Source organism: Cryobacterium sp. Y62 (genome assembly GCF_002929785.1).
GTDB lineage: Bacteria > Actinomycetota > Actinomycetes > Actinomycetales > Microbacteriaceae > Cryobacterium.
The window spans coordinates 1-57053 of record NZ_PJJK01000118.1 but is presented as its reverse complement, the minus strand read 5'-3'; the positions used below and the strand labels follow the sequence as shown (position 1 = coordinate 57053).

The 57053-nt window shown below is 64.7% G+C and carries 49 protein-coding genes, 2 pseudogenes and 1 riboswitch (1 of these 52 running past the window's edge); of the genes and pseudogenes, 25 read left to right on the top strand and 26 right to left on the bottom strand.

Going from position 1 to position 57053, the window contains the following annotated elements:
* From pstB to CXY71_RS16860, 5 genes and pseudogenes are all read right to left on the bottom strand, one after another.
* Window positions 1-870, bottom strand: the 5' portion of a protein-coding gene (gene pstB, locus CXY71_RS16880; RefSeq protein WP_104138063.1) for a phosphate ABC transporter ATP-binding protein PstB. 21 nt of this gene lie to the left of the window's left edge; the window shows 870 of its 891 coding nt (coding positions 1-870); its start codon is at window positions 868-870; the stop codon falls past the left edge of the window.
* A 16-nt stretch (window positions 871-886) separates the two neighbouring features.
* On the bottom strand, window positions 887-1801 hold the full coding sequence (gene pstA / locus CXY71_RS16875; RefSeq protein ID WP_104138060.1) for a phosphate ABC transporter permease PstA: 915 nt from the start codon (window positions 1799-1801) through the stop codon (window positions 887-889).
* Window positions 1801-2754 (bottom strand): phosphate ABC transporter permease subunit PstC, encoded by a 954-nt coding sequence (gene pstC, locus CXY71_RS16870; RefSeq protein WP_104138057.1) that lies wholly within the window; start codon window positions 2752-2754, stop codon window positions 1801-1803. The genes pstA and pstC overlap by 1 nt, the downstream gene beginning before the upstream one ends.
* Window positions 2755-2794: 40 nt before the next feature.
* A complete protein-coding gene (locus CXY71_RS16865) occupies window positions 2795-3763 on the bottom strand; it encodes a PstS family phosphate ABC transporter substrate-binding protein (RefSeq protein WP_199184348.1) in 969 nt (322 codons plus the stop codon).
* 553 nt (window positions 3764-4316) lie between these two features.
* A pseudogene (locus tag CXY71_RS16860) lies at window positions 4317-4661 on the bottom strand (SulP family inorganic anion transporter); the annotation flags it as partial.
* A 249-nt stretch (window positions 4662-4910) separates the two neighbouring features.
* On the opposite strand from CXY71_RS16860, the gene CXY71_RS16855 reads away from it, so the two are divergent.
* Window positions 4911-5273, top strand: a complete 363-nt coding sequence (locus CXY71_RS16855) for a MerR family transcriptional regulator (RefSeq protein ID WP_104138054.1) — start codon at window positions 4911-4913, stop codon at window positions 5271-5273.
* A gap of 3 nt (window positions 5274-5276) precedes the next feature.
* On the opposite strand, the gene arsM is transcribed toward CXY71_RS16855, so the two are convergent.
* Window positions 5277-6032, bottom strand: coding sequence for an arsenite methyltransferase (gene arsM / locus CXY71_RS16850; RefSeq protein ID WP_104138051.1), 756 nt, complete (start codon window positions 6030-6032; stop codon window positions 5277-5279).
* A gap of 90 nt (window positions 6033-6122) precedes the next feature.
* Between arsM and arsD the strand changes: the two genes are divergently transcribed.
* On the top strand, window positions 6123-6497 hold the full coding sequence (arsD, locus tag CXY71_RS16845; RefSeq protein ID WP_104138048.1) for an arsenite efflux transporter metallochaperone ArsD: 375 nt from the start codon (window positions 6123-6125) through the stop codon (window positions 6495-6497).
* 4 nt (window positions 6498-6501) lie between these two features.
* Window positions 6502-8268 carry an arsenical pump-driving ATPase gene (gene arsA, locus CXY71_RS16840; protein WP_104138044.1) on the top strand — a complete coding sequence of 589 codons (1767 nt, stop codon included), beginning with the start codon at window positions 6502-6504 and terminating at the stop codon, window positions 8266-8268.
* A gap of 102 nt (window positions 8269-8370) precedes the next feature.
* On the opposite strand, the gene CXY71_RS16835 is transcribed toward arsA, so the two are convergent.
* The gene (locus CXY71_RS16835) at window positions 8371-8640 is read right to left on the bottom strand and encodes a hypothetical protein (RefSeq protein WP_104138041.1); all 270 of its coding nucleotides are present in this window, start codon (window positions 8638-8640) and stop codon (window positions 8371-8373) included.
* A 65-nt stretch (window positions 8641-8705) separates the two neighbouring features.
* On the opposite strand from CXY71_RS16835, the gene CXY71_RS16830 reads away from it, so the two are divergent.
* The 5 genes from CXY71_RS16830 to CXY71_RS16810 all read left to right on the top strand — a co-directional run bounded on the left by CXY71_RS16830 (window position 8706) and on the right by CXY71_RS16810 (window position 14183).
* Window positions 8706-9692, top strand: coding sequence for a Gfo/Idh/MocA family protein (locus CXY71_RS16830; RefSeq protein WP_104138039.1), 987 nt, complete (start codon window positions 8706-8708; stop codon window positions 9690-9692).
* Window positions 9693-9737: 45 nt separating this feature from the next.
* Window positions 9738-11201: a D-alanyl-D-alanine carboxypeptidase/D-alanyl-D-alanine-endopeptidase gene (locus tag CXY71_RS16825; protein WP_233198344.1), complete on the top strand. Its 1464-nt coding sequence runs from the start codon at window positions 9738-9740 to the stop codon at window positions 11199-11201.
* Between the two features lie 18 nt (window positions 11202-11219).
* Entirely contained in the window at window positions 11220-11810 is a 591-nt protein-coding gene (locus CXY71_RS16820) for an isochorismatase family protein (RefSeq protein ID WP_104138033.1), read from the top strand.
* Complete coding sequence (locus tag CXY71_RS16815; protein WP_104138030.1) at window positions 11807-12538, top strand: alpha/beta fold hydrolase; 732 nt, start codon at window positions 11807-11809, stop codon at window positions 12536-12538. The genes CXY71_RS16820 and CXY71_RS16815 overlap by 4 nt, the downstream gene beginning before the upstream one ends.
* 151 nt (window positions 12539-12689) lie before the next feature.
* The gene (locus CXY71_RS16810; protein ID WP_104138025.1) at window positions 12690-14183 is read left to right on the top strand and encodes a benzaldehyde dehydrogenase; all 1494 of its coding nucleotides are present in this window, start codon (window positions 12690-12692) and stop codon (window positions 14181-14183) included.
* 199 nt (window positions 14184-14382) lie between these two features.
* Here CXY71_RS16810 and hpaD read toward each other — a convergent pair whose 3' ends face one another.
* The 6 genes from hpaD to CXY71_RS16780 form a co-directional block, all read right to left on the bottom strand.
* A complete protein-coding gene (hpaD, locus tag CXY71_RS16805) occupies window positions 14383-15471 on the bottom strand; it encodes a 3,4-dihydroxyphenylacetate 2,3-dioxygenase (protein WP_104138022.1) in 1089 nt (362 codons plus the stop codon).
* 161 nt (window positions 15472-15632) lie between these two features.
* Window positions 15633-17126 (bottom strand): 5-carboxymethyl-2-hydroxymuconate semialdehyde dehydrogenase, encoded by a 1494-nt coding sequence (gene hpaE, locus CXY71_RS16800; RefSeq protein ID WP_104138019.1) that lies wholly within the window; start codon window positions 17124-17126, stop codon window positions 15633-15635.
* Window positions 17123-18076: a 4-hydroxy-tetrahydrodipicolinate synthase gene (gene dapA, locus CXY71_RS16795; RefSeq protein ID WP_104138016.1), complete on the bottom strand. Its 954-nt coding sequence runs from the start codon at window positions 18074-18076 to the stop codon at window positions 17123-17125. Before dapA ends, hpaE begins: the two co-directional genes overlap by 4 nt.
* Window positions 18073-18777 carry a GntR family transcriptional regulator gene (locus CXY71_RS16790; RefSeq protein ID WP_104138013.1) on the bottom strand — a complete coding sequence of 235 codons (705 nt, stop codon included), beginning with the start codon at window positions 18775-18777 and terminating at the stop codon, window positions 18073-18075. Before CXY71_RS16790 ends, dapA begins: the two co-directional genes overlap by 4 nt.
* A complete protein-coding gene (locus tag CXY71_RS16785) occupies window positions 18759-20237 on the bottom strand; it encodes a fumarylacetoacetate hydrolase family protein (RefSeq protein ID WP_199184347.1) in 1479 nt (492 codons plus the stop codon). The genes CXY71_RS16790 and CXY71_RS16785 overlap by 19 nt, the downstream gene beginning before the upstream one ends.
* Window positions 20238-20382: 145 nt before the next feature.
* Window positions 20383-21729, bottom strand: a complete 1347-nt coding sequence (locus CXY71_RS16780) for an MFS transporter (RefSeq protein ID WP_104138010.1) — start codon at window positions 21727-21729, stop codon at window positions 20383-20385.
* Between the two features lie 317 nt (window positions 21730-22046).
* Here CXY71_RS16780 and CXY71_RS16775 point away from each other — a divergent pair, with 317 nt between their 5' ends.
* On the top strand, window positions 22047-22418 hold the full coding sequence (locus CXY71_RS16775; protein ID WP_104138007.1) for a hypothetical protein: 372 nt from the start codon (window positions 22047-22049) through the stop codon (window positions 22416-22418).
* A 94-nt stretch (window positions 22419-22512) separates the two neighbouring features.
* On the opposite strand, the gene CXY71_RS16770 is transcribed toward CXY71_RS16775, so the two are convergent.
* Window positions 22513-23238 (bottom strand): IclR family transcriptional regulator, encoded by a 726-nt coding sequence (locus CXY71_RS16770; RefSeq protein WP_104138004.1) that lies wholly within the window; start codon window positions 23236-23238, stop codon window positions 22513-22515.
* A gap of 113 nt (window positions 23239-23351) precedes the next feature.
* Here CXY71_RS16770 and CXY71_RS16765 point away from each other — a divergent pair, with 113 nt between their 5' ends.
* The 4 genes from CXY71_RS16765 to CXY71_RS16750 all read left to right on the top strand — a co-directional run bounded on the left by CXY71_RS16765 (window position 23352) and on the right by CXY71_RS16750 (window position 28008).
* Window positions 23352-24833 carry an NAD-dependent succinate-semialdehyde dehydrogenase gene (locus CXY71_RS16765; protein WP_104138001.1) on the top strand — a complete coding sequence of 494 codons (1482 nt, stop codon included), beginning with the start codon at window positions 23352-23354 and terminating at the stop codon, window positions 24831-24833.
* Between the two features lie 316 nt (window positions 24834-25149).
* Entirely contained in the window at window positions 25150-25956 is an 807-nt protein-coding gene (locus tag CXY71_RS16760) for an RNA methyltransferase (RefSeq protein ID WP_104137998.1), read from the top strand.
* A 41-nt stretch (window positions 25957-25997) separates the two neighbouring features.
* Entirely contained in the window at window positions 25998-27182 is a 1185-nt protein-coding gene (locus CXY71_RS16755) for a thiolase family protein (protein WP_104137995.1), read from the top strand.
* A 43-nt stretch (window positions 27183-27225) separates the two neighbouring features.
* Window positions 27226-28008 carry a 3-hydroxyacyl-CoA dehydrogenase gene (locus tag CXY71_RS16750; protein WP_104137992.1) on the top strand — a complete coding sequence of 261 codons (783 nt, stop codon included), beginning with the start codon at window positions 27226-27228 and terminating at the stop codon, window positions 28006-28008.
* Between the two features lie 15 nt (window positions 28009-28023).
* On the opposite strand, the gene CXY71_RS16745 is transcribed toward CXY71_RS16750, so the two are convergent.
* The gene (locus CXY71_RS16745) at window positions 28024-28305 is read right to left on the bottom strand and encodes an ArsR family transcriptional regulator (protein ID WP_104137989.1); all 282 of its coding nucleotides are present in this window, start codon (window positions 28303-28305) and stop codon (window positions 28024-28026) included.
* 200 nt (window positions 28306-28505) lie between these two features.
* Between CXY71_RS16745 and CXY71_RS16740 the strand changes: the two genes are divergently transcribed.
* Both CXY71_RS16740 and CXY71_RS16735 read left to right on the top strand, forming a co-directional pair.
* Window positions 28506-28811 carry a hypothetical protein gene (locus CXY71_RS16740; RefSeq protein WP_158253137.1) on the top strand — a complete coding sequence of 102 codons (306 nt, stop codon included), beginning with the start codon at window positions 28506-28508 and terminating at the stop codon, window positions 28809-28811.
* Window positions 28811-29107 carry a hypothetical protein gene (locus tag CXY71_RS16735; protein WP_104137985.1) on the top strand — a complete coding sequence of 99 codons (297 nt, stop codon included), beginning with the start codon at window positions 28811-28813 and terminating at the stop codon, window positions 29105-29107. The genes CXY71_RS16740 and CXY71_RS16735 overlap by 1 nt, the downstream gene beginning before the upstream one ends.
* Here CXY71_RS16735 and CXY71_RS16730 read toward each other — a convergent pair whose 3' ends face one another.
* The 3 genes from CXY71_RS16730 to CXY71_RS16720 form a co-directional block, all read right to left on the bottom strand.
* On the bottom strand, window positions 29108-30148 hold the full coding sequence (locus CXY71_RS16730; protein ID WP_104137982.1) for an agmatine/peptidylarginine deiminase: 1041 nt from the start codon (window positions 30146-30148) through the stop codon (window positions 29108-29110).
* Window positions 30145-31116 carry a nitrilase-related carbon-nitrogen hydrolase gene (locus tag CXY71_RS16725; RefSeq protein ID WP_104138353.1) on the bottom strand — a complete coding sequence of 324 codons (972 nt, stop codon included), beginning with the start codon at window positions 31114-31116 and terminating at the stop codon, window positions 30145-30147. Before CXY71_RS16725 ends, CXY71_RS16730 begins: the two co-directional genes overlap by 4 nt.
* Window positions 31117-31299: 183 nt before the next feature.
* Window positions 31300-32742, bottom strand: a complete 1443-nt coding sequence (locus CXY71_RS16720) for a helix-turn-helix domain-containing protein (RefSeq protein WP_104137979.1) — start codon at window positions 32740-32742, stop codon at window positions 31300-31302.
* A gap of 187 nt (window positions 32743-32929) precedes the next feature.
* On the opposite strand from CXY71_RS16720, the gene CXY71_RS16715 reads away from it, so the two are divergent.
* The 6 genes from CXY71_RS16715 to CXY71_RS16690 all read left to right on the top strand — a co-directional run bounded on the left by CXY71_RS16715 (window position 32930) and on the right by CXY71_RS16690 (window position 42589).
* Window positions 32930-34780, top strand: coding sequence for a phosphoenolpyruvate carboxykinase (GTP) (locus tag CXY71_RS16715; protein ID WP_104137976.1), 1851 nt, complete (start codon window positions 32930-32932; stop codon window positions 34778-34780).
* 88 nt (window positions 34781-34868) lie between these two features.
* Complete coding sequence (locus CXY71_RS16710; protein ID WP_233204688.1) at window positions 34869-36146, top strand: ROK family transcriptional regulator; 1278 nt, start codon at window positions 34869-34871, stop codon at window positions 36144-36146.
* 123 nt (window positions 36147-36269) lie between these two features.
* Entirely contained in the window at window positions 36270-37625 is a 1356-nt protein-coding gene (locus tag CXY71_RS16705; RefSeq protein ID WP_104137973.1) for an extracellular solute-binding protein, read from the top strand.
* Between the two features lie 2 nt (window positions 37626-37627).
* On the top strand, window positions 37628-38563 hold the full coding sequence (locus CXY71_RS16700) for a carbohydrate ABC transporter permease (RefSeq protein WP_104137970.1): 936 nt from the start codon (window positions 37628-37630) through the stop codon (window positions 38561-38563).
* A gap of 74 nt (window positions 38564-38637) precedes the next feature.
* Entirely contained in the window at window positions 38638-39447 is an 810-nt protein-coding gene (locus CXY71_RS16695) for a carbohydrate ABC transporter permease (protein ID WP_233204704.1), read from the top strand.
* A 7-nt stretch (window positions 39448-39454) separates the two neighbouring features.
* On the top strand, window positions 39455-42589 hold the full coding sequence (locus CXY71_RS16690) for a glycoside hydrolase family 38 C-terminal domain-containing protein (RefSeq protein ID WP_104137967.1): 3135 nt from the start codon (window positions 39455-39457) through the stop codon (window positions 42587-42589).
* Window positions 42590-42678: 89 nt separating this feature from the next.
* Here CXY71_RS16690 and CXY71_RS16685 read toward each other — a convergent pair whose 3' ends face one another.
* Complete coding sequence (locus tag CXY71_RS16685; RefSeq protein WP_104137964.1) at window positions 42679-44598, bottom strand: ABC transporter ATP-binding protein; 1920 nt, start codon at window positions 44596-44598, stop codon at window positions 42679-42681.
* 220 nt (window positions 44599-44818) lie between these two features.
* On the opposite strand from CXY71_RS16685, the pseudogene CXY71_RS21515 reads away from it, so the two are divergent.
* Window positions 44819-45400 (top strand): annotated as a pseudogene (locus CXY71_RS21515) (ATP-binding cassette domain-containing protein); the annotation flags it as partial.
* A 192-nt stretch (window positions 45401-45592) separates the two neighbouring features.
* Here the strand turns inward: CXY71_RS21515 and CXY71_RS16675 are convergent.
* From CXY71_RS16675 to CXY71_RS16645, 7 genes are all read right to left on the bottom strand, one after another.
* A complete protein-coding gene (locus CXY71_RS16675) occupies window positions 45593-46945 on the bottom strand; it encodes an MFS transporter (RefSeq protein ID WP_104137961.1) in 1353 nt (450 codons plus the stop codon).
* A gap of 152 nt (window positions 46946-47097) precedes the next feature.
* Window positions 47098-47454, bottom strand: coding sequence for a hypothetical protein (locus tag CXY71_RS16670; protein ID WP_104137958.1), 357 nt, complete (start codon window positions 47452-47454; stop codon window positions 47098-47100).
* Window positions 47455-47482: 28 nt separating this feature from the next.
* Window positions 47483-47959, bottom strand: a complete 477-nt coding sequence (ribH, locus tag CXY71_RS16665; RefSeq protein WP_104137955.1) for a 6,7-dimethyl-8-ribityllumazine synthase — start codon at window positions 47957-47959, stop codon at window positions 47483-47485.
* Window positions 47959-49218, bottom strand: a complete 1260-nt coding sequence (ribB, locus tag CXY71_RS16660; RefSeq protein ID WP_104137952.1) for a 3,4-dihydroxy-2-butanone-4-phosphate synthase — start codon at window positions 49216-49218, stop codon at window positions 47959-47961. The genes ribH and ribB overlap by 1 nt, the downstream gene beginning before the upstream one ends.
* The gene (locus CXY71_RS16655) at window positions 49215-49880 is read right to left on the bottom strand and encodes a riboflavin synthase (protein ID WP_104137950.1); all 666 of its coding nucleotides are present in this window, start codon (window positions 49878-49880) and stop codon (window positions 49215-49217) included. Before CXY71_RS16655 ends, ribB begins: the two co-directional genes overlap by 4 nt.
* Before the next feature lie 7 nt (window positions 49881-49887).
* A complete protein-coding gene (ribD, locus tag CXY71_RS16650; protein WP_233204687.1) occupies window positions 49888-50919 on the bottom strand; it encodes a bifunctional diaminohydroxyphosphoribosylaminopyrimidine deaminase/5-amino-6-(5-phosphoribosylamino)uracil reductase RibD in 1032 nt (343 codons plus the stop codon).
* Window positions 50920-51008: 89 nt separating this feature from the next.
* Window positions 51009-51146, bottom strand: a riboswitch (FMN riboswitch).
* A 75-nt stretch (window positions 51147-51221) separates the two neighbouring features.
* Window positions 51222-52196 (bottom strand): sugar-binding transcriptional regulator, encoded by a 975-nt coding sequence (locus CXY71_RS16645; protein ID WP_368665904.1) that lies wholly within the window; start codon window positions 52194-52196, stop codon window positions 51222-51224.
* Between the two features lie 109 nt (window positions 52197-52305).
* On the opposite strand from CXY71_RS16645, the gene CXY71_RS16640 reads away from it, so the two are divergent.
* The 3 genes from CXY71_RS16640 to glpK all read left to right on the top strand — a co-directional run bounded on the left by CXY71_RS16640 (window position 52306) and on the right by glpK (window position 56554).
* Entirely contained in the window at window positions 52306-54048 is a 1743-nt protein-coding gene (locus tag CXY71_RS16640; RefSeq protein ID WP_104137947.1) for a glycerol-3-phosphate dehydrogenase/oxidase, read from the top strand.
* 185 nt (window positions 54049-54233) lie between these two features.
* Complete coding sequence (locus CXY71_RS16635) at window positions 54234-54968, top strand: MIP/aquaporin family protein (protein ID WP_104138335.1); 735 nt, start codon at window positions 54234-54236, stop codon at window positions 54966-54968.
* 71 nt (window positions 54969-55039) lie between these two features.
* Window positions 55040-56554 (top strand): glycerol kinase GlpK, encoded by a 1515-nt coding sequence (glpK, locus tag CXY71_RS16630; protein ID WP_104137945.1) that lies wholly within the window; start codon window positions 55040-55042, stop codon window positions 56552-56554.
* Window positions 56555-57053 lie beyond the last annotated feature (499 nt).

Genomic DNA, 57053 nt, shown 5'->3' with positions numbered 1-57053 from the left:
ATAGTCTTCTGTGCGCTGGTCGGCCGGGCTCTCGAAGATCTTCTTGGTGAGGTCATATTCCACCAGGAGCCCCGTGCGGTCGCCCGTCTCCTCGCTGGCGAGGGCCGTGAAGAACGCGGTACGGTCAGCCACACGCGCGGCCTGCTGCATGTTGTGGGTGACGATGATGATCGTGTAGTCCTCGCGCAGCTCATACATGAGGTCTTCGATGCGTGACGTGGCAATGGGGTCGAGCGAGGAGCAGGGCTCGTCCATCAGGATCACGTCTGGTTTGACGGCGATGGTGCGGGCGATGCAGAGGCGCTGCTGCTGCCCGCCGGAGAGGCCAAACGCAGATTGTTTGAGCTTGTCCTTGACCTCGGGCCAGAGGGCGGCTCGGGTGAGGGCTTCCTCGACCAGATCGTCCATGTTGGATGCCTTCAGGCCGATGACCCGAGGGCCGTAGGCGATGTTGTCGTAAATCGATTTGGGGAACGGGTTGGGCTTTTGAAAGACCATCCCGATGCGGCGCCGCACCTCGATGGCGTCGACTTCCTTGTGGTAGATGTCTTCACCTTGAAAGGTGACAGAACCTTCTACACGGGCGCCGTCGATGAGATCGTTCATGCGGTTCAGCGAGCGGAGCAGCGTCGACTTGCCGCAACCTGACGGGCCGATGAGTGCCGTGATTTCCTTCGAGCCAAAAGAAAGGTCAACGCCCGTGACCGCACGAAAGGCGTTGTAATACACGTTGACGTCTTTGCATTCGATGATCGCGTTAGGCACCGTGGGCAGCGCGGCGCTGCGTTCGGCGTGCTCGGCGGGAAAGTGGATGGTGGGTTTCTGGTCGCTGCCGGTGGTGTAGCTTGCGGCGCGTGTTTTGGTCGGCATGGCTGGTCCTGTCTGTCTACCAGCGCTGCTGGTAGCGGTTGCGAATGAAGATGGCGAGTCCGTTCATGGCGAGCAGAATCAGCAGCAGCAAGATACTTCCTGCGGAGGCGAGCTCGTGGAACTCGGCCTGCGGCCGTGACGTCCAGTTGAAAATTTGAATCGGCATGGTGGTGTACCCGCTGAGCAGCCCGTTCGGGTCGAAGCTAACAAAGACCAAAGCTCCCAGCACGAGTAGCGGGGCGGCTTCGCCGAGGGCCCGGGATAAGCCCAAAATGGCGCCCGTGGCGATGCCGGGTACCGATGCTGGCAGGGTTTGTCGCCAGACGGTCTGCAGCGGTGTCGCCCCGACGGCGAGAGAGCCTTGCCGAATTTCGAGGGGAACGCCTCGCAGCGCTTCTCTAGTGGAGATGATGATCACGGGCAGGACGAGCAGGCCGAGGGCGAGGGCGCCGCCGATGACGATGTTCTTGTTTTGTACGCCCAGCAGGGCAAGAAAGCCGAGGGCGAGCAGCCCGTAGACGATCGAGGGGACGGCGGCCAGGTTCTGCACGTTGAGTTCGATCGCGCGGTTGAACCATTTCTTGCGATCGGCGAATTCTTCCAGGTGTACGGCTGCGGCCACGCCGAGTGGGATGGTCAACAAGGCCGTGGCTCCGATCACCCAGATGGAGCCGAGGATCGCTGGGCGAAGGCCGGCCCGTTCCGGAGCCGATGCGGGGTACTCGGTGACGAGGCGGGAGTCGAGGCGGGAGAACCCGTCGATGAGGGTGGTGATGATGAGGGTCAGAAGCACGCCGAATGCGACGAACAGGCAGAGCCACAGTGCGATGAGGAAGAGTACGAAACGGGCGCTGTGCTCGCCGCCGCGAACCTTTCCGTGGATGCTGGCGCTGCGGATATGGGCGCCGAGGCCGGTGGTGAGGAATGTCATCAGTAGATCTCCCGGAAACGACGCACGAAGCGGATGCTGATGAAGTTGAACAGCAGGGTGACGAGGAACAAGAGCAGGCCAACGGCGAAGAGGGTGTCGTATTCAAGAGATCCCACTCGGGAATCCCCGAGTGCGGCGTTGGCGATGAATCCGGTCATGGTTTGACCCTGCTCGAGGGGACCCGTCACGATGCGGGCCTGCCCGCCGGCGGCAATGGCAACGATCATCGTCTCTCCCACGGCGCGGGAGACGCCGAGCACGATCGCGGCGATGATGCCGGACAGGGCGGCGGGAAAGACGACGCGCACGGTGGTTTGCATGCGGTTCGCGCCGAGCGCTGCCGATCCCTGGCGCATGCTCAGGGGCACGGCGGACATGGCGTCTTCGCTGATTGATGCGATCGTCGGCACGATCATGACGCCCATAACGAGACCGGCGGCGAGAACGCTGAAGGCGCCCGTGTCGAGATCAAACAAGCCACGAAAGACGGTGGCCTGCACGAACTGCAGGGCGAAGAGTCCGAACACGACGGTGGGGATGCCGGCCAGGATTTCCAGGACGGGCTTGAGTACTTTGCGCAGGCCCGGTTTGGCGTACTCGGACAGGAACACTGCGGCGCCCAGCCCGAGTGGGATGGCGACCAGCAGGGCTATGCCGGAGGTCCAGGCCGTGGCGGTGACGAGGGGCAATACGCCGAACGAGGCGTCAGCGAAGCGGGGAGCCCAGCGATCGCCGAAGAGAAAGTCAAATACCGAGACGGTGCGGAAGAATTCGATAGAGGGAACCAGCAGCGCGATCAGGATGCCGCCGGTGATGACAATGGTCAATATGGCGGCGACGCGCAGGAGGAAGCGTACGAACGTTTCGCCGTGGCGTGGGCGGTTCGACCGCAGGGACACCGCGGGGCGGCCCGGCAGAAGAGCCGAACCGCCGACGGGGGTGAGTGTGCTCATGAACGCACAATCTCCTTCTTGAATCAGTGTGCGGGTGTGACTAGCCGACGAGGGTGGCGAGTTCCGTTGTTGCGGTGCTCTTCTGGTCAGCGGTGAGAGGGATGTATAGCGCGGCCTCGGCGACGGCATCTGAGTTCTCGAGGTAGAAGTCGACGAACGAGCGCAGTTGCGCCTTGTCGGCGTAATTCGCGTCGTTGACGTACAGGAACAGCCCACGCCCGAGCGGCTGATACGAGCTGTCTTGCACGGTCTCCTTCGTCGGATAGATGCAGCCTTGGCCGCCGTCAATCTCGAGTGCCGTGATTGCGTCTGGGTTCTCTTCGACATAGCTCAAGCCGAAGAAGCCCATGGCACCCTTGTCGCCGTGCACGCCCTGGATTGTGATGTTGTCATCCTCGGAGGGGCTGTAGTCGGCGCGGATGGCACCTTCTTCGCCATTGATGGCATCGGTGAAGTAGTCGAAGGTGCCTGAGTCAGTACCGGCGCCGAAGAGCACGAGCGGCTCGTCGGGGAACGAGGCGTCAACCTGGTTCCAGTTGGTGACCGTTCCTTCGGATTCCGGAGCCCAGATGGTGTTCAGTTGCTCAACGGTGAGGCAGGAAGCCCAGTCGTTCTCGGGATTCACTACGACGGAGAGACCGTCATTGGCGATGACGATCTCGGTGTATTTGATGCCATTGGCCTCGCAATCCGCGGCTTCGTCGTCCTTGATCGGGCGTGAAGCGTCGGAGATGTCGGTTTCGCCGGCACAGAATGCCTTGAAACCGCCACCGGTGCCGGACGTCGCGACGGTGACGTTGACGCCGGCCTCGACGTCGCGGTACATGTCGGCTGCTGCCTCGCTGAGCGGGGCGACAGTAGATGAGCCGTCGATGGTGACCGAACCGGACAGTCCGTCGGCCGGGTCGGAGCTCGTGTTGGTGGCCTGGCCGCCACAGGCGGTTAAGAGTAGTGCTGCTGCAAGGACGCTCGCGCTGATGCTGGCGGTCTTGAATGAAAGCAGGGACACTTTCGTGGTCCTTTCCTTATCGGCTTGGTACGCCGAACGTGAACTGTGAATGTCAGCCGACGGCCGACTTGACTCATAGAAGTCTGTCTATATGAACACAGGGTAAACAATAGTCGACTTGACCATGTCCATAGATGAATATCTATGGGTTTAGCCTTGGCCTGCCGGATTGGCGGGAGGAATTGCGCTTAGCCTGAACATATTGACCACCTGGGAGAAGGTGTGCGCGCGTTGTTGCGCGTGCCTGGGTGCAGAAAAACCGTCACTTCAAGTCTGAGGAGCCCCGCCGGGGGCCTGTGATGTCTGACTCTGAAATTCCTGCCTCGAGTGACTGGGCCTTCTGCCGACTTGCGCGCGCCGCTTACTGTGTGGGCGGGCGCTAGTGGCCGCCGCCGAGGTTTCCGGCCAGGCGGCTGTGCAGTTCGGTGCTGGCCTCGTTGAGGCCCTCGATGACGACGTACTTGTCGTGCCGCTCATATTTGTAGGTGATCGCGTCGAGAGTGGCAACGGTGGAGGCGTCCCAGATGTGCGAAGCCGACAGGTCGATGACGATGACACCGACGATGACACCGACGATGACACCGACGACGACGCTGATGGCGAGGTTGTGGGTGAGGACGATGACGAGGGCAATGGCGCCGGTGGCGGCGGTGATCATGGCGGGGCGGCCACCGACGAAGGCGATGGTGACGGCCATCACGAACGAGGAGAACAGGCCGACGCGCGGGTCGACGCCGGCGATGATCGAGAAGGCGATCGCCTCGGGGATGAGCGCCATGGCCACCACGAGGCCGGCGAGAACTTCGCGGGTGAGCAGGCGGGGCGTGCGCAGTGCGGTCAGAACCGAAGGCTCCGCACGGTAGCGGTTCGCGGTGATGGGCTTGGAAACGATGGCCATGAGGCCTCCAGAAGCTGGGCCGGGGGTGCGGCCGAAGTGGATACAGAAGAGTTTGGGTGGGCGCCGCGGTGCGCACCTCCACCGGTCATCGAGCACGAGGCCATCAAGGACAATAGTGGGAGAGTGGGCTCACAGATGAATGTCAGCCGACTTCTGCAACACTACCTTAACGTAAGGGTTGGTTGTGACTGCAGGGAAAGAGGTCTTCCGGTGATATCAGGCGCGCCAACGACCGGGTCAGTGGTTACGATGCATATTGGCGAGCTCGCCGAGAAGACCGGGCTGTCGCTACGTACGATCCGGCACTACGACGAGGTCGGCCTGCTGAAGGCGTCCGCTCGCACCGATGGTGGTTTTCGGCTCTACTCGCCCGACGACTTCTCCCGGCTGATGCTGATTCGCCGTATGAAACCGCTCGGTTTTACGCTCGACGAGATGATAGCGCTGCTGAAGGTGATCGACACGATGCAAGGCAGTCTGACCGGTTCGCACGATGCTGAGGTGCGCGCCGAGCTCAACACCTTCATCGCCCAGGCGGTGGAGCATCGGCAAAAACTGCAGGACCAGCTGGGAATGGCCGACGAGTTTCTAAAGCCGCTGCGCACCCAATAGTGGCTACACGGTGGGTTTGACCGCCTTCACAATGGCCCCGTGCATTTCGGGGGCGACCTCGTGGGTGTACTGCACGCTCGGGTCAGCGAAGCCGGCTTTGTGCAGGGCGTCGAGGTACTCCTGGTGCGACAGTGCTCCGGCGATGCAGCCGGTGTAGCTGCCGCGACGGATGCGGTCTTGTTGGCTCAGGTGGTTTTCGGCGACGACGTCGGAGATGCCGAGGCGTCCGCCAGGCTTTAATACTCGGAACATTTCGGCGATGACGGCGTTTTTGTCAGCCGACAGGTTGATGACGCAGTTCGAGATGATGACGTCGATGGTGTCATCAGCCAAGGGGATGGTCTCGATCTGACCCTTGATGAACTCCACGTTGGTGGCCTTGGCTTTGGCGGCGTTGGCGCGGGCGAGCGCGAGCATCTCATCGGTCATGTCGAGCCCGTAGGCAAAGCCGGTCGGGCCGACGCGACGCGCGGAGAGCAGTACGTCGATGCCGCCGCCGGAGCCGAGGTCGAGCACGGTCTCACCGTTGCGGAGGTCGGCGACCGCGGTTGGATTGCCGCAACCCAGGCTGGCCAAAAAGGCTTCCTCGGGAATCTTTGAACTTTCGCCATCGGTATACAGGGTTGATCCAAAAACGTCGCCGTTGCCCAGGTCAGTGGGCACGCAGCACGACGCGGTGGTAGATACATCCGTCAGTTGCAGTGCGGCTGCGGCGTAGCGCTCCCGCACTCGCTCGGTGATCTTGGACTTGTCGTTCATAAGTTGTTCCTTCCCGCTAGGTGGCGGCACCAGCCTACTGCTACATTGATACTTATCGATATAGCTGCTGACGTTACTAGGGAGATCGACATGACTGCCATCCGAATCTACGAACCCGCATTGTGCTGCGACACCGGGGTCTGTGGTGTCGACGTCGATCAGTCTCTGTTCGAGGTGACCGCCACCGTGCGCAGCCTGCAGAACCTCGGCGCCGACATTCAGCGCCATAACCTGGCGACCGATCCCCTCGCCTTCGCCACGGATGAGACCGTGCGCGCCTTCATGCACCTCGTCGGATCCACCGGCCTGCCGCTCACCGTCGTCGACGGCGTCACCGTGGCGACCGGCGCCTACCCATCGAAATCTCAGCTGCTCGCCTTCGCCGGTCTGGCTGATCGCCCCCAGCTCGGTCTGACCGAGAAATCTGCAAGCGGATGCTGCGGCGGCGCCACCGGCTGCTGCTGACACCATGAAATTTTTGGAAAACCCGCCACGGTTTCTCTTTTTCACCGGTAAAGGCGGTGTAGGAAAGACATCCGTTGCGGGTGCTTCCGCGATCGAGCTGGCCGAACGGGGTCGCCGGGTGCTGCTTGTGAGCACCGACCCTGCCTCCAATATCGGGCAGGTGTTCGGGCTCGCGATCGGCAACACAGTCACTCGTATTGGCGCAATTACCGGCCTGAGCGCGCTCGAAATCGATCCGGAGCAGGCAGCGGATGCCTACCGCGAACGCATTATCGCCCCGGTTCGGGGGCTCCTGCCGGAACGTGAGATCGCGAGCATCGCCGAGGGCCTGTCCGGATCGTGCACGACCGAGGTCGCCTCGTTCGACGAGTTCACGAACCTGCTCACCGATGAGAGCCTGCTCGCCACCTACGACCATATCGTGTTCGACACGGCGCCGACCGGCCACACCATCCGGCTGCTGCAGCTGCCCGGTTCCTGGACCGAGTTTCTCGACGCGGGCAAGGGCGATCCGTCCTGCCTCGGGCCGCTTTCCGGGCTTGAGAAGCACAAGGCGGTGTACGCCGCCGCGGTCGCTGCCCTGGCCGACCCTGAGCGAACGCGACTGGTGCTCGTGGCTCGCGCGCAGGCATCCGCTTTGACGGAGATCGAGCGTACGCAGGGTGAGCTGGCGCAGATTGGAATTCGCGGCGGCTACGTCGTTATTAATGGAGTACTGCCGGTGGGCGCGGGCGTCGAGCCGATTGCCGTCGCAGTGCGCAACCGCGAATCAGCGGCGCTGAACGGTATTCCGGCGGCCCTGACAGCCCTGCCGCGGGACATTCTGGAGCTCAAGGCCGGCAACATGATGGGCGTCGACGCGCTGCGCACCCTGTTTCGTGGCGGCGGCGGCGACAGCGACGGCCCCGCGCAATCGCACACTGTGGTCGACGTTCCGGACGCCCCGCTGGGCCAGTTCGTCGACGAGCTGGAGCAGACCGGGCACGGCCTGATTCTCTGCATGGGCAAGGGCGGCGTCGGCAAGACCACGATCGCCTCGGCTCTGGCCGTGGCTCTCGCCGAGCGCGGCCACGCCGTGCACCTCACGACGACGGACCCGGCAGCTCACCTGGTCGAGACCCTGCACGGGAGCCTGCCGAGGCTGCGCGTCTCGCGCATCGACCCGGCCGAGGCGATTCGCGAGTATCGCGATCATGTAATGGCCACCAAGGGCAAGAATCTCGACGATGATGGTCGGGCGGCCCTGGCCGAAGACCTACTCTCGCCGTGCACCGACGAGGTGGCGGTGTTTCGGCAGTTCTCCCAGGCCGTGCACGAATCACGGCACGAATTTGTCGTCGTCGACACCGCTCCGACCGGTCACACCCTGTTATTGCTGGATGCCACCGGGGCGTACCATCGCGAAATCGCGCGCCAAATGGGGGAGAACATGGCATTCGTGACACCGCTGATGCGCTTGCAGGATTCAGCCCTGACCAAGGTGTTACTGGTCACGCTCGCCGAGACGACGCCCGTGCTTGAGGCCGAGGGGCTGCAGCAAGACCTTCAGCGCGCCGGAATTCAGCCGTGGGGTTGGGTCGTCAACAATTCCATCGCCGCAGCGCACCCCGAGACGCCATTTCTGCAAGCGCGCGCGGCCAGCGAAGCTGCCCAGATCGACAAGGTGTTCGCCCGCGCCGACCGGGTCGCGATCGTGCCGCTGCTGGCCGACGAACCGATCGGGGTCGATCGGCTTGCGGCGCTCACCGCGCTGGCACCGTCGACGGTCTGAGCGATCTGGTTCGCTGGAATCCGCTGGTAGCGCTACGGTTTGCTGCGCGGACTTGAGCCGCGCGGTCGTTAGCGTGGCCGTTTGCTGTATGGGCGAGCGAGGTCAGCGGGCCATGCCGGGGTGCACCTTGACGAAGGTGATGTTCTTGGTCGTCTGCACGGTTTTCGCGGGCGCGCGGGAGAAGCCCTTGGCCCCTTCGAGACGGTTCTGCCCGCGAAACTCAGCCAGAGCGTCGTCGAAGATGGCATTGAGCTGAGCGCCGGTGAATTCCTCCGCTGCCCCCTCGGTAAAGCTGATGCTGATAAGCGAGTTGTCGGGAAAGTGCCGGTTCATGCGGATGAAACCATCGGCATCCTGCTGCAGGGTGATCATTGGTCTAGTTTGACCTATATTTTGTGCCGTCGGTGCGTGTTGGTGGCCCTAGATAAACTACAGGCATGACGGAATCGATTCGCTGGGGAATCCTGGCCACCGGTGGCATCGCCCACGCGTTCACGAACGATCTGGTGCAGAACGGCCACACCGTGCAGGCCGTCGGGTCGCGCAATCAGGCCTCAGCGCAGGTCTTTGCGGCCGAGTTTGGTATTGGCGCGGCGCACGCCAGCTACGAAGCTCTGGTGAACGATGCTGAGGTCGATGTCATCTACGTGTCGACGCCGCATCCGTTTCATGCCGAGCACGCCGCCCTCGCGTTGAACGCCGGCAAGCACGTGCTGGTCGAGAAGTCGTTCACGCTAAATGCGCGCGAGGCCCGGCAGGTGGTCGACCTGGCCGCGAGCAAAAATCTGCTCGTCATGGAGGCCATGTGGACCAGGTTCTTGCCGCACATGGTGCGCATTCGCGAGATTCTCGCCGCCGGCACGCTCGGCGAAGTGCGCAGCCTGCTCGCCGACCACACCCAGGACCTACCCGACGACCCGGCGCACCGTCTGAACTCGCTCGAACTCGGCGGCGGCGCGCTGCTCGATCTCGGGGTGTATCCGGTGAACTTTGCGCACGCCGTGTTCGGGCCGCCCGACTCGATTCTGGCGAGTGCGTCCTTCAAAGCCACCGGAGCGGATGCCCAGGTCGCGACGATCTTTCGCTACGCCGGCGGCCAGATCGCCACAACATTTTCGGCGAGCGCCACCCTCGGGCCAACCTCGGCCTCGATCATCGGCACGCACGGGCGCATCGACATCGCTGGCGTGTGGTACGCGCCGACCAGTTTTCGCGTGCTCGATAACGTGGGAACGGTGCTCGAGGCCTTCGCCCCGGCCGAGTTCACCGGTCGCGGCATGCAATTCGAAGCGGTCGAGGTTGAGGCGCTGATTCGAGCCGGCAGAATTTCGAGCGACGTCATGCCGGCCGAGGAATCGGTCGCTGTGATGACCACGCTCGATGCGGTTCGGGCCCAGATCGGGCTGCGCTACCCGGGCGAATAGCCTGCATGGAGGCGGGTCGGTTACCATACGGAGGTGGAAGAACCAGTGCAGACACCCGCATCCACTGCGGTTGACGCCCCGCGTGGCGGGATCGCTGCTGCCTTCGCCGAGCGCCGCCGCGCCTGGCTGATCGCCGCCGGTACCCTCGTCTTCGTGCTGCTCGGCAGTGGAGCGGTGTTCGCTGGAACGCAGACCGGCGGGAATGAGCCGATGGCGGCATCCGGTGTCGAAACACCCACAGTGACGCCGAGTCCCACGCCGACCGTCGACCCGGCGCGGCCGGTGCCCACCGAGGCGATAGCGGCCAGCCGGCTGCGCACCTGCTCGGTGTCCGGGCTCGCCGCCGACACACGACTCGCCGATTTTCAGGCGCAGGTGATCAACGCCAACACCGGCGAGGTGCTGTTCGACCGGGGCGGCACGACCTCCTCGCGCACGGCGAGCGTCATGAAAGTGCTCACCTCGGCTGCCGCCCTCAACGTTCTCGGCAGTGACTACCGGGCCACGACCCGCGTCGTCAAGGGCTCCGAACCCGGCCAGGTCGTGCTCGTTGGCGGGGGAGACCTCACCCTGTCGCGGCTGCCGACCGGCCAGGAACCGTTCTACACCGGCGCCGCCCACCTCGACGACCTCGCCACCCAGACCAAGGTTTCCTGGGCTGCCGACCCGGCCAACTTGCCGATCACCTCACTCGTGCTCGATTCCTCCTATTTCTCGGGCCCGGACTGGGACGAAGGCTGGGCCCGAACCGAACTTGGCCTCGGCTACATGCCCGAAATTACCGCGCTGATGGTCGACGGTGACCGGAACGACCCCACCCGCAGCACATCCGCCCGCAGCGAAGACCCGATTGCCCGCGCCGGCCAAGCCTTCGCTGACGCTCTCGGCGGTGGCCTTGAGATCAGCCAGGCCACCGCCCCGTCCGGTGCAGCCCAACTGGGCGCAGTGCAGTCCGCGCCGGTGTCGACCCTGATACAACAGTCCCTGATCGTGAGCGACAATACCCTTGCCGAGATGCTCGCCCGCCTCGTGGCTATCGAAAACGGTTCCGGCAACTCCTTCTCAGCACTGCAGCAGGGTATCGTCGGCGGTCTCGCTGACTACGGTATCGACACGAGCGGCATGATCATCAAGGACGGCTCGGGCCTCAGCCCACACAACGCCGTATCGCCGGCCTACCTGACCGCCCTGTTCATCAAGGTCAACGCCCGCGAGGGCAACCTCGGCGTACTGTTCGATGGCCTGCCGATCGCCGGTGGACCGCGCGGATCGCTCTCTTACGCTGACCGTTTCGCCGGTGCGAATTCCGCCGCCGACGGTGCAGTCTTTGCCAAGACCGGCTGGATCGATACCGGATACACGCTCTCCGGCATCATTCACGCCGCCGACGGTACCCCGCTCACCTTCGCCATTTACGCGATTGGCAACGTGAGTTCGAACGCGAAAATCGCCATCGACACACTGACCACCGGCTTCTTCCACTGCGGCGATAATCTGTCGAACAACTGATCAATCGAAGGAGACATCGTGACCCGCGCCCTGTTCATCATTGACGTTCAGAATGACTTTACCGAGGGTGGTGCGCTGGGCGTTGACGGCGGGGCGGCCGTCGCTGCGGGCGTGAGCGCGCTGCTGGCGCAGCATCCGCTTACGTATAAATACGTCTTCGCGTCGCGCGACTGGCACGATATCGGCAATGACAATGGTGGCCACTTCGCCCGTGATGCCGCACCTGATTACGTCACGACCTGGCCGGTGCACTGCGTGGCCGGCACTGCGGGCGCCGAATATCACCAGGCTCTCACAACGGATGCCGTGACATTTCACATTCGTAAGGGCCAGGGCAAGCCGGCGTACTCCATCTTCGAGGGCACCACCGAGGCCGGGCAGACTGTGGGGTCGCTGCTGACCGAGCACGGGGTGACCGAGATCGACGTAGTCGGCCTCGCCACCGACTACTGTGTGCGAGCTTCCAGCCTCGACGCGCTCGAGCACGGCCAGCACGTGCGGGTACTGACCGATCTGGTCGCCGGGGTCGCCGCGGAATCGACCGCGACCGCCCTCGCTGAGATGGCGCACGCCGGTGCGGTGTTCGCCGCTGGCGACGTGGTCGAATGACCCGGTTCGCTCGTCGTCTCGACGGGGTACGCATTGCCTTCGAGGCCACGCAGGGGGAGCGACCGGCGCTGCTCGTGCATGGATTTGCGTCGACCGCCGCCGTAACCTGGGCCGAATCTGGCTGGGTGCAAGCGCTCGCCGAGGTCGGGCGCGGAGCGATCACGCCCGACCTGCGCGGCCACGGCCAGAGTGACAAGCCGCATCGCGCCGCCGACTATGCTCCGCGTCAGCTGGCCGCCGACCTCGTGGCCGTGCTCGACACCCTCGAACTGGAGCGGGTCGACGTGATCGGCTACTCCTTGGGATCGCGGGTCGTGGCCGCCATGGCCAGGCTGGCGCCCGAACGGGTGCGGCGGCTCGTGCTGGGCGGGGCCGGCCCGCTCGAGCTGTTCGACACCTGGGATCTTGACGAGGTCAACCGGTTTGTTGTTTCGGGCGCGCTGCCCACGGATCCGACTATTGCCGGGGTGCTCCGCCCGGCACTAGTCGCCGGTGCCGACCGGGAGGCGCTGTTGGCGTGCGTGCAGGGGGTCGCGGGCTGCACGCTCGATGTGCCCGTGGGCATCCCGCAGCTGTTTGTGGCCGGTGGGGCCGACTCGATTCCTGCCGGGGTGGCTGCTCTGGCGGCCGAACGCGGCGCGCAGTACCTCGAACTGCCGGGTCGCACCCACCTGAACGCGCTGAGTGCGCGTGAGTTCAAGCAGGCCGCACTGGAGTTTCTGGCCTGAGCATTTGAACGCTCAGACCCGCGTCTTCAGCGCTACGCGCACCAGTGTTCGCGCGAATCCCGATGTCAAATCAGGGGGTAGGGTCGAGAGCACGAGATCGGCCCGCGCTGCAACACGGCCTCGATACTACGCACGCTCTCAAGGAGGAGACATGACCCTGGTGGACAGCACCGTGACAGTAGACAGCACACTGATTCTGGACGATGCGCTGTGGAGGGACAGAATCTTCGTCAACGGATGGGTGGCCGGTGGCGGCGGAAGCCGCCCGGTCGTCGCCCCCGGTTCGGGCGAGGCGCTGGGGTCGGTGGGGGTGGCATCCGTCGGGGACGTGCTGCGGGCATCCGCAGCCGCAGCTATCGCGCAGAAAGACTGGGCGGCCCGCCCACCCGAAGAACGTGCCGCCGTGTTGCGCCGAGCCGGCGACCTGTGGGAGAGGCACGCCGAAGAGATTCAGGGCTGGATCATTCGAGAATCAGGGGCGATTCTGGCCAAAGCCCAGCTTGAAACCCACGCCGCCGCCGCGGAATGTTTTGAGGCAGCGGGCCTGCCAAATCATCCGTTGGGCGACGTGCTGGCCACGAACGAAAAGCACTGGAGTTTCGCGCGGCGTCACGCCGCCGGCGTCGTCAGCGTCATCGCACCCTTCAACTTTCCCTTGATCCTGTCGATTCGATCGGTCGCGCCGGCCATCGCACTCGGCAACGCCGTGCTGCTCAAGCCCGACCCCCGCACGGCAGTGTGCGGCGGTGTCGCCCTGATGCGCATTTTTCAGGAGGCCGGTCTGCCCGACGGGGTACTTCAGTTGGTGCAGGGCTCCGCTGACGTCGGCGAGGCAGTGGTGTCGGCCCCCGAGGTGCGCATCGTCTCCTTCACCGGATCTACCGCGGCCGGCCGCAAAGTCGGCGAACTCGGTGCTCGCCACCTTAAGCGCACCCACCTCGAGCTCGGTGGCAACAATGCCCTCATCGTGCTGCCCGGCGCTGACCTGGCGCTCGCCGCGTCAGCCGGAGCGTTCGGGTCTTTTCTGCATCAGGGGCAGGTCTGCATGACGACCGGGCGTCACATCGTGCACGAATCGCTGCACGACGAGTACATCGCCCTGTTGTCGGAGAAAGCCTCGCACCTCCCCGTCGGCGACCCGGCGAGCGGCCAGGTTGCGCTCGGCCCGATCATCGATGCGGGGCAGGTGGAACGCATCCAATCGATCGTCGATGACACGGTCGCCGCTGGCGCCACCCTCTCGGCCGGCGGCACGCACGACGGCTTGTTCTACCGGCCGACAGTGCTGTCGAATGTGACGACTGAAATGCGTGCCTGGACCGATGAGATCTTTGGGCCGGTTGCACCGGTCGTGACGTTCTCAACGATTGAGGAGGCCATTGCTTTGGCCTCCAGCACGGAATATGGGCTCTCGCTCGGCATTCTCGGCGATGTCGGTCTGGCCATGCAACTGGCCGATGCCATTCCCAGCGGCATCGTGCACATCAACGAGCAGACCGTTGCCGACGAGGCCAGTGCCCCGTTCGGCGGAGTGGGGTCTTCGGGCACGGGTTCTCGCTTCGGCGGTGCCCAGGCCAACATTGAAGCGTTCACCGAGACTCAGTGGCTCACGGTACGCGCTGAGATTGCACCGTACCCGTTCTAGGGCAACAGTCAGAATGGGCCCTCGTCCTCGACGGGGCCCATTCTGGTGTCGGGGGCTAAATCAGGTAAAGAAAACGGATAGGTGCATCCGGTCCACGGAAATATGCGGCGGTATCGTCCCGGCCATGATGCCTATCCTGAATTCGCCACAGTGCTGATCTGGGGACATCTGGGCGGACCGGGCCAGGGCCCGGTCCGATTTAGAGGGTGGTGCCGAGCTTGAAGCCGGTCAGCTCGTCGTCTTGGCGGGTGTACGAGAAGCCGTCGGCTCCGACGGTCACGGCCATTTCGCTCGATTCGGTGCGCTCGATCACGGGCTGCGGGTTGCCGTCGAGGTCGAGCACGAGCGAGGCATCCGTGTACCAGCTGGGCACGACGGGGTTGCCCCACCAGTCGCGGCGCTGGTTGTCGTGCACGTCCCAGGTCACGACCGGGTTGTCAGGGTCGCCGGTGTAGTAGTCCTGCGTGTAGATCTCGACGCGGTGGCCGTCTGGATCGCGTAGGTAAAGGTAGAACGCGTTCGAGACGCCGTGGCGGCCCGGGCCGCGCTCGATCAGGTCGCTTTTGCGCAGCGCGCCGAGCTTGTCGCAGATGTAGATGATGTTGTGCTTCTCGTGGGTCGAGAATGCGATGTGGTGCATGCGCGGTCCGTTTCCACCAGTGAGGGCGGTGTCGTGCACGGTGTCCTTGCGCCGCATCCAGGCTGCGTAGGTAACGCCGTCGGAGTCCTGTATGTCTTCGGTGACCCGAAAACCCAGGTCCTCGAGGTATTTGCGGCCCCGGCCCACATCGGGGGTGACCTGATTGAAGTGGTCGAGGCGCACGAGCGCGCCCGGCCCTTGCAGATCGTAACGCCAGGCGAGGCGCTCAACGTGGGTGGTGGAGTAGAAAAACTCGTAGGGAAAGCCGAGCGGGTCTTCGACGCGCACGCTGTCGCCGATGCCCGTGACGAAGCCCTCGGTGCGACGTTCGGTGCGGCAGCCAAGCTGCTGGTACCAGGCCTCGGCCAGGTCGACGTCTTCGGGGCTGCGCACCCGAAAGGCCATCGCGGCAACAGCGGCCACCGGCCCCTGGCGCAGTACGAGGTTGTGGTGGATGAACTCCTCGAAGCTGCGCAGGTAGATCTCGGTGTCGTTCTCCTCAGTGACGACGAGGCCGAGAACGTCGACGTAGAACTCACGCGACTTGGCCAGGTCGGTCACGACGATGTCCATGTAGGCGCAGCGGAGAATGTCGGGCGGGGCGGTGGTGGTGGTGGTGGAGGCGGGGGTGGGGATCGGTTTGGTCATGGGGTTCTCCTCGTTGAGTTAAACGGATGCGCAGGGCTGGTTCTCGCGACGGCCAGCGTTTGTCCTGGGTGGTGCGGCCGGGCCAACCCTATGAACGTGGACCCAGCATCTCAACTGGGCCCACGTTCCGGGCCCAGGCCCGGTGCACAGGTGGGGCGGGGCTAATGGGCTCCGAAGCGGGGGGTGTGCACGGGGGCGAGGGTGATGTGCACGGCCTGCGAGTCGGTGTAGAAGTCGATCGAACGGTAGCCGCCTTCGTGGCCGAGACCGGAAGCCTTGACTCCGCCGAACGGGGTGCGCAGATCCCGTACGTTGTGCGAGTTCAGCCAGACCATGCCGGCATCGACCGACTGCGCGAAGTTGTGGGCGCGGGTCAGGTCGGTGGTCCAGATGTAGGCGGCCAACCCGTACTTGACCCCGTTTGCCAGGGCAAGCGCTTCGGCATCCGTTTCGAAGGGGGTGATGGCCACGACCGGGCCGAAGATCTCCTCCTGAAAGATGCGGGCGGTCGGGGCGACGTCGGCGAAGACGGTGGGGGAGACGTAGTTGCCCTCCGGCAGTCCGGCCGGGCGGCCGCCGCCAGCGAGCAGCCGCCCCTCGGACTTGCCGATTTCGACGTAGCTCATCACCTTCGCGTAGTGCTCGGGGTGCACGAGCGCGCCGACCTCGGTTTTCGGGTCGTGCGGGTCGCCGACCACGATGCTCGCTGCTCGGGCGGCGTAACGGGCGCAGAAGTCATCGTAAATCGATCGTTCCACCAGGATGCGGCTCGACGCTGTGCAGCGCTCGCCGTTGAGCGAAAACACGCCGAACAGGGTCGAGTCGATCGCCGCGTCGAGGTCGGCGTCGGCGAAGACCACGGCGGGTGACTTGCCGCCGAGTTCCATCGACATGCCCTTGAGATTGGCGGCGCAGTTGCGGTAGATGGTCTGGCCGGTCGTGGTCTCGCCGGTGAACGAGATGAGCGGCACATTCGGATGCTTGACCAGCGCATCACCGGCCTCCTCACCGATGCCGTTGACCAGGTTGAACACGCCGTCGGGAACCCCGGCGGTGCGAAAGATCTCGGCCCACAGGCTCGCCGACAGCGGCGTGAATTCGGCCGGTTTCAGCACAACGGTGCAGCCGGAGGCGAGCGCAGGCGCGAGCTTCCAGCTTTCGAGCATGAACGGGGTGTTCCACGGGGTGATCAGCCCGGCAACGCCGACCGGCTTGCGGTTGACGTAGTTGATCTGCCGGCCGGGCACCTGATAGGTGTCGTCCGCCTGCGCCACGATCAGATCAGCGAAGAAGCGAAAGTTCTCGGCCGCGCGCTGCGCCTGGCCGAGCGCCTGCGTGATCGGCAGCCCGGTGTCGAAAGTCTCGAGTTCGGCGAGCCGGGCATCCTGCGCCTCGACGGCGTCGGCGATGCGGTGCAGCACCCGGGCGCGGGCGCGGGGCAGCATGCGCGGCCAGGGTCCGTGGTCGAACGCTTCCTTTGCCGCGGCGACGGCCAGGTCGATGTCGGCCTGCTGGCCAGCGGCCGCGGTGGTGTAGGTCTGGTTCGACACCGGATCGAGCACATCGAAGGTCTCCCCGCCGACACTGTCGACGAAGTGTCCGCCGATGAAATGACGGATGCTGGTGGGCAGGTCGGCGGGCACGTAATGAGTCATTTTTTTGAAGCTCCGGTCAGGGTGAAGCCGGCGGTCGATGTCAGATACTCGGAGCCGGTATCCATCAAAATGCGCATCTTGGCGAGGCCTCCGGGGGTTGGTTCGATTAGCGGCGGACGCACAAAGCCGCTCTCGATCAGGCCGCGCTCGGCCATGACCCACTTGCCCGGCGCCGGGTTGGTTTCCACGAAGAGCAGGTCGACGAGTGGGTGCAGGCCGTAGTGAATCGTGCGGGCGGTGGCGAAATCACCGGCTTCCCAGGCCTCGAACATCTGCGCGACGGCAGCCGGCGCGATGTTGCTCGTGGCGCTGACGAAACCGGCGCCGCCGAGGGCCATGAGCGGCAGGCAGAGCAGTTCGAGGCCGCTCCAGACCAGCAGATCGGGGCCGCACAGGTGCAGCACTCGGGAGAAATGCTCGAAGTCCTTGGTCGTTTCCTTCACTCCGACGAAGTTGTCGAAATCGCGGAACAGTCGGTAGACGGTCTCCGGCGCGATGTCGACGGCGGTGCGGCTTGGAACGTTGTAGGCCACGATCGGCAGGTCGGGAAACTCTTCGCAGACCGTTTTGTACCAGACGTAGAGCGCCTCCTGGGTGGGGCGGGCGTAGTACGGCGTGATGATGAGCGCGGCGTCGATGCCGGCGTCACGCCCAGCGGCGGTCAGCTCAAGGGTCTCGTCGAGCTTGGTAGAACCGGTGCCGGCCATGAAGTGTACGCGTTCGTCGATCGCGGCCTGGACAGAACGAATCGCAGCGGCGCGCTCGGCGATGGTCTGCGAGCTAGGCTCACCGGTCGAGCCGCCGATCGAGATGCCGTGCGAGCCCGAGGCGATCTGCCAGTTGACCAGGTTGATCAAGCCGGCATGGTCGACGGCGCCGTCGGCGGTGAACGGGGTCATCAGCGCGGCGATGGATCCGCGAATTTGGCTCGGGTTGCTGCGGAACTTCATGAAATGCCTTCCTTCGAGGTACTAACAGGTGCGCGAGTTGAGAGAAACGCGTTTAGGGTGGCCAGCCGGTGGTCGCGGGCCGCGTGTTCGATTTCTGCAGCGGAGGCGTGCTGCTCAATCAGGTCGAGAATGTGGTCGTGCTCCGCGACAGATTCGGCCGCGCGCCCCGGCACGAAGCCGAAGGTGGATTCACGCAGCACCGACAGCCGGTTCCAGCCGCGGTGCACGAGGTCGAGAATGTGCGGGTTGGGGCAGGTACTGTACAGCTCGGAGTGAAAGTCACGGTTGAGCGTCGTGAAGCTCGTCGGGTCGAAGTGGCGCAGCGTGTCGCGCATTTTCGCGTTGATCTGTCGGGCGCGCGCTATCGCTGCCGGGCTCAGCGTCGGCGCCGACAGAGCGGTCGCCGCGCCCTCGACCAGTCCCAGGGTCTGCATGGTGTGCTGGTATTCGGTGGGGTCGAGCATCGCGACCTGCGCTCCGACGTTACGGGCGAAGGTCACCAGACCCTCGGCTTCGAGCTTGCGAATCGCTTCTCGCACGGGAACGGGACTCATTGACGTCTCCCGCGCGATCTGGTCGAGGACCAGTCGAAAACCGGGGCCGAAGGTGCCATCGTTGATGCGGGTTTTCAGCCAGTCATAGGCGAACTGGGCCTTGCCGATGATCGGCGGGGCGGCATCCATTATCGACGGGCGAGCCATGCGCGGTACTTCTCCTTCCAAGCCGCGTTCATCGGGTAGAGGCCGTCGACGGCCTCGCCGGCGCCGACCGTCTCGGCGATGAAGGTTTCTTCGCGTTCCTGCTCGATGCTGTCGGTGACCAGCGTGTCGATCAGGTGCGGTGGAATGACGAGCAGCCCGTCGGCGTCGCCGACGATCACATCGCCGGGTTGAACGGATGCCCCGCCACAGGCGATCGTGAGGTTCGTGTCCCAAGGAACGTGGCGCTGGCCGAGCACGGCCGGGTGGCCGCCGCGGTGATAGGTGGGTATGTCGAGGGCGCTGACCGCGGCGAGGTCGCGCACTCCGCCGTCGGTGACGATGCCGGCGGCGCCGCACACCTGGGCGCGCAGGGCGAGGATGTCTCCGACCGTTCCCGTTCCGGTTTCTCCGCGGGCTTCGATCACGAGAACGTCGTCGATTCCGAGGCCGTCGAAGGCGCGCTTCTGGGCGTTGTAGCCGGTGCCGTGCGCGGTGAACAGGTCTTCGCGATTGGGAATGAAGCGCAGGGTGCGGGCCCGGCCAACCAGCCGGGCGCTCGGGCGGGTAGAGTGCAGGCCGTCGATCGACACGTTGTTCAGGCCGCGTTTGCGAAGCTGGGCGCTCAGGGTTGCAGTGCCGACGCTGTTGATGCGTGCCTTCAGCTCGTCGGTGAGCATGAAGGGGGCTTCCAGACCGGCTTTCTCGGTGGATCCCCATGCCTCCGCGCGCTGCAGATCGTCGACCCGGGGGCCGGAGCCGAACGCCCCGAACGCGGTCGTGCCCTCGGCAACCGGGGTGATTAGGCGGCCGGTGCTCGGCGCGCCGGGCATGGTCGGGGCGTCGACCTCGACCTCGACCGTGTCGCCAGGCCCGACGACGGAGGCGCCGGCTGGGGTTCCGGTGAGAATGACATCGCCACGCTCGAGCGTCATCAGCTGGGAGAGGTCGGCGACGAGGCGGCCGAAGCCAAAGAGCAGGTCAGCGGTGGTATCACTCTGCACGAGTTCGTCATTGACCCAGGTACGGATCCGCAGGTTTGCCGGGTCGACTGTCTCGGCTGCAAGGACCCGCGGGCCGAGCGGGGTGAAGCCGTCTCCGCCCTTGGACCGCAGGTTGGAGCCCTTGTCGGCGTAACGCAGGTCGTAGACACCGAAGTCGTTCGCGGCAGTGACCCCGGCGACGCCGGCCCAGCCCTCCTCGACGCTCACGCCACGCAGCCGGCGACCGATGACCAGCGCGATTTCGCCTTCGAAGGCGAGCAATTCGCATCCGCTCGGACGAACTATGGCGGCACCACTGGCCGCGACGCTGGTCGAGGGCTTGAGAAAGTAGGACGGCTGCTCGGGAGTGCGTCCGCGCTGGGCGGCCCGGGACGGGTAGTTGATGTGCACGGCGATCACTTTGCCGGGCCGGCCCAGATCGGGCAGGGATTCGGGGGTCATGGTATCCAATCGCGTCATTGCGTGCCTTGTTATATATGAAACCATATACGATCTGAAAGCGGATGTCGAGGCTCGATTGCGCCGCCCAGCGCGCCTTTAGCGTCGCACGAAAAAACCGTGCCGCCTGGATGTTTTCGGGCGGCACGGTCTAAAGCTGAGCTGGTTACTCGTGGGTGCTGATGCCCAGCGGAATTCCGCGGGTCTCCTTTACGAGGCTGACCGCGACGAAGGAAATCGCGGCGAGGCCCATGAGGTAGATGCCGATTGAGGTGGTGGATCCGGTCTTATCGAGCAAGAGCTGGGCGATAAGCGGGGCGAAGGCGCCACCGAGAATCGCGCCGAGGGCGTAGCCGATGGACACACCCGAGTAGCGCACCTGGGCCGGGAACATCTCAGCGTAGAGCGCGGCCTGCGGGCCGTAAGAGAGGCCGAGCCCAGCCGCCAGCACGATGAGAGCCATCGAGAACCAGACGATGTTGCCGGTGTCGATGAGCAGGAACATCGGGATCGCCCAGAGAAATAGGAAGGCGTAGCCGAGCTGGAAGGTGCGCACACGGCCGATTTTGTCGGAGAGGGTGCCGCCCACCATCGTCGACGCCAGCCAGAAGAACGCGGCGACGGTACTCGCGATAAGTACCGGGGTACGCTCCATGCCGAGTCCGCCGGCTTCCGGGAGCTTGGTCGCGTACGAGCTGAAGAACGCGATGAGCATGTAGCCGGCCGCGTTGTTGGCGATGAAGATGAGTGCGGTGAGGATGACCTGGCGCGAGTGGTTCTTGAACAACTGCTTGATCGGAGCGGCGGACTCCTTCTTGCGCGTTTGCATCTCCTTGAAGACAGGGCTCTCGGCGACCGCGCGGCGGATGACCCAGCCGACGACGATGAGCAGCACAGAAACGAGGAACGGGATGCGCCAGCCCCAAACGAGGAAGGCCTCCTGGCTCATTGAGGTGGTCACGGCGATCATGACGCCGGTGGCAAGAATGAGGCCGACCGGAACACCGATCTGCGGGTAGGCGCCGAAGAAGCCGCGCTTCTTGATCGGTGCGTGCTCGACGCTCATGAGTGCCGCGCCGCCCCACTCTCCGCCGGCGGAGAAGCCCTGCAGGATGCGCAGCACGATCAGCAGGATCGGTGCCCAGACGCCGATCTGGTCGAAGGTCGGCAGCAGGCCGATGAGCGAGGTGGCGGCGCCCATCATGACGAGCGTGAAGACGAGCATCGCCTTGCGGCCGAGGCGGTCGCCGAGGTGTCCGGCGACGATGGCGCCGAGTGGGCGAAACAGAAAGCTGATGCCAAGCGAGGCCCAGGCGATCAGCTGAGCGAGCGGTTCGTTTTCGCCGGCCAGCGGGGCGAAGAACAGGCCGGCGAGCACGAGTCCGGCGGCCTGGGCGTAAATGAAGAAGTCGTACCACTCGATAGTCGTGCCCACCATAGTGCCGGCGAGAACCCGCCGTTCCTCACTGCGTTTGGCGCTAGCCGTTGGCGTGCGTTCGGTCGTAATAGCCATGGAATACTCCCTCGTATCTCACTGCGGTGCTGGGCGGGTGGTGCTGCAAAGTGTGTGGCTCGTGCGAACAAAATCGGCACTGGGGCAGTATCGCAGGATTTTTCACGATTACCTACCTTTTGGTCAGTATTGTTGTTTTTCCGGGTGCCGGTGCGCTGTAGCACGTTTCCACCGCGCAAGCTCTGCGCGACCGTGAGCGGCGGCAACGGTTGGGCAGTCACGACTGATCCCCAGCTGACATTCATGTTGAGCTGCCGGATGAGCCCTCGACGGCGCTGACCTCGATCGAGCTGGAGCAGCAGTTCGCTGCCTTTGTCGTGAAGACGGCCGCGCGCTTCGGGCCGGCGTTCGAGGAACCGGAACGGCAGGGAGCGATTCCCGGAGCTGCCCTGGACCTCACCGTGGCAGCCGTGCCGTATGCGTTCGACTGTCTGGGCGCGGGAATCGGTTACGGCACGGAGCTCACCTTTTCCGGCGCGGATGCCGATGACTGGGACGTGAACTACGACGCCGCGGCCGCAGCGTATCTCCACATCACGGATGGCTGGGCCGCCGACGGCTACCCCAGCGCTCCCGAGAACACCGAGTGCTACGCCAACGCCGACGAGCCGAGCATTGTGTCGCAACTGCGCTCGCCACGTCGGTCGACTGTACGAGTCGGAATGCAGATCCTGTGCGTGGCGCGGTAACTCGGATGCTGCGCTCGCGGCATTCGTTCGCCATTTCGCAGAACAGGTCCTCACTCCGTGAAGCGCCTAGTGCAACGGGCTTCCGGCGCGGTGACTAGCTGAGCTCCGCGACGATCGTGCGGGCGGCCGCGGTGAGCACGGCACCGATGTCGGTAGGGGAGTGCAGGCTCGAGATATACACGACGGCGAGGGAAGCCGGTGATTCCCCGGGCACGAGCAGTGGAACGGCAATCGACGACAAGCCTGGAATGACTTCATTGTGGCTCGAGGCGTAGCCGAGCGCAGCGACCTCCCCGGCCTCGCTGCGGCGAGTTTCCGGGTGGCCGAGCGCGGCCCACTGCGCCGCGCTCAGGCCGGACTGGATGGCGATTCCCGGTGCGCCTATCTGCAGCGGATGCCGCGTGCCAGGCTGCTGTGCGACCGTCGCGTGGGCCTGCCGGGGCTCGATGCTCATGAGCGTGACAACCTCGCCCTGGTCGAGTACGGTGACGAACGCGGTCATGCCGAGCTCGTTGGCGATGTGGGTGAGCACGGGCCGGGCTGCGGTCTGCAGATCGCGGGACACCCCTCGGGCCAGGGCGGCCATGCGCGGGCCCAGCCGCACGAGTCCGGCCGGGTCACGCACGACGAGGCCGTGATCTTCCAGGGTGCGCAGAATGCGATAGGCGATCGAGCGGTGTACGTCGAGGGCTGCGGCGAGTTCGACGATCGTCATCGGTCGGTCGGTTTCGGCGAGAATTTCCAGCACGCGGATGCCGCGCGACAGGGTTTGTGAGTGGGTGGGCGCAGCCTTGGGTCCCGCGAATTCTGGAATCGACACCCTGGTATTCTCCCACCCGGCCCGGGTCCTCTCGGGTAACCAGCCGCCCTGTCGATGGGCGCAGCTAGGCTAATACCGTCAGATCGACGGGCAGACTAAGCAGGGGAGAACCAATGACGGTTGTTACAGACACGGGCACGAACGAATCCGAGCTGCTCGTTCGCGTGCCGAATCAGCTCTATATCAACGGCAAATGGGTCGCCGCCACCGGCGGGCGCACCCTCGATGTCACCGATCCGGCCACCGGCCGCGTCATCAAGACCATCGCCGACGCGAGTGTGGCTGACGGCATCGCCGCCCTAGACGCCGCCGACTCCGCGCAGGCCGACTGGGCCGCCACCCCGGCCCGCGTGCGCGGAGAAATTCTGCGTCGAACTTTCGACCTGTTGCAGGAACGCAAGCAGGAGTTTGCCCTGCTGATGACCATCGAAATGGGAAAGCCGCTGCCCGAGGCGCTCGGCGAAGTCGCCTACGGCGGCGAATTCCTGCGCTGGTTCAGCGAAGAAGCCGTGCGTATCAGCGGCCGCTATGGCGCTAACCCCGAAGGCACCGGCCGCATGATCGTCACGCAGCAGCCGGTCGGCCCCTGCTTTCTGATCACCCCGTGGAACTTTCCGCTCGCCATGGCCACCCGCAAGATCGCCCCGGCGCTCGCCGCCGGTTGCACCGTTGTCGTCAAGCCGGCCGCGCTCACGCCGCTGACCACCCTGCACTTCGTGGCCCTGCTCGAAGAGGCCGGGCTGCCCGCTGGTGTCGTCAACGTCATCACGACCTCGCAGTCCGGCGCGGTCTCCGAGCCGATCATCGCAGACCGACGCCTCCGCAAGCTCAGCTTCACCGGCTCGACCGCGGTCGGCAAGTCGCTCATCAAGCTGTCCGCCGAAAACGTGCTGCGCACTTCGATGGAACTCGGCGGCAACGCACCGTTCGTCGTTTTTGCCGACGCCGACCTCGACAAAGCGGTCGACGGTGCCCTCATTGCGAAGTTCCGCAACATCGGCCAGGCCTGTACCGCGGCCAACCGGTTCATCGTGCACGAGTCCATCGCTGCCGAATTCGCCCGCCGGGTCACCGCGCGGGTTGAAGCGTTCCAGGTTGGGCGCGGCACAGAGGAAGGCATCACCATCGGCCCGCTGATCGACTCGAAAGCCGTCGCGAAGGCTGATTCCCTGGTCCAGGATGCACTCACTCGCGGTGCGACCCTGCTCACCGGCGGCAGCGCCATCGAGCGCGAGGGCACCTTCTACGCGCCCACCGTGCTCACCGACGTCAAGGCCGGCAGCGACATTCTCCGCGACGAAATCTTCGGGCCGGTGCTCGCGATCAGCACCTTCACCGATGAAGCGGAAGCCGTGCGACTCGCCAATGACACCGAGTTCGGCCTGATCAGCTATGTCTTCACTACCGATCTGGCCCGTGGCCAGCGCATGATCGAGAAAATACAGACCGGCATGATGGGCCTGAACACCGGAGTCGTCTCGAACGCGGCCGCACCGTTCGGCGGCGTCAAGCAGTCCGGCCTCGGTCGCGAGGGCGGGCTCGAGGGAATTCACGAGTACCTCTCGACGAAGTACACGCTCACGCCTGTTCCGTAAAGGACCAAACGCGTGCCCCGCCCCTGAACGAGCCCGCCCTGCTCGGGGGCTAATTCAGGCAATCCGAGCATGCCGACCCGCCGTGCCGAGTGTTTTCGGGAGCGGCGGGTTTCGGCGTCGGCGGTTTTCCTGAATTAGCCACCACCCGAAGTGCACAGGGGACGGAGCTTGCAAATATGCAATACACAAGGTGAGATTTGCATATTTGCAAGCACGTACGAGACTGAACCCATGCAATTCCTCGCTTCTTGTTCGCTTGGCTAAGACCGGAACCACCGCGAGAGAAGGGCCTGAGGCCAAGGAATAGAATTAGCGGATGCCCCTGATCGCGATCGACGACCTGAGCGACCCGCGACTGGTCGACTACGCCCACCTCACCGACGTTGCCCTGAAGAAGGCGCGCGGCACGGAGCACGGGCTGTATATCGCCGAATCGGCCCTGGTCTTGGAGCGTGCCCTGCGCGCCGGGCACGTGCCACGGTCGGTGCTCGCGCTCGGTAACACGGCCGACGAGGCGCTCGCGGTGCTCTGCGACTACGCGGCGGAGGTGCCCGTCTTCGTCGGTCCGGGCGAGTTGCTCGCCGAACTGACCGGTTATATTCTGCACCGCGGCCTGATCGCCTCGATGCACCGGCCCGAACTGCCGAGCGCCGACAGCCTGCTGGCTAGTGCGCGTCGCATCGTTATCCTCGAAAACGTGGCCGACCCGACCAACGTCGGAGCCATTTTTCGCTCGGCCGGCGCCATCGGAGCGGATGCCATTTTGGTCACGCCGCGCTGTTCCGACCCGTTTTATCGTCGCGCCGTCCGGGTTTCGATGGGCACGGTGCTGCAGGTTCCGTGGACCCGCGCCGGCGACTGGACGAAGACCCGCGCCCTGCTTACCCGGCACGGCTTTCACGTGGCAGCCCTCGCCCTGACGCCGGATGCGGTCAGCCTGCGCGACTTCGACGGCACCGCCCACGAACGTTTGGCACTGTTGCTCGGCGCCGAGGGCGAGGGACTCACCCCGCAGGCCCTCGCCGCCTCGGACAGCGTCGTACAGATTCCGATGAAGCACGGCATCGACTCGCTCAACGTCGCCGCGGCGAGTGCTGTCGCGATGTGGGCGCTGTCCGGGTAACGCTCTCTGCCACCTAAGCCGCGCGGGCCTAGGCTGGGGGTATGAGCAATGAAGCTGTCATCATCGACGTTTTGCGCACCCCGTCGGGCCGGGGCAAAGCCGGTGGAGCCCTGGACGGCATCCATCCGGCCGATCTCCTGGCCACGGTGCTGCGCGAGTTGGTCAGCCGCAACAATCTCGACCCGGCACTCATCGATGACGTGATCGGCGGCTGTGTCAGCCAGGCCGGGGAGCAAGGCAACAACGTGACCCGCACCGCTCTGCTGAGCGCCGGATTTCCGCACACCGTGCCTGGCACGACGATCGATCGCCAGTGCGGCTCCAGCCAGCAGGCTGCCACTTTCGCCGCCCAGGCGGTGATGAGCGGCAACGCCGACGTGGTGATCGCCTGCGGCGTCGAGTCGATGAGCCGGGTCCCGCTCGGGTCATCCGCCGGCGAGCAGGATACGTTCGGAACGCTCATGCACGAGCGCTATCCCGACGGCCTAGTCAATCAGGGCGTCTCCGCCGAACTGATCAACCAGAAATGGAACCTCGGCCGCGACGCACTCGACAACTACGCCGCGCGCTCGCATCGTCTGGCTACGGCCGCCGCCGAGCGGGGCGACTTCTCCGGCGAAATCGTGGCCGTCACCCGGACCGACGGCAGCGTCGTGCGAGAAGACGAAACCATTCGCCCGGACACCTCGCACGTCTCGCTCGCCGGACTGCGCCCTGCCTTTCGCACCGACGCGCTCGCTGCCCGCTTTCCGAAGCTTGGCTGGCACGTCACGGCCGGCAACTCGTCACCGCTCACCGACGGCGCCTCCGCGACCCTGATCATGAGCGCCAAGCGGGCCGCGCAGCTCGGTCTCAACCCGCGCGCCCGATTCCACAGCTTCACCGTTGTCGGAAGCGACCCGATGCTCATGCTGGCCGGCGTGATTCCGGCGACCCAGCGCATCCTCTCTCGGGCCGGCCTCGGCATCGATGACATCGACGCCTGCGAAGTGAATGAGGCGTTTGCGAGCGTGCCGCTGGCCTGGCTGCGTGAGCTGGATGCCGACCCCGAGCGACTGAATCCGCGAGGCGGCGCCATCGCCCTCGGTCACGCGCTCGGCTCCTCGGGCACCCGCCTGCTCGGCACCCTGCTCAACCACCTCGAAATGACCGGTGGCCGCTGGGGCTTACAGACCATGTGCGAGGGCGGCGGAATGGCAAACGCCACGCTGATTGAGAGGCTCTGATGCCCGATTTCACGATCGCCACACGCTTGACAGAGAGGTTCTAATGCAGATAAACGGATGCTCCGCCCTCATTACCGGAGGCGCCTCCGGCCTCGGTCTAGCCTGCGTTCGCACCCTGCACGAAGCCGGCGCATCCGTCGTGTTGTTGGATCTCCCCGGCGCCCCCGGCGACGCAATTGCCACCGAGCTCGGCGACCGGGCCCGATTCGTGGCTGGCGACGTGACGAGCGCCGGCGACGTGCAGGCCGCCGTCGACGCCGCGTCGACCCTTGCGCCGCTCCGCATCGTGATCAATTGCGCGGGCATCGCGCCCGGCGCACGCACGGTCGGCCGCGACGGGCCGCTGCCGCTCGAAGATTTTGAGCGAGCGATTCGCATCAACCTGATCGGAACCTTCAACGTCGTGCGGCTGGCCGCCGCCGCAATGCAGCGCAGCGAACCCGTCGGCGACCCAGGCCGCCAGGGCGACGCTGAACGCGGCGTCATCGTCAACACCGCCTCAGTCGCCGCCTTTGACGGGCAAATCGGGCAGGCCGCCTATGCCGCGTCCAAGGGCGGCGTCGCCGCGATGACGCTTCCGCTCGCCCGTGAATTTGCGCAGAGCCTGATTCGAGTGATGTCGATCGCCCCCGGCATCTTCGACACGCCCATGCTGCAGGGGCTGCCGCAGCCGGTGCGGGATTCCCTCGGAGCCCAGGTGCCGCATCCCTCCCGGCTCGGAAACCCGCAGGAGTTCGCATTCCTGGTTCGGCATATTATTGAGAATCCCATGCTCAATGGGGAAACTATCCGTCTCGATGGCGCTATTCGGATGCAGCCGAAGTAGTCGACCCGGTTGTAATCACCGGCAGGGCGGCCACGTACACGCGCATGTCCGCCCTGCCGCCGGCAGTGGCTTTGAGCCAGGTGCGCGGACGATCAAGTAGCCCTTGCGCACGAGCACCTGGCCGGCCGCGCTGCGCGTGGCGATAGCAGTGAACGCCGAGTCCTCGGTCTCAAGCAACTCGCGCAGCGTCGTGAAGTTGATCTCGACATCCGTTCCGGGCACGGCCACGAGCGAAAAGCGCAACGAAGTGAGTAACGCGTCATCGAGCCCGTGGCGCGGAGGTCGCCGCTCGGTCATGACCGGGGGCCGCGAACGGCCGCGACCACGAGCGGGGTGTCAAGGGTCGGGCCTATCAGGGTTCCTCACTGCAGGTTGAGCCGGTTCGGCAAGCGGATGCTGTCGGGCTAGCAGGTGCATTCCAATGAGAAAGTGGTCGAGCGCTCGCGCTGGGCGAGCAGGTTAGGGTCGAGGTAACGACTCTTGAGGGGATCCACGGTATGGCAATGATATTCGGTACGATCCTCGTTCTGGCCGGGTTCACCTCCGGCATCGTCTATGCAGTGTGGCTCGCGCGGGTCAACCCCGCAGCGCAGATCCCGTTGCTGCGCACGGCGCCGAGCCAGCCGCAGGCATCCACTCTGCTGAACATCGGCGCTGTTGCCTTGGTGATCTGGGGTGCGAACCTCATGACGGCGGATATCGGCCCGTGGGCATTTGTGCTGCTGATCATCGCCGTTCTGGTGCCGTTCAACGTTATTCGGTTCTGGCATAATGCTCGGGTCGGCGCGCACGGAGAACGCTGATGGAGCTCCTGCTCGGCCTGGTTCTCATCGCTGTCTCAACCGCCCTCGGTCTGCTGGAAGCCGCGAGAATATCTCTTGCCCGGCGGGGCGAACAGCGAACAGTCGTGAAACCGACGGTACGCCAAAGGCTGCCCGGGCTGGTCTGGAGGATGTTCCAAATCGGCCTGCTGGTTATCGGTGTCAGGCTCGTGCAGAACCAGCTGGATAGTTGGGCGTATCTCATCTTCGGGGCTTCGCTCGTAGCACCGCTCATCTTTGGTTTGTGGCGCAATAGGCGTCGACCGGCCGAGGTCTGATCAGGCCGGTGCTTCTGCGGGCCGTGACGGCTGCTGCTGCGTGATGCAGTGGATCCCGCCGCCCCGCGCGAACAGCGGCCGCGCGTCGACCGACACTACGCGGCGCCCGGGATAGGCGGCCGCGAGCACGTCGCGGGCCAGGGAATCGGCCTGTTCCTCGCCGAAGCTGCACGCGATGACGCCGCCGTTGACGACGAGATGATTGACGTAGTTGTAGTCCACGAACCCCTCATCGTCGCGCAGCACGGCGGGCCCCGGCAGGTCGATGACCGTGAATGATCGCCCGGCCGCGTCGTGCGCGTCGGCCAGCAGGACACGAAATTCGCGGGTGAGCGGGTAGTCGGGGTGACCCGGATCGTTCTGGGCGTGCAGCAAAATCGTGCCCGGCGATGGCAGCGCGGCGACCATGTCGATGTGCCCGCGGGTGCCGAATTGCTCTTGGTCGCGGGTCAGGCCTCGTGGCAGCCAGACGACGTGCTCCGCACCGATCGTGCGGCGTAGCTCGGCTTCGACCGAGGCGCGCGTGGTGCCGGGATTGCGCCCGGGATCGAGCTGCACGCTCTCCGTCGCCAGTACCGTACCCGCGCCGTCGATGTGGATTCGTCCGCCCTCGTTGACGAGTGCGGACGACAGGACGGTCGCACCGGCGGCATCCGCTACGAAACGGCCGATCCTCGAATCGTGATTCCAAGTGGCCCAGTCCTGGCCACCCCAGCCATTGAAGGTCCAGTCGACGGCGCCGAGTTGCCCTTTCTCGTCGTGCACGAAACTCGGGCCGATATCGCGCATCCAGCTGTCGTTCAGCGGAGCCTCGAGGACCTCGATTTCGGCCGACAGATAGTGCTTGGCCACGGCGCGCTCGGCGGGGTCGACGACCATGCGCACGGGTTCGAATTCGGCCACGGCGTGGGCGACTGCGGCCCAGGTGTGCCTGGCCTCGTGCGCGGAATCAGCGTGGTCGCCGAGGGTATAACCGCGCACCGGAAACGCCATCCACACGCAGTCCTGCGGCGCGGTTTCGGCCGGCATGCGCCAGGTCATACGGTCGCCGATCCAAACGGATGCGCCGGGTCGACCGGCGCGACCAGCCCGGCATAGCTGTCCGGGCGTCGGGTCATCAGAAAGGGAAACAGGGCGAGCCACTCCTCGCGCTGAGTCAGGTCGAGGTTGGCCACGAGCGCCACCGACTCGCCGCGTGGCGCCTGCACGAGCACCCGACCGAACGGATCGGAGATGAACGACGAGCCGTAAAAGGTGAGGTCGCCCTCGTTGCCGTGCCGGTTCGGCACGACCATGAACAGTCCGCTCGTGATGCCGTTGGCCACGATAACCTGCTGCCAGATCGGCTGGGTGTCGAAGTTTGGAAAGAGCGGTTCCGACCCGATCGCAGTCGGGTAAGCCAGAAGTTCGGCGCCGCCGAGCCCGTATAGCCGGGAGACTTCAGGAAACCACTCGTCCCAGCAGGTCGGTAGTCCGAGGCGCGCACCGGCCACATCGTAGACCGGGTACGCGTTCTCGGCCGGTCCCGGCCGAAAGTAGGTGTCCTCGTAATACCCCGCCGTTACCGGGATGTGCATTTTGCGGGTGCGTCCGAGGAGTTCGCCGGCCGGCGACACCAGAATGGCCGTGTTGTAACCGCGCACATCGTCTGGGGCATCGGTGAAAGCTGGCTGCTCGAACAGCGAGGCGTGCACGATGACGTTGTGCAGCCGCGCCTGTTCGGCCGCGAACGCAAACGTGGGGCCGTCCCGGAGCTGTTCGGCATCCGCTTTGGGAAGGCCGGCGGCCCGCACATTGCCGGGGTATTTGCTGAGGGTCAGTTCCGGTAGAAACACGACGCGGGCGCCGACCTCAGCCGCCAAACGGATGCCCGCGGCCAGCTCCGAGTGTAACGTCGCGTCGTTCGCGTGCCAGCGATGCTGCACGAGGCCGACCCGTAGCGGAGCCCGGTCGGGCTCGCGCACCCGTGTAGGCGAGGCGGGGCGAATCGGGGCCTCGATCAGGCGCATGCGGTCTCCTGGATTGCTCGTGTTGATCATCCCAAACTATCTGCTGTGGGGGCATTCGCACGGCCGAATCCTGCTCGCACGGCCGGCCTGCCACGTGCGAGCGTCACGTGCGTGAACCGCGCGCGAGCGCCGCTGCAGCAACCGCCAGCGCCAGCGCGGGCGGTTGGCCGCCGCACCGGGCAGCTACTCCGCCGCGTGCGCCTCCAAAAATGCATATACCTCGGAGTCGTCGACCCCCGGAAATGTGCCGGACGGCAGCGGCGACAGCACGTGCGCGTGCAATCGGGCGCTCGGCCAGGCCCGGCCGGCCCAGCGCGCGGCTGCGTCCGAATTCGGCCGTCGGCAGCACGACTCATCGGGACAGCGCGACACCGTGCGCTGCGTGGTCTCCCTCCCACGAAACCACTTCGCCTGCGCAAACGGAACGCCGACGCTGATCGAGAACTCACCGGCATCCGTTGACCCGGTCTGGGTTGCCGACCAAAAAGTACCGGCCGGAGTGTCGGTGTACTGGTAGTACTCGGTGGTGCGGTTGGTGTGGGTGAAGGCGCTGCGCGCGCTCCACTGCTTGCAGACGTACTGGCCCTCGATCGACCCGGTCACGTCCACAGGAAACGGCAGGTCGTCGTTCTCGTACCCCTTTTGCAGGGCGCCGTCGCCGTTGACGCGCAGAAAATGCAGGGTCATGTCGAGGTGCGAGGTGGCGAGATTGGTCAGTCGCAACGCCGCAGCCTCGTGCGTCACGCCGAAGGTGTCACGAAAGTCCTCCACCGACAGCTCGCGCTCCTGCTTGGCATTCGACAGAAAGGCGACGGATGCCTCGCGCGGCATCAAACACGCCGCCGCGAAGTAGTTGATCTCGAGCCGCTGCCAGAGGAACTGCGCGTAGCTGCCCGGCCGTTCGTGCCCGAGCAGCCGGTGCCCCATCGCCTGCAGGGCCATCGACCGCAGGCCATGCCCGCCGGGAATCGACGCGGGCGGCAGGTAAATGCGCCCATTGGCCAGGTCGGTCACCGAGCGGGTGGAGTTGGGCAGATCGTTCACGTAGATAAGACTGAATCCGAGCTGATCGGCCATAACGCTCACCTCGCGGTGAGTGAGCGCTCCCGAGACGTGGCCGCTCGCGCGAACCCGTTCCTCGACCAGTTCCTCGATGGCCGGCAGATAGTTGCCTTGCTCCCGCATCCGTTCGCGCAGTTCGGTATTGGCCCGCCGTGCTTCTTCGGGTGTCGCGATGGCTTCGCTGGCCCGGCGGGACAGCTCCCGGTGTAGCCCGAGCAGCGATTCGATGGCGGGCAGCGGCATTCCCTTGGTTACCTTCACAACGGGAAGGCCGAGCGCCCCGTAGAGCGGGTTCTTCTGAGCGCGATCGAGTTCGATCTCCAGCGCAGCCCGGTTGTTCGGCGCTTCCCGGCGCAGCAGCTCGGCCAGGTCAACCGCGAGCGCGGTCGCGAGGTCCTGCAGGGTCGACAGCTTCGGCTCGCGGCGCCCGTTCTCGATCAGCGACAGCTGACTGCCGGCGAGGTGAACGAGCTCACCGAGTTGGTCGAGGGTGAGACCGCGCTCCCCCCGAAAATGACGGATGCGGTGGCCGAGCATGATCAGATCGGAGGATTGAGTCGACATTCCTTAACGATATCTAAAGAATTGCATTTCTTAAGTAGCAATAGTGCAGGTTCGAAGGTCAAAGCAGGGTCATTCTTGGTGTGTAAGACGAAATTATGGTTTCGCACAACGTCTGACAGCAACGAGGCCGACGTTTTTGATCATTTCGCAACTTTTTTCGACACCCGACGACCGGAAAGGCCAGCATATGACTCTCACCAACTCTTCCCTCCAGACCAACGAGGAGGCATACCCGACGCGTGCGGGCAGCACCGACCCCAACCTGCAGGCTTGGGTCGACGAGATAGCCCGCCTGACCGAACCCGACGCGATCGTCTGGTGCGACGGCTCCAAGCGCGAGGCCAACGAGCTCTCTAAACTGCTTGTCGCCTCCGGCCAGCTCATTCGTCTGAACCCGGAATGGCGCCCCAACAGCTTTCTCGCCCGCACCAACCCGAAGGACGTTGCCCGCGTCGAGAATCGCACCTTCATCTGCTCCAACGATGAAGCGGATGCCGGCCCCACCAATAACTGGGCCGAACCGGCCAAGATGCGCGCCGAATTGCGCGGTGTCTTCGCCGGCAGCATGCGCGGTCGAACGATGTATATCGTTCCATTCTCGATGGGCCCCCTCGGCGGCCCCATCTCGCAGCTCGGCGTAGAGATCACCGATTCCCCCTACGTCGTGCTCAACATGGGCATCATGACGCGCATGGGCGAGGCCGTGCTGACCATGATCGAAGCCGGCGACCCGTGGGTACACACAGTGCACAGCGTCGGGTACCCGCTCGTCGACGCATCCGGAATCACCCGCCCCGACGTGGAATGGCCCTGCAACGATGACAAATACATCGTGCAGTTCCCCGACACCCGCGAGGTCTGGTCCTACGGCTCGGGCTATGGCGGAAACGCCCTGCTCTCCAAAAAGTCTTTCGCGCTGCGCATCGCGTCGGTGATGGGCCGCGACGAGGGCTGGCTGGCCGAGCACATGCTGCTGATCAAGCTGATCTCGCCAGAGGGCGGCGTGTTCCATGTTGCTGCCGCGTTCCCCTCGGCCTGTGGCAAGACCAACCTGTCGATGCTGCGCCCGACCATCCCCGGCTGGAAGGTCGAGACCATCGGCGACGACATCGCGTGGCTGCGCCAGGGCGAAGACGGTCGTCTCTGGGCGATCAACCCGGAAGCCGGTTTCTTCGGAGTCGCCCCCGGAACCGGCGAAACCACCAATCCGACCGCCGTGTCCACCATGTGGGGCAACACGATCTTCACCAACGTCGCCCTGCGCGACGACGGAGATGTCTGGTGGGAAGGCCTCACCGACAAGGCTCCGGATCACCTGATCGACTGGGAGGGCAAGGACTGGACGCCTAACTCCGGTCGTACCGCCGCGCACCCGAACTCGCGCTTCACCGTTGCGGCCGCCCAGTGCCCGTCGATCGCCGACGACTGGGAGGCGGCCGGCGGTGTGCCGATCGACGCCATCGTCTTCGGCGGCCGTCGGGCGACCAACGTTCCGCTGGTCGCCCAGGCCCGCAGTTGGAAGCACGGCGTTTTCATGGGAGCCACAATCTCCTCCGAGAAGACCGCGGCCGCTGACGGTATCGTCGGTGAGCTGCGTCGTGACCCGTTCGCGATGCTCCCGTTCTGCGGCTACAACATGGCCGACTACTGGGGTCACTGGCTCAAGGTCGGCAAGGAACTAGGCACCAACGCTCCGGCGATCTTCCAAGTGAACTGGTTCCGCAAGGGGCCCGATGGCGACTTCATCTGGCCCGGATTCGGCGAGAACTCGAGGGTTCTCGAGTGGATGATTCGCCGCATCACGGGCAGCGCCGACGCCATCGACACCCCGATCGGCCTGCTCCCGGCCGAAGGCGGCCTCAACCTCGACGGTCTCGACCTGTCCCAGGAAGCCGTCGACCAGCTGTTTGCGATCGATCAGACGAGCTGGCTCGCCGAGTGCGACCTGACCGAGGAATACTTCGACAAGTTCGGCGACCGTGTGCCGCCGGCACTTCGCGCCGAACTCGCGAGCGTGCGTTACCACCTCAAGGACTAGCTTCCAGAGCTCGTTCAAACGGCCCCGTCACGACCAATGAGGGGGCCGTTCTCGTGTGTCGGGTCTCGCGCAGCCGTAGGATGCCAGAATGCAACACGACAGCGCTGCGCAGGTACGCCGCGGCACGAACCTGCCGAGGATGGGCAATTTTAACCGTGCCGTCATGCTGGACTACATCCGCCGCTCCGAGGGCGGGCTCAGCCGGGTTGCGCTCGGCCGGCTCACCGGGCTCTCGGCGCAAACCGTCTCCAACATCTGTCGCAAACTGCTCGACCAGGGAGTGGTGCGAGAAGCCGAGAAAGAGATCACTGGCCCCGGCAAGCCACGCACGATTCTGCGGCTGAATCCCGGCGCAGTACTGGCCGTCGGCGTGCACCTGGACCCCGCCGTGATTACCTTCGTCATCATCGACCTCGCTGGCGGCGTGGTGGCGCACTCCCGCCGATACACTCCGGACGCCACCGATCCGGCCCGCATCATCGCAGAAATGTCACAAGAAATTGAATGGCTGATCCGCGACTCAGGCGTCGACCGCACGAGAATTTCCGGGCTCGGTGTCGCCAGCCCAGGGCCGATCGACCCCGTGCACGGCACCGTAATCGACCCGCCAAACCTCAGCGGTTGGCACCGCGTTCCATTGCGGTCCGCTCTTGCCGAAGTGACCGGGCTCCACACAATCGTTGACAAAGACGTCACTGCCGCTGCGGTCGCTGAACACTGGTTTGGTGGCGCCAGTGGTGCCGGCAGTTTTGTTTTTTTCTATCTCGGCACTGGGCTGGGAGCCGGTCTTGTGCTCGATGGCGAAATCGTGCGCGGTCGTTCACACAATGCCGGGGAGATCGGGCACATCGTGACCGACCCGGACGGCGCCCTGTGCGACTGCGGGCTCCGTGGCTGTCTCGCTGTTACCTGCACCCCCGCGAGTCTCGTGGCAGAAGCCGAAGCACTCGGCCTCAAACTGACGGGCCCCGCGGCGTCGGATGTACCCACGTCGTCGGTCAATGCCGCCCACGACATCGACGTGAAATTCAGCGCATTGTGCCAATTGTCTGATTCCGGTGACCCTGCCGCTGAGGAGGTCCTTGAACGGTCGGTGATCCGGGTCGTCAACGCCGTCTCGATGATCACCAACCTTCTTGACGTCGATCGGGTCGTATTTGGTGGCCCGTACTGGTCCCGGCTCCGGGAACGCTACCTCCGGCGCATCCCATCATTGCTCGACGGTCTCACGGCGGCCCGCAGCATCCATCGCGTTGGCGTGGTTGGTACTGGGGTGGGTGAAGATGTGGGCGCCATTGGTGCAGCCTGCCTCGTGCTGGACCACACGCTCGCTCCGCGCGCAGCTTCGCTTCTGCTCGCTGAGTAACGGCTGGGTAAATGTCTGAGCAAAGGCTTGTCGAATATATCCATTCGATTTATTATTGCCACGTATAAGGCCACATGGCTGGCAGCTCTGCCCGTGGGGGCATCTTGGGAGCAAAGGAGCACCATGCATCGCAACGTACGTTTCGCCGTGTCCGTGTTGGCAGTGACCTCGATGGTCGCGCTGGTCGGCTGCTCGACAGCCGCAGATAACGACGGTGATACCCAGACTCTGAAGATCGTTTATCAGGAGACCGATTCCTTCACCGCACTCGACACCCTCTTCACGAAGATCAAACCCGAGTTCGAGGCCGCCCATGATGGTGTCACCGTGGAATTGCAGCCGATCCAGGCGAATGATGACGACTACTCCACAAAGCTCGCGCTGTCGCAGCAGTCGGGCGAGACAGCACCGGACGTCTTCTATGAAGACACCTTCCGTCTGCGCTCCGACATCGATGCCGGGTACCTGCTCAACCTCGATGATCATGTCGCCGGCTGGGACGATTGGTCCCAGTTCAATGAGGGGGCCAAGGCGGCGGGAATGGGAGACGATGGCAGCATCTATGCCGTGCCGCTCGGAACCGACACCCGCGCAATCTGGTACAGCAAACCGGTTCTGGAAGCCGCCGGAATCACCATTCCCTGGCAGCCGGAGACCTGGGACGATATTCTCGAGGTCGCGCGCGCCATCCAAGACAGCCAGCCGGACGTCGTACCCTTCAACATGTATGCTGGCAAGGGCACCGGCGAGGGCACCGTCATGCAGAGCTTTTACGAGCTGCTCTATGGCACCGGTGACGAGCTGTACAACGAGGACGAACAGAAATGGGTCGTCGGCTCCGACGGTTTCAAGGACTCGCTGGACTTTCTCAAGACGCTCTACGACGAAGGGCTGGCCGTGACCCCGGCCGAGGCCCTCGACGCCAACGTCTGGAAGAAGGTTTTCGGCGAACTCTTTCCGCAGGGCAAACTCGGCGGTACGGTCGAGGGCTCCTACACCCCGTCCTTTTGGCAGGAAGGCGGCTCGTATGCCTGGCCCGAATACGTCGATGATATGGGCGTCGCGGCCTTTCCCACCCAGAACGGTGAGGCCCCGCAGGGCGTGAGTATGTCGGGCGGCTGGACGCTCGCCGTCGGAGCGAAGACGGAGAACCCCGACCTCGCTTTCGAATTTCTCACCCTCGCGCTCAACCAGGAGAACGCGCTCTGGTACGACATCAACAATTCGCAGATCGCGGTGCGAGCGGATGTTGCGAGCGAACAAAGCTACCTCGAGGCTAACCCGTTCGTGGCAGCGGTCACGGATCTCGTCTCGGTGACGCACTTCCGGCCGGCGACATCGGATTACCCGAAGATTTCCGCTGAGGTGCAGGCCGCAACGGAAGCGGTCATCACAGGGCAGCTCCGCGTCGACGACGCGGCGGCCGCCTATGACGCGGCCGTCGAAGGCATCGTCGGTTCAGACAAGGTCACCGACTAACGATGACCGCGGAGGTGATCGTACCTGCCCTGGCGGGTCCGGCGCCCGCCGGGCGGACCGGTCGCCGGCAGAAGCCTACGACGACTTGGCGGCTGCTACCGATCCTGCCGGCAATCGTGTTGTTGCTGATTTTCCTCGCCGGACCAGTCGTCTGGTCGTTCTACGGTTCTTTCACCAACGCGTCGCTCACTGGTGTGAACGCGCAAAATCCGGCGTGGATAGGGTTCGGCAACTACCTGCGGCTGTTCTCCGACCCGGTCTTCCCGCTCTCGCTCGGACTCACCGTGGTGTTCGTGTTGGCGTCGGCGATCGTCGGACAGAACTTCCTCGGTCTCGGCATCGCCTTGCTCATGAACCGTGCCCATCGCTTTGTGGCTGGTGCGGTCGGCACCTGCGTCGTTGCTGCCTGGGTTCTGCCCGAGATTGTGGCGGCTTTCGTGGCCTATGCCTACTTCAGCCAGGACGGCACGCTCAACCAACTGCTCGCCGCGCTCGGCATGACCGGCCCGAACTGGCTCTACAGCTTTCCGATGCTCGCCATCGTGCTCGCCAATGTCTGGCGGGGCACCGCGTTCTCCATGATGGTTTACCGGGCAGCACTCAACGATGTGCCGATCGAGATCACCGAGGCGGCAATGATCGATGGTGCCGGTGGTGCCAAACGCTTGTTCCTAATCACCATCCCGATGATCAAATCGAGCATTACCACCAACCTCATGCTGATCACCCTGCAAACACTGTCGGTGTTCACCCTGGTCTGGGTGATGACAGCCGGCGGTCCAGGCAACCAGAGCACGATCCTTCCGGTGATGGCCTTCCAGGAGGCCTTCCGGTTCAGCGACATCGGCTACGGCACGGCGATCGCCACAGTGATGCTCCTCATTGGTGCGGTCTTCTCCATCATCTACATTCGCGCATTGCGCCCGAGTAAGGGGTAATTGTGACCAACCTCACTGCGGTGGTCCCCGTTGCGACGCGGCCGGGAGCATCCGTCGCATCGCCGAAAAAGGCCGTGAGCGCGCTGCTCGCCAACGGCATTCTCGTGCTCATCGGGCTATGTTTTCTGCTGCCTCTGGCGTGGCTCGTGCTGGCCTCGCTCGACGTGCGGGCGAGCTATCAGACGCAGATTCCCGAACTGCTCTCGCTGGAGAATTTTCGGGCCGTGCTCACCCCCGACCTCACCTTTCGGCCCCTGTGGAACAGTTTTCTGCTCTCGGCTGGCGCATCGGTCGTGACCGTCGTCGCATCAGTTCTCGCCGCCTACCCGTTGTCCCGATATTCGATGCGCTTCAATAAGCCGTTCATGTACGCCATTCTGTTTGGCACCTGCCTTCCGATCACGGCGATCATGGTTCCCGTCTACAGTTTGTTCGTGCGGTTGCAGCTGATCGATTCGATGGGCGCGACCATTCTCTTCATGGCGGCGACCTCGCTACCGATGTCTATCTGGATGACCAAGAACTTCATGGACTCGGTGCCGATCAGCCTCGAGGAAGCCGCCTGGGTCGACGGGGCGAGCGCCATGACAGCGTTGCGTCGCATCGTCGTGCCGCTGATGCGACCGGGGCTCGGGGTGGTTTTCATTTTCGTGTTCATCCAGGCCTGGGGAAACTTCTTCGTGCCGTTCATTCTGTTACTGTCGCCGAGCAAACAGCCGGCAGCGGTGAGCATTTACAGCTTCTTCGGACAGTTCGGGGCGATTGCCTACGGCCAACTCGCGGCATTCTCGTTGCTCTATTCTGTTCCGGTGATACTTCTCTACGCACTCGTTTCGCGCGGCATGGGAGCCTCCTTCTCCCTGTCGGGTGCGATTAAAGGTTAGGGTCAACATGCATGACGACAGCGCACTGGTCGAGACTCGGCTGAACCGGTTCGTTCGCGAACGGTTGCAGCCGGCGATCTATCGGGCCATCGCCCCGCTCACGGTGACTGCCTGGACGGTGCCGGGGGAACCGGTCACGTTTGCCGAGGCGGTCTCGCATCCGTTTGCGCCGTTCGTCGTCGGCTCGCCGTGGGGCCGACCGTGGGAAACCGTGTGGTTTCACCTCCTCGGAACGGTGCCGTCGGAATGGGCGGGAACCCGGGCCGAGGTCGTCATCGACCTCGGGTTTACGACCGACGTACCGGGCTTCCAGGCCGAGGGCACCGCTTACAGCCCCGATGGCCGGCTACTCAAAGGCGTGGAGTCCTTGAACCGCACGGTGAGCGTGACCGGTGACACCATCGACCTCTATATAGAGGCCGCCGCCAACCCCAACATTGCGGCTGACTTCAGCTTCGCTCCCACGCTGCTGGGCGATCTCGACACCGCCGGCAGCACGCCGCTCTACCTGCTTCGCCAAGCGAATGTTGCCCAGCCCGATACGCAGGTCTGGCAGCTCGCGCAGGACGTGTTCACACTGGACGGCCTGCGCCGCGAGCTGCCGGTCGCATCGCCGCGGCGAGCGAACATTTTGCGCGCCCTGGAACGCTGCCTCGATCTGCTCGACCCCGACGATGTGGGCGGCACCGCGGGAGCCGGACGCGCCGCCCTGGCCGAGGTACTCGCAAGCCCGGCCAACGCCAGCTCACACCGAGTGCACGCAGTCGGCCACGCGCACATCGACAGCGCCTGGCTCTGGCCCGTACGCGAGACCGTGCGCAAGGTCGCACGAACCTGGTCCAACGTACTCGACCTGATCGACCGTCACCCCGATTTTGTGTTTGCGGCCTCGTCGGCGCAGCAGTATGCCTGGCTTCAGCAGTTCTACCCGGAGCTGTTCGAGCGGGTGCGCCGCGCCGTCGCGACCGGCAACTTTGTTCCGGTCGGCGGCATGTGGGTCGAATCCGACACCAACATGCCCGGCGGCGAGGCTCTGGCCCGGCAATTCGTCGCCGGTAAGGGGTTCTTTCTGCGCGAGTTCGGGGTAGAACCCCTCGAAGTCTGGTTGCCCGACTCGTTCGGCTACTCCGCCGCGCTGCCGCAGATCGTGCGGGCCGCCGGCAGTCGCTGGTTTCTCACCCAGAAGTTGTCCTGGAACGACACCAACCTGTTTCCGCATCACAGCTTTCTCTGGGAGGGCCTCGATGGCAGCCGCGTCTTCACTCATTTTCCACCGGTCGCCGACTACAACGCGCAGCTCTCCGGCCTTGAATTGGCTCGGGCCGAGCGGCTGTTTGCGGAGAAAGGTGTGGCAAATACCTCGCTGGTACCGTTCGGCTGGGGCGACGGCGGCGGTGGCCCGACCGAGGAGATGATTGCTGCAGCACACCGCACTAGGTCGCTCGAGGGATCGCCGACGGTCGAACTATCGAGCCCGCGGCGCTTCTTTGAGGCAGCGGAGGCCGAGTACGCCGCACCCCCGGTGTGGTCGGGGGAGTTGTATCTGGAGTTTCATCGCGGCACGCTCACCTCGCAGGCCCGCACCAAGCAGGGAAATCGGCGCTGCGAGCACCTGCTGCGGGAGGCGGAGCTCTGGGCGACGGCGGCCTCGGTGCGGGTTGGCACGGAGTATCCGCGGGCGGCCTTCGACAACGCGTGGCAGACGGTGTTGCTACAGCAATTTCACGACATCCTTCCTGGGTCATCGATTGCCTGGGTCCATCGGCAGGCGGAGCGCGAGTATGCGCGGGTCGCTCGTGTGCTGGAGGGGGTGATCGAGGCATCCGTTCGTGCGCTGTGCGGGCCGGGCGACGACGCAGTCGTGCTCAACGCGGGGCCGTATGCCCGCGCCGAGGTGCCCGCGCTCGGCGGCAGCGTGCACGACGCCGCGACGGGTGCTGATTCGGCGGTCGCCGGAGCCACGATCTCGAGAACTCCGGAAGGCTGGGTACTCTCGAACGCGCAGGTGTCCGTCACGATCGACGGGGACGGACTGTTCACCTCGGTTTACGACCGGCAGGCCGACCGGGAAGTCGTGCCGATCGGCGCCAGGGCCAACCTGCTCACCCTGCACCGGGACACCCCCACCCAGTGGGATGCCTGGGATATCGATATCGCGCACGCGCGCCTGTTCGCGGCGCTCACCGATGCCGAGTCGGTGGCGGAACTAGAGCAGCTTCCGGTGGGTCAGGTCGGCGTGCGCGTCACACGGCGATTCGGCGAGTCCTCGGTAGTCGAAGACGTGACCCTCGCCTCGAATTCGAGCGCGATCGACCTGAAGTTCAGTATCGACTGGCACGAACGGCAGAAGCTACTTCGGCTGAGCTTTGCGCTCGATCTCAAGGCAGACCGGGCCGCCTCCGAGATTCAGTTCGGGCATATATTCCGCCCGACGCATGCGAATACCTCGTGGGATGCCGCCCGCTTCGAAACTGTCGCGCATCGCTGGGTGCATGTCGGCGAGCCGGGTTTCGGTGTGGCAGTCGCCAATGACTCGACCTACGGGCACGCGATCACCCGCACCGCGTTTCCTCGATCAGAAACGGATGTTCCGCCGCTTGACCCCAACGCCAGCCAGGACGCTAACGCCGACCGGGATGCCAGCGCCAAGCCGGATGCCAGCTCTGACCAGGAAGCCCGCATCGGTACCACCGTGGCCTTGTCCCTGCTGCGCGCACCCCTCTACCCGGACCCGACCACCGACCAGGGCAGCCACGAACTGCGAGTGTCTCTTTGCGTTGGCGTGAGTGTTCCCGACGCGGTATCCGAGGGCTACCGGCTGAACCTACCGCTGCGCACCGTCACGGGCGTCGGCTCTACGCCGATCGAGCCGCTGTTCACCGTCGACCACCCGGCGGTCGTGATCGAGGCGGTCAAGCTCGCCGAAGACGGCAGCGGAGATGTGATCGTGCGACTCTACGAGGCGCACGGAACCCGGGCCCGGGCCCGGCTCGGCCGCTCATTCGCCGCCGCCGAGGCCCATGAGACGGACCTGCTCGAACGCCGCGTCACCCCGGCCGCAGTGATCGCGTCGGATGAAGCCGCCCTGACTCTGAAATTGCGCCCATTCCAGCTCGTGACGCTGCGCTACAGACGCACGTAACGCCGGTAAAACTGGCGACACGCCGTCGTTACTCGTCAGTCGGCACGGCGTGTCGCATGCGCACCGGCATCACGTACCGGCGCGCCGGGCTAGACCAGCAGCTGGTGCTTCGCCAGGTCTCGATACAGCGGGGTGGAGACGACAAGCTCGGAGTGGGTGCCGACGCCGACGACCTCGCCGTGGTCAAGCACCACGATCTGGTCGCTGTCGACCACGGTCGAGAGGCGGTGCGCGATCACGATGAGGGTGCGGTCGGCAGCGACGGCGTCGATAGCTTCACGCATCATCTGCTCGTTCTTGCCGTCGAGGCTGGAGGTCGACTCGTCGAGCAGCAGAATCGGCGGGGCCGCGAGCAGCGCTCGGGCGATCGCGAGCCGCTGGCGTTCTCCGCCGGAGAGCTTTACGCCCGATTCGCCGACGGCAGCGCTGAGCCCGGCCGGGTCGCGGTCGAGCACTTCGCCCAGGTTGACCGCGTGCAGCACCTTGATGCAGTCCTCGTCGGTGGCATCGGGAGTGGCGAGCGTCAGGTTGTCGCGCAGCGATCCGGCGAGTACCGGGGCATCCTGCTCGACGTAGCCGATCTGGGCACGCAGCGCGGTGCGATCCAGTGTACGGATGTCCAGCCCCCCGAGCCTTACGGTGCCATCTGAGACGTCGTAGAACCGTTCGATCAGGGCGAGGATCGTGCTCTTGCCGGCGCCGCTGGGTCCGACGAGCGCGGTGCGTAGCCCGCGCGGGGCGCTGAACGAGACTCCCTTGAGTACCGGGCGCGGGGCCAGGGAAGTACCCGCGATTGAAACGGCCTCGGGATCGGTGTCCGGTTCGGCCGTGGCGGCCGAACCGGCAGCATCCGTTGTCGTCGGCCTGTCAGGATCTGCTTCGGCGTCAACCTCGACTGGCACCGCAGCGTACCCGAAGTGCACGTTCTCGAAGCTGATCGCAGCGGCTTCTGGATTGACCTTGTCGTTGGCGGCGCCGATAGTCATGGCCAGCGGTGCAATGTCGCGGTCGTACTGATCCTCGGCAGGCAGGTCGATGATCTCCTGAATCCGGCCGAGCGCGCCGAGGGCTGAATTGACCGAGGTGATGGCGCCGAAGAACTGGCCGAGCGGCATGATCATCAGGAACAGGAACAGAATGAACGCGACCAGGTCGGCGATCGTGATGGCGCCGCTCGCGACGCGAAAACCGCCAACGCCGAGCACCACGAGAAACGAAACCTGCATGGCGATACCAGCGATCGGTACGACGAGGGCGCTGATCTTGGCGACCTTGATACCCATGCGCCAGGCGCCGCGGGCGTCTTCTTCGATCACGGCGACTTCGCGTTCGGTCGCATTGGATGCACGCACGGTGCGAATGGCACTGATGGCACGCTCAACGCTCGCGGCGAGGTCACCGACCTTCGCCTGGGCGGCTTGGCTCGCGGTGCGGATGCGCCGGGACAACAGGGTGACGGTGATCACCGACACCGCAATGACGAGCACAGTCAGGCCGAGCAGCACCGGGTCGATGATGAGCATCGCCACGAGGGCGCCGATGAAGGTGAGCGATCCGCCGATCGCTTCGACCAGCCCCTGGGTGAGTACCGCGCGCAGCAGGGTGGTGTCGCTGCCGACGCGGGAGACGAGGTCTCCGGTGCGTCGGGCGTCGAACTCGCTGATCGGTAGGCGCAGCAGACGCCCCACCAGTTTGCGGCGACTCGAGAGTACGACGCCCTCGCCGGTGCGCTGCAACAGGTAGTGCTGATAGCCGCTGATCAGGCCCGAAATTACTACCAGGGCGATCAACAAGCCGACGAGGGATCCGAGCGGATCGTCAGCTTGCACGATCGTGATGACCTGGCTCACCAGCAGCGGCTGGGCCAGGCTCGCGGCGGCGCCGAGCACGCTCAAGACGATGACGACGGCGAGCACCTTTTTGTGCTCGAACAGGTAGGGCAGCAGCTGGCTGAACTTCGCGCGCGGCCCGGTGGGGGCCGGCCGGCCGCGTCGACCGCGCGGTGGCATAACGGCCTTCTGTGCGGCGGAAGAATCGGGCGTGCGGGTTGCGGTAGTCACTAAGTCATCTTAACCGCCCGGCCTCCGAGCCTCCCCGCAATCTTGCTATCGGTCTTCAGTGGAGCACTGTGCCGGAGCCTGTCATTGCCACCCGAAATCACCTGAAGAGATACAAAAACTTCGTCGCCGTCGACGGCATCAGCTTCGAGGTGGTGCCCGAGCCACTCGCCGGGCCGACGAACTGCTCGAGTTCGCCCAGCTCCAGGACAAGGCCACAGCCAAGGTCGACGACCTCGCCGGCGGCATGAAACGGCGCCTGACCATCGCCCGTTCCCTCATCAACGACCCGCGCATCCTGCTGCTCGACGAGCCGACCACCGAACTCGTCCCACAGGCCCGCCACGTTCTCTGGGACCGCTTGTTCCGCCTCAAGGAACAGGGCACGACGCTGCTTCTCACCACCCACTACATGGACGAAGCCGAACAACTCTGCGACCGCCTTGTCGTCGTCGATAAGGGCCGCATCATGGCCGAGCACCGGTTTCGGGTCATGCGGTCATACGCGCAGACGGTGCTGTTCATCGCGATCGGCAGCCCGCACGACACCGGTCAGTTGGCCATGGTGCAGCGCTTCGTGATTCTGCCGATGACGCACTTCTCTGGTACGTTCCTTCCGCTCGATGTGCTGCCACCGTACCTGCAATGGCTCGGCTGGATCTCGCCGCTTTGGCACGGCACCGAACTGTCTCGCGTCTTTGCCTATGGCTTTTTGGAATCGATCTGGCTGAGCCTCGTGCACGTGCTCTATCTGGCTGCTCTACCACGCCGTCATGATCGTGATCGGTCTGGTTTTTACCACTCGCCGTCTGCGCGCCCTATTTTTGAACTAGTGGTGCGCGACGGCCGGGTTTCGCAGGTCGTCTCGCGCGGTCTCGAAAAGCACGCATGCTTCTCGCCGGTGTCTCGAGACCTGGTGAGCCGATCTCGAAAGGCGTATTACGGGTCAGCGATGCAGGTCCAGATTTTTCGTTTCGCGGCTCAGGATCAATGCGATCAGGGTGATCACGGCCATGACCGAGAGGTAGATGCCGACCCAAAATGGGCTGCCGTCGCCGAGGGTCCACAGCCAGATGGCGATGAACGGAGCGACGGCCGCGCCGAGAATAGAGCTCATGTTGTAGGCGAACGCCGAGCCGGTGTAGCGCACGCTGGTCGGGAACAACTCCGGCAGCAGTGCGCCCATCGGGCCGAAGGTCATGCCCATAAGTGAGAAGCCGACGATGAGAAACAGCATCACTCCGGGAAAACCGGCGCCGAGCAGCGGTACGAACAGCAGCCCGAACACGATGATGAACAACGTCACGATGATGAGCGTCTTGCGACGACCGTGCTTGTCGGCCCAGGGGCCCGAGGCGAGGGTGAAGATTCCGAAGAACACCACGCCGAGAATCATCATGAGAATAAAGTTGTTGTAGGTGAAGCCGAGTCCCGGCACCGGGGCATCCGTTGCTGCCCGGCCGTAACCGAGTGTGAACGTGGTCATCAGGTAGAACAAGACATAGGTTGCGAGCATGATGAAGGTGCCGAGGATGAGTTCGCGCCAGTTTGACTTGAATACGGCAGCGAGCGGCAGCTTCTCGACGCGCTTGGTCGTGATGACCTTGGTGAAGGCCTCGCTCTCCACCAGGCGCAGACGTACCCAGAGTCCGACGATGACCATGACAGCCGAGAACAGGAACGGGATGCGCCAGGCCCACTCGAGGAACGCCTCGGACGGACGCGTCGGGTCGGTCGACGGCAGTGCGAGGGCCAGGCCGAGAAACAGGCTGTTTGCGATGATGAAGCCGAGCGGTGCGCCGACCTGCGGAAAGGTGCCGTACCAGGCGCGTTTGCCGACCGGCGCGTTCTCGGTCGCGACCAGCGCCGCACCACTCCACTCGCCGCCGAGGGCGAATCCCTGAGCGAGGCGCAGGATGACGAGCATGAACGGTGCCCACCAGCCGATCATGTCGTAGGTCGGCAGCAGGCCGATCAAGAACGTTGCGATTCCCATCGTGAGCAGCGCACCTATGAGTGTCGCCTTGCGCCCTTTGCGGTCACCGAAATGACCGAAGAACAGTGCGCCGATCGGACGAGCGACCATGGCAGCACCGAACACGGCGAAGGAAGCGAGCAGCGCGGTGGTCTCGTTGCCGGTCGGAAAGAATAAGTGCGGGAAGACCAAGACGGCCGCTGTCGCGTAGACGTAGAAGTCGTAGAACTCGATGGTCGTGCCGATGAGGCTCGCCATGATGACGCGGCCCTTCGGGTTGACGGGCTTGGTCGGCGTCGAAACCGACGCAGTGGATGTAGACATGAGGGTGGATCGCTCCGGAGGGATAGCTGAGCGCCGACGAAACCCGGATATCGGTTGGACATCCCGCGGCAGCGTTTACGCACGAATGAAGGTGTGGCCGCGTTTAGAGGTCACAAAACACCCTACCTCCGCAGAACCCAGCCCAGAAACTATTACTTCCAGAGCACCGCGATGATCACGTTCGCCAGGGTGAGACCGCCGATGGCCCAGAGCACGGTTGACGAGACGCTCGGCTTCTTGCGGTTCACGATCACGAGTACGGTGATCACGATGAGCACGAGGAGCTTGATGCCGATTTTGGTGTTGTCGATGTGGCCGAGGGTGCCCATCTGGATGACGCCGACAAGCAGCAGACCAGTGACCAGCTGAGTCAGCGCACCGTGGAACATGGCGGCGACGATTGTGCCCTTGCCGGCAATGATCGGCTTGATCTGCACCAGAAAGCCGCCGAGCAGTGAGGCGAGGCCGACGAAGTGCAGAATGAGCAGAATATTGCGCAGAAGGTCCATGCGTTCAGCCTAGGTGAACGCCAGCGCACTACCCGACGTGCCCGCGCAGCTCCCGCAACAGCATTGCGGTAGCCAGGGCAGCGGAGGCCGCCTCCTCGCCCTTGTCCTCCTTGGACCCGGGCAGCCCGGCCCGGTCGAGGCCCTGCTGTTCGTCGTCCAGGGTCAGCACGCCGAAGCCCACGGGCTTGCCGGTGTCGAGCGCAACGCGAGTGAGACCATCGGTTGCCGCATTGGAGACGAACTCGAAGTGTGGAGTGCCGCCGCGGATGATCACGCCGAGGGCGACGGCCGCATCGGCCCCGTTTTCAAGCGCGACCTTGCAGGCGACGGGCAGTTCGAAGCTGCCCGGCACCCGCACGAGCGACCAGGAGGCTCCGCTCGCTTCGAGCACGCGGGTAGCGCCGGCGATGAGGCCGTCGGTGATCACGTCATGCCACAGACCGGCCACGATGACGACGCGCAAGGCTCTGCCGTCAACGCTGAGGGTGGGTCCAGTTCCGGCCATTAGGCGATTCCGTTCATGATTTCGATGTTCGTGATGTGGTGACCCATGCGGTCCCGCTTGGTGGCGAGGTATTCCTCGTTGTATTCGCCGATCCCCACCACGAGCGGCACGCGTTCGGTCACGGCGACGCCGTGCAGTTCGAGCTGACGCACCTTCTCGGGGTTGTTGGTGAGCAGCCGCACCGAACTCAACCCCAGTTCGTGCAGGATGCTGGTGGCCGCGCCGTACTCGCGGCTATCGACAGGCAGACCCAGCGCCACGTTAGCGTCGAGAGTGTCGAGGCCATCTTCCTGCAACTCGTACGCGCGCAACTTGTTGATGAGGCCGATGCCGCGCCCCTCCTGGCCGCGCAGGTAGACGACCACGCCGCCTTCCTCCTGGATGATGTCGAGTGAAGCGTCGAGCTGCGGTCCGCACTCGCACTTGAGCGAGCCGAACGCTTCGCCGGTGAGGCACTCCGAGTGCACCCGCACGATGGCGCCATTGACCGGGTCGCCGACGACGAAGGCGACGTGGTCGGCGCCGGTGGAACGGTCTCGGTAGGCGCGCACCCGAAAGAGCCCATGCGAAGTGGGGACGGTGGTCTCCACCTCGAAGTCAACCCGCGGCGCCTCGATCAGAGGCGCGATCGTCGGTAGGGCTGCGTTGGGGTGGAACTCGTCGAGGTAGCTGATCAGGTCTTTGATCGTGATGACGTGCAGGCCCTCGCGCTCGCCGAGTTCGAGCAGCCCGGGCAGCCGCATCATCTCGCCGTCTTCGGCCACGATCTCAGCGATCGCCGCGACCGGTACGAGGCCGGCCAGTTTCATCAGGTCGACGCCGGCTTCGGTGTGGCCGCTACGCTCGCGCACGCCGCCGTCGCGGGCGCGCAGCGGCAGGATGTGGCCTGGGCGGTGCAGGCTGGCCGGTGCTGAAGCTGGATCGGCCAGAACCCGCAGGGTGTGAGCCCGATCGGCGGCGCTGATACCGGTCGACAGTCGATCGGCCGCGTCAACGCTCACGGTGTAATTAGTGCCGAGGGGATCTTCGTTGTTCAAGACCATCACTGGCAGGTCGAGCTGGTCGGCGATCTCGTTGGTCATCGGGGCACAGATGAACCCCGAGGAGTAGCGCACCGTCCAGGCGATCCACTCCTGGGTGGCGAGCTGGGCCGAGATAATGACGTCTCCCTCGTTTTCGCGGCCCTCGTCATCGGCGACGATGACCGGTCGGCCGAGCCGTAGGGCGTCGAGTGCGGAGGGAATATCGGCGAGGCTCATGATGCGCTCCTTGGGGTGGCGGCAAGCTGGCGTGCGGTTTCGGGCTGGGAATTGTGGGCGGCGAGGGCGAGCATCCGTTCAACGTGGCGGGCCAGAATGTCCGTCTCAATGTTGACTCGGTCGCCGGCCACCCGCTCACCAAGGGTGGTCGCCGCGAGGGTCTCGGGAATGAGGGACACCTCAAACCACTGATTCGCGTCGGTGGCAGCGCTGATGTTGCTCACGGTGAGGGAGACGCCGTCGATGGCGATCGAACCCTTGCCGACGACGAGCGGCGCGAGTTCGGCGTTGAGGCTGAACCGCAGCACTCGCCAGGCGTCGCCGGGGGTGACGACGAGCACGGTGCTGGTGCCGTCAATGTGGCCCTGCACGATGTGGCCGCCGAGGCGTCCACCGACGAGGGCGGCGCGTTCGAGGTTGACCGAGGAGCCAGCGCGGGCGGTGGACAGTGTCGACATCGACAGGGTCTGCGCCATCACGTCGGCGGTGAAGGTTTCGGCGGTGCGCTCGACCACGGTGAGGCAGACGCCCTGCACGGCGATGGAGTCGCCGTGACCGGCGCCATCGATCACGAGCGGGCCGCGGATGGTGAGGCGGGCGGCATCCGCTGTCTGCTCGATGCGCTCGATTTGGCCGAGCTCCTCGATGATTCCGGTGAACATGGGTTCCTTAGTTGGTCTGAGGTCGGGCGACGATGAGAACATCGTCGCCGAGGCGGTCGAGGGAAAGAATGGAGAGGCGGCGCCGCTCACCGATCGCGGCCACACCGATGTCGGTGAGGGCGAGTCGAGGGCCGCCGATGAGCGTCGGAGCCAGATAGATGAGATATTCATCGACCAGCCCGGCCGCGACGCAAGCGCTCGCCACGGTCGGTCCACCCTCGATGAACACGCTGCGCAGACCCCGGCCGTGCAGGTCGGCAAGAACGCCGGGTAGGTCGCGGCCGTCGAAAAACAGCGGTGACTGCGGGTGGTTGAACAGGGCAGTGGATGCCGGCAGCTCACGTCGGCCCAATATCACGGGCACCGGTTGCTGCTCGAGCAGTGCGCCATCGGCGTCGCGCGCGGTTAGGGCTGGATCGTCGGCGAGTACGGTGCCGGTGCCGACCAGGATCGCGGCGGAGGATCCGCGCCGCCGGTGTACGTCGACGCGGGCTGCGGCGCCGGTTATCCATCGGCTGGAGCCGTCGGCCGCAGCTGCACGACCGTCGAGGCTCGACGCCCACTTGAGCGTGACAAACGGGCGGCCGAGGCGCGCGGCAACGAGCCAGTCGCCTAGGAATTCTTCGCCCTCCGCCACGAGCAGGCCGGCCTGCACGGTGATTCCGGCAGCGCGCAGCCGGTCGGCTCCGCCGCAGGAACGTTCGCCGGAGTCCGTCACTGAGTAGGCGACGCGGGCGACGCCGGCCTCGATCAGGGCCTCGGCGCAAGGACCGGTGCGGCCGACATGGTTGCAGGGTTCCAGGGTGACCACGACGGTGCTGCCGCGTGCAGCGCCGGGGGCGAGCTGAGACAGCGCATCGACCTCGGCGTGCTTGCTGCCGGCGCCGCGATGCCAGCCTTCGGCGAGCGTGTCGCCCTCGGCGTTCACAATGACGCAGCCGACCCGCGGGTTGACGCCGGTGGTCGGGCCTTGGGCCGCAAGTTCGAGCGCGCGGCGCATGGCGCTGTGCAGGGTGTGCACTGCCGCGTTGTTGGTCATCCCGTCCTCATCCGTATCGGACGAGCTCCGGGGGTATGGGTGTGTGCAGACCTGAACAAACCCGCCGGTCGACCATAGGGGCCAACCGACTCGTGCGCCTCCCGTCCGGACTTTGACCGTCGGTGCTGGAGTTTCACCAGCTCAACCGTTTCGCCTCTCTCACAAGGGGCTAACGGGTCGCGGACTTTAACCGCCGGTTCGGAATTACGCCGACCCCGGAGCACGTGTACTACTTCTAGTTATAGTGCAACAGTCTGTGCGCGGTGCTATTCCCGCCGACATCCGCTGTCACGGTCAGTAGTTCAGAAGGCCTCGGCCAGAGCCCTGGCTGTGCTCTCGTCGACGAACAGGTCGGTGATCAGTCGGGCGGCGAGGGCCCCGCGCAGGCTCGCAAGCTTGGAGCGGCCAGCTACGACGCAGATGCGGCGCGGGGTGCGGCGCAGCACCGTGAAGTCCGGGCCGGTTGAACGCTCATTCAGGGCGATCCCGTCGGCCGAACCATCGGCGCGGTAAAACACCGTTGCCACGTCGCCGACCACACCGGCTGCGCTGAGCGCATCGAATTCGGCCTTCTCAAGGTAGCCGCCGGCGTAGACGCGGCTGGTCACACCCGAAAATGGTGAGCCAAGGCCGAACAGGGCGATGTCCATGGTGGCCTGCATGTCGATCAGGCGGCTGATGCTGCGCTCCCGCCAGAGCGCCCGCTTGGTGGCCGGGTCGTCGAAGAACGCCGGAACTGGAAACTGCTGAACGTGCGCGCCGAAGGCTGTTCCGAACCGGCCGAGAATCTCGCTCGCGTAGCCGAGACCGGTGGTGCGCATGTTTCCGGCGCCATTGAGCTGCACGATTTGAGAGTTGTGGGTCTGCTTGGGCGTCACGTGCCGGCTGATCGCGTTCATGGTGGAGCCCCAGGCGATGCCCATGGTCATGTTCGAATCGAAATACTGGCCGAGAATTCGTGCAACGGAGAGGGCCACGCGTTCCAGACGATCGACGTCGCTCGCGCTATCGGGAACCGGAACGACGTGCGCGGTGATCTGAAACCGAGCCTCGAGCTGCTGTTCGAGGCGACTGGGGGCATCCAGTGGAGATTTGATTTGGATGTCCACCAGACCGGTCTCCCTGGCATGACTGAGCAAGCGAGAGACGGAGGAACGGGAGGTGTGCAGCTCACGGGCGATCGCCTCCATGGTGAGGTCCTGCATGTAATAGAGGTGCGCTGCGGTGAGGGCGTCGCGGCTGCGATCGGACTGCACCGGGTCGGTTTCGAAAGTCACGGCGGCTCCTTGCACGTATGTTCACAACGGGTGAGAAATTGTGTCGGCCTGTCAGACTGAATCTATTCATATGGCCTGCCCAATGCAAGCCCGAACAGAGGTGACAACAATGTCGTTCTTAAACGCACAGACTTCGTCAGCGATCGCCGATCGTCCCAACGCCCAAGTACTCATCATCGGCGCCGGTATCAACGGCATCGCAACCTTTCGCGACCTGGCCCTGCAGGGCGTCGACGTGGTCATCGTCGAGAAGAACGACTTCGTTTCCGGCGCCTCCTCGGCGAGTTCGCACATGATCCACGGCGGGGTGCGCTACCTCGAAAACGGCGAGTTTCGCCTGGTGAAGGAGTCGGTGACGGAGCGCAACAGCCTGCTCAAGATCGCGCCGCACTGCGTCTTGCCGCTGCAGACGACCATCCCCATCTTCTCCACCTTCTCCGGGGTTATGGCGGCACCGCTGCGCTTCCTCACCCACAAGCAGGGTGCCAGGCACGTGGAGCGCGGCGCGCTGCTGATCAAACTGGGCATGATGATCTACGACGCTTTCTCCCGGGACGGGGGAACGGTGCCCCGCCACGAGTTCAAGGGCCGTGGCGCGGCGCTCACCGCACTGCCGCTGCTGAATCCAGGCCTCAAGTACACGGCCACCTACTACGACGCCGCGATGCACGACCCGGAGCGCCTCGCACTCGACGTGCTGCGCGACGGTCTCGATGCCGGGCCGCACGCCCGGGCCGCCAACTATGTTGAAGCAGCTGGCATGAGCGACAACGGCGTGCTCCTGCGCAACACCATCACCGGTGAAGAATTCACCTTTCAAGCGGATGTCGTCGTCAACACGAGCGGGCCGTGGACCGACCTGACCAACGACGCCCTCGGCCAGCCGAGTACCTTCATGGGTGGTACCAAGGGCTCCCACATCGTGCTCGACAACCCGCAACTGCTCGCAGCGACCGGCGGCCGCGAGATCTTCTTCGAGCACGAAGACGGCCGCATTGTGCTGATCTACCCGCTCATGGGTCGGGTTTTGGTCGGCACGACCGACCTCGAACACGATATGAGCAAGCCGATTCGCTGCACCGAACCCGAGATCGACTACTTCTTCGACCTGGTCGCGCACGTTTTCCCAACGGTGAAAGTCGATCGGTCGCACATCGTCTACCGCTTCGCCGGCGTGCGCCCCCTGCCGCGCCACGACGACGAAGCTCCCGGTTTTGTCTCCCGCGACTACCGCATCGAGTCGCGCCCGCTGCCCCGCGCGGGCGTCGCAGACGGCACCCTACTCAGTCTGGTCGGTGGCAAATGGACCACCTTCCGCGCCCTTGCCGAGCATCTGAGCACCGATATTTTGAAACTGCTCGGCCTGCCGCGGACCGTCTCGACCGAAGGCCTCGCCATCGGCGGCGGCCGTGATTTTCCGGCAACGGAGGCCGCCCACCTCGTCTGGGTCACCGCCAATGGCGACGAGGTAGGCCATGACCGCGCCGCCGCCCTGCTGGCCCGCTATGGCACCCGCGCGAGCGAGGTTATCGACTTCCTGACCGACCCGACTGCGCCAGCGGATGCCCCGCTCGCGAACAACCCGGCTTACAGCCGGCGCGAGATCGAATTCCTGGCGTCGACCGAGAGCGTCGTACGTCTGATCGACATGCTGCTGCGCCGCACCAGCATGGCCTTCGTCGGCGCAGTGACCACCCTGCTAGTTGAGGAGATAGCGCTCGTCGTCGCCCCGGTCCTCGGGTGGGACGCTGGGCGTCTGGCCGAAGAGGTCAGACTGGCCCACAGCATCCTGAGCGAGGTGCACGGAGTGGCACTGGCCCCGATCAGCGCGGGCACCGCGCTCGCTGAGTAGGTGTGTCGGCCTGGGTGCTATTGCCGACAATCTGCACGAACGTGCACGAATAATCGACCGGCACGGACCCAGGTGCCGATACGTTTTTAGACAGGTACAACAGCACGATCGCCGGACTCGACAACAACGTCAGTCGGTAGCACCCCATCTGAAAGGTCAATGTGGACAATCTCGGTGTCGTCTTTATGTCGGAGGTCGTGGGAACAGCCATCCTCATCCTCCTCGGCTGTGGTGTAGTCGCCAACGTCGCGCTCGCCAAGAACAAGGGCTTCGGCGGTGGCTTTCTCATGGTCACAATCGGATGGGGCCTGGGCGTTTATGCCGGTGTGATCGCCGCCTACAACTCGGGCGCCCACCTGAACCCGGCCGTCACGCTCGGCCTCGTCGCGAGCGGCGCCGATACGTTCGGCTCTGGAGTTCCGGTCAACCCGGTGTCGATCCTGACCTACCTCGGCGCGCAAATGATCGGTGCGATTCTCGGTGCCGTTGTGGTCTGGCTCGCCTACAAGCAGCACTTCGACCAGGAGCCGGAAGCGGCCAACAAACTCGGTGTGTTCTCGACCGGGCCGGCCATCCGCTCCTACGGCTGGAACCTCGTCACCGAGATCATCGGCACCTTCATGCTGGTCTTCGTGGTCATCGGCTTCGGACGCAACGGTGACGGCGGCGGTCTCGCGGCCCTCGGCGCGCTGCCGGTGGCTCTGCTGGTGATCGCGATCGGCGCATCGCTCGGTGGGCCCACCGGCTACGCCATCAACCCCGCGCGTGACCTCGGCCCGCGTATCGCCCACTTCCTGCTGCCGATCAAGGGCAAGGGTTCGAGTGACTGGGCGTATTCCTGGGTACCGGTCGTTGGTCCGATCATCGGCGGCGTACTCGCCGGCGCCCTATCGGGAGTGCTGCTGCCCATCCTGGGCTAAACCTTTTCGACGTATCCTGCAGCATCCGTTTGTATACGTAATACCCGCCTGGAACAACAAAGGAGTTATACATGGTCAAGTATGTTCTCGCCATCGACCAGGGAACGACGAGCTCCCGAGCGATCATCTTCGACAAGTCCGGATCGATCATTTCGACCGGTCAGCTTGAGCACGAACAGATTCTGCCGCAGGCCGGCTGGGTCGAGCACGACCCGAAGGAAATCTGGGACAACACGCGTGAGGCCATCGGCCAGGCGCTGTCGAAGGCGAACATCACCCGCCACGACATCGAGGCCGTCGGCATTACCAATCAGCGTGAAACCGCTGTGGTGTGGGACAAGAACACCGGTGTGCCGGTTTACAACGCCATCGTCTGGCAGGACACCCGCACGCAGGCGATCGTCGACCGTCTCGCAGCGGTTGGCGGTGTCGAGCGTTTCAAGGACAAGGTCGGCCTGCCGCTGGCCACCTACTTCTCCGGCACCAAGATCGTCTGGATCCTCGAAAACGTCGAGGGCGCACGCGCGAAAGCGGATGCCGGTGACCTCCTGTTCGGCACCACCGATTCCTGGGTGCTGTGGAACCTGACCGGCGGCACCGAGGGCGGCGTGCACGCGACCGACGTCACCAACGCGAGCCGCACCATGTTCATGGACCTCGAAACCCTGCAGTGGGACGACGAGATTCTGAGCATTTTCGACGTGCCCAGGTCGATGCTGCCCGAGATCAAGTCGTCGTCCGAGGTCTACGGCATCGCGAGCGGGCACAGCCTGTTGCGCGAGGTGCCGATCGCCGGAATCCTTGGCGACCAGCAGGCGGCGACCTTCGGCCAGGCCGCGTTCGACCAGGGCGAGGCGAAGAACACCTACGGCACCGGAAACTTTCTGATCTTCAACACCGGAACCGAAATCGTCCACTCGAAGAACGGCCTGCTCACGACCGTGGGCTACAAGCTTGGTGACGAGCCGGTGCACTACGCGCTTGAGGGCTCGATCGCCGTGACCGGTTCGCTCGTGCAGTGGATGCGCGACCAGCTCGGCCTCATCAAGAACGCGTCCGAGATTGAAGACCTGGCAAAAACGGTCAAGGACAATGGCGGGGCCTACTTCGTGCCGGCGTTCTCCGGCCTGTTTGCGCCGTACTGGCGGTCGGATGCCCGCGGCGCCCTGGTCGGCCTCACCCGCTACGTGAACAAGGGCCACATCGCCCGTGCGGCGCTCGAGGCCATCGCGTACCAGACCCGCGAGGTGCTCGACGCGGTCAACGCCGACTCCGGAGTGCCTCTGACCGAGCTCAAGGTCGACGGAGGGGCCACGGCGAACGACCTGCTCATGCAGTTTCAGGCCGATATCATCGGCGTGCCCGTCGTGCGTCCGGTGGTTGCCGAGACTACGGCCCTCGGCGCAGCGTATGCGGCCGGCCTCGCGGTCGGATTCTGGAACGGCCTCGCCGACCTGCGTTCCAACTGGCAGGAAGACTCCCGCTGGGAGCCCGCCATGGACAAGAACGAGGCTGACCGCCTCCTGCGCAATTGGAAGAAGGCCGTAACGAAAACCCTCGACTGGGTCGACGAAGACGTACGTTAACTCCCACACAGCAGCATCCGAAGCCCGGCCCTGCCTCTGCGGGGCCGGGCTTTCGGCATGGTCCGTCTCTCTGCCCCCTCTTTTCACTCTCCCCGTGGCTAATTCAGGAAATCCGCCGGGGGAGGGCTGTGCGCCCGCGGACCAGTCCGGTGCACGCCTGAGTGGTCGGGTGCCTTTCCTGAATCAGCCACTTAGCGGTGCCAATGCCACTCCGGCCGCCTGCTCGACCCGCCACTCGGGCCGCGCGCCGCGACGGCTTCCGCAATGGACGAGTTCAGACCCTCCGCATGATGTGGCTAATTCAGGAAATCCTCTAGCGTGAGGGCCGACCGGGCCCGACAGTGTGCGAACAACATGCTTCGTGTCCGGGAATCTCCTGACTTAGCCACGAATCGCGCGCGGGACTCATACAGAGACCCCGTCCTTACGTTGTTGTGGTGGGTGATTTCGGGACTGTCGTAGTGTGTCGATCACCCTCGGGTGGCGGGTATGGCTGAGA

Excerpts from the sequence above, each read along its gene's own strand:
- pstA (WP_104138060.1), bottom strand. The coding sequence starts at position 1,801 with ATGACATTCCTCACCACCGGCCTCGGCGCCCATATCCGCAGCGCCAGC.
- CXY71_RS16735 (WP_104137985.1), top strand. The coding sequence starts at position 28,811 with ATGGAGCTCCTGCTCGGCCTGGTTCTCATCGCTGTCTCAACCGCCCTC.
- CXY71_RS16725 (WP_104138353.1), bottom strand. The coding sequence starts at position 31,116 with ATGCGCCTGATCGAGGCCCCGATTCGCCCCGCCTCGCCTACACGGGTG.
- CXY71_RS16855 (WP_104138054.1), top strand. The coding sequence starts at position 4,911 with ATGCATATTGGCGAGCTCGCCGAGAAGACCGGGCTGTCGCTACGTACG.
- CXY71_RS16685 (WP_104137964.1), bottom strand. The coding sequence starts at position 44,598 with ATGCCACCGCGCGGTCGACGCGGCCGGCCGGCCCCCACCGGGCCGCGC.
- CXY71_RS16715 (WP_104137976.1), top strand. The coding sequence starts at position 32,930 with ATGACTCTCACCAACTCTTCCCTCCAGACCAACGAGGAGGCATACCCG.
- arsD (WP_104138048.1), top strand. The coding sequence starts at position 6,123 with ATGACTGCCATCCGAATCTACGAACCCGCATTGTGCTGCGACACCGGG.
- CXY71_RS16750 (WP_104137992.1), top strand. The coding sequence starts at position 27,226 with ATGCAGATAAACGGATGCTCCGCCCTCATTACCGGAGGCGCCTCCGGC.
- CXY71_RS16780 (WP_104138010.1), bottom strand. The coding sequence starts at position 21,729 with ATGGCTATTACGACCGAACGCACGCCAACGGCTAGCGCCAAACGCAGT.
- CXY71_RS16655 (WP_104137950.1), bottom strand. The coding sequence starts at position 49,880 with ATGTTCACCGGAATCATCGAGGAGCTCGGCCAAATCGAGCGCATCGAG.
- CXY71_RS16755 (WP_104137995.1), top strand. The coding sequence starts at position 25,998 with ATGAGCAATGAAGCTGTCATCATCGACGTTTTGCGCACCCCGTCGGGC.
- CXY71_RS16670 (WP_104137958.1), bottom strand. The coding sequence starts at position 47,454 with ATGGACCTTCTGCGCAATATTCTGCTCATTCTGCACTTCGTCGGCCTC.
- CXY71_RS16710 (WP_233204688.1), top strand. The coding sequence starts at position 34,869 with ATGCAACACGACAGCGCTGCGCAGGTACGCCGCGGCACGAACCTGCCG.
- arsA (WP_104138044.1), top strand. The coding sequence starts at position 6,502 with ATGAAATTTTTGGAAAACCCGCCACGGTTTCTCTTTTTCACCGGTAAA.
- hpaE (WP_104138019.1), bottom strand. The coding sequence starts at position 17,126 with ATGACTCATTACGTGCCCGCCGACCTGCCCACCAGCATCCGTCATTTC.
- ribB (WP_104137952.1), bottom strand. The coding sequence starts at position 49,218 with ATGAGCCTCGCCGATATTCCCTCCGCACTCGACGCCCTACGGCTCGGC.
- CXY71_RS16640 (WP_104137947.1), top strand. The coding sequence starts at position 52,306 with ATGTCGTTCTTAAACGCACAGACTTCGTCAGCGATCGCCGATCGTCCC.
- CXY71_RS16700 (WP_104137970.1), top strand. The coding sequence starts at position 37,628 with ATGACCGCGGAGGTGATCGTACCTGCCCTGGCGGGTCCGGCGCCCGCC.
- CXY71_RS16815 (WP_104138030.1), top strand. The coding sequence starts at position 11,807 with ATGACCCGGTTCGCTCGTCGTCTCGACGGGGTACGCATTGCCTTCGAG.
- CXY71_RS16765 (WP_104138001.1), top strand. The coding sequence starts at position 23,352 with ATGACGGTTGTTACAGACACGGGCACGAACGAATCCGAGCTGCTCGTT.
- CXY71_RS16760 (WP_104137998.1), top strand. The coding sequence starts at position 25,150 with ATGCCCCTGATCGCGATCGACGACCTGAGCGACCCGCGACTGGTCGAC.
- CXY71_RS16635 (WP_104138335.1), top strand. The coding sequence starts at position 54,234 with ATGTCGGAGGTCGTGGGAACAGCCATCCTCATCCTCCTCGGCTGTGGT.
- CXY71_RS16675 (WP_104137961.1), bottom strand. The coding sequence starts at position 46,945 with ATGTCTACATCCACTGCGTCGGTTTCGACGCCGACCAAGCCCGTCAAC.
- CXY71_RS16730 (WP_104137982.1), bottom strand. The coding sequence starts at position 30,148 with ATGACCTGGCGCATGCCGGCCGAAACCGCGCCGCAGGACTGCGTGTGG.
- CXY71_RS16830 (WP_104138039.1), top strand. The coding sequence starts at position 8,706 with ATGACGGAATCGATTCGCTGGGGAATCCTGGCCACCGGTGGCATCGCC.
- CXY71_RS16745 (WP_104137989.1), bottom strand. The coding sequence starts at position 28,305 with ATGACCGAGCGGCGACCTCCGCGCCACGGGCTCGATGACGCGTTACTC.
- hpaD (WP_104138022.1), bottom strand. The coding sequence starts at position 15,471 with ATGACCAAACCGATCCCCACCCCCGCCTCCACCACCACCACCACCGCC.
- CXY71_RS16785 (WP_199184347.1), bottom strand. The coding sequence starts at position 20,237 with ATGACGCGATTGGATACCATGACCCCCGAATCCCTGCCCGATCTGGGC.
- CXY71_RS16705 (WP_104137973.1), top strand. The coding sequence starts at position 36,270 with ATGCATCGCAACGTACGTTTCGCCGTGTCCGTGTTGGCAGTGACCTCG.
- dapA (WP_104138016.1), bottom strand. The coding sequence starts at position 18,076 with ATGAAGTTCCGCAGCAACCCGAGCCAAATTCGCGGATCCATCGCCGCG.
- CXY71_RS16690 (WP_104137967.1), top strand. The coding sequence starts at position 39,455 with ATGCATGACGACAGCGCACTGGTCGAGACTCGGCTGAACCGGTTCGTT.
- ribH (WP_104137955.1), bottom strand. The coding sequence starts at position 47,959 with ATGGCCGGAACTGGACCCACCCTCAGCGTTGACGGCAGAGCCTTGCGC.
- CXY71_RS16835 (WP_104138041.1), bottom strand. The coding sequence starts at position 8,640 with ATGATCACCCTGCAGCAGGATGCCGATGGTTTCATCCGCATGAACCGG.
- CXY71_RS16720 (WP_104137979.1), bottom strand. The coding sequence starts at position 32,742 with ATGTCGACTCAATCCTCCGATCTGATCATGCTCGGCCACCGCATCCGT.
- CXY71_RS16790 (WP_104138013.1), bottom strand. The coding sequence starts at position 18,777 with ATGGCTCGCCCGTCGATAATGGATGCCGCCCCGCCGATCATCGGCAAG.
- CXY71_RS16810 (WP_104138025.1), top strand. The coding sequence starts at position 12,690 with ATGACCCTGGTGGACAGCACCGTGACAGTAGACAGCACACTGATTCTG.
- arsM (WP_104138051.1), bottom strand. The coding sequence starts at position 6,032 with ATGAACGACAAGTCCAAGATCACCGAGCGAGTGCGGGAGCGCTACGCC.
- glpK (WP_104137945.1), top strand. The coding sequence starts at position 55,040 with ATGGTCAAGTATGTTCTCGCCATCGACCAGGGAACGACGAGCTCCCGA.
- CXY71_RS16740 (WP_158253137.1), top strand. The coding sequence starts at position 28,506 with ATGGCAATGATATTCGGTACGATCCTCGTTCTGGCCGGGTTCACCTCC.
- pstC (WP_104138057.1), bottom strand. The coding sequence starts at position 2,754 with ATGAGCACACTCACCCCCGTCGGCGGTTCGGCTCTTCTGCCGGGCCGC.
- ribD (WP_233204687.1), bottom strand. The coding sequence starts at position 50,919 with ATGACCAACAACGCGGCAGTGCACACCCTGCACAGCGCCATGCGCCGC.